This window comes from Bifidobacterium tissieri, assembly GCF_002259645.1.
Lineage (GTDB): Bacteria > Actinomycetota > Actinomycetes > Actinomycetales > Bifidobacteriaceae > Galliscardovia > Galliscardovia tissieri.
In genome coordinates this window covers 57,672-115,342 of the sequence record NZ_MWWV01000003.1, presented here as the reverse complement: position 1 = coordinate 115,342, position 57,671 = coordinate 57,672, and the positions used below count along the sequence as shown (strand labels likewise).

The following is a 57,671-nucleotide window of genomic DNA, read 5'->3' as shown; positions in this document are numbered from 1 at the left end:
TGCCGCCGACCGTCATGTGCCGGCGCTATTCGACGCCCACATCCCCCGTGGTCACGGTGACGATCTCGTCGTCCGCGGTGCGGATGGTCAGCGACGCGTCGGCGTTGATGGACTCCGCCACGCCCTCCACCACCTGTCCGCTGGTCACGCCGTTCTGTGCGAGTCGTGCGGTCACATGACGGCCGAGCGTCCAGCTCACTGCCACGGTCTCCTTGCGCAGTGTTTCGGCCGCGGCGACCGGATCGGCCGCCAGCAGGGTGAGTCGATGCCGCAACGACGATGCGATGCCGTCGGCGATCCGATTGCGCAGTTCCGCGTATTCGGGCAGATCGTTCACCTGCAGTTGCAGTGACGTGGACTGATCGGTCGGCAGACGATCGGCGGGCACGAACAGATTCAGACCGATGCCGAACACGACGATCGCGATGTCCCCGCGCACGGCGGCCAGTTCGGCGAGGATACCGCCGAGTTTGCGACCGGTCAGATACACGTCGTTCGGCCATTTCAGAGCGAGTCGGGGACCGGTCTGATCGTGCTGCGAGCGACCGTCGTGATCATCACCTTGTGCAACTTGATTATCGTTATCGTGAACAGTCTTGACGCCTTCAGAACATCCGCCGTATCCGGCCTCGTTCTGCCGATCCACGGCGATTAGTCCGGTCGTCGCCTCCAACGCGTAGATGGCCGCGAGTCCCGCGGCCATGGTCATCCACCCTGAGCTTCCCCCATCAAGCAGCGCCTTGGGCACTGCCGTCACAAACGTGCCGACGAACGACTCGCCCGGCTCGTTGTACCATGTGCGATCCAGTCGTCCACGTCCGGCCGTCTGCGTATCCGACAGCACCACGCTCATCGGCACACGCTGCTCGGAGTCCGATGCAACGGCAGACGATTCGGTGGCCGACGATTCGGCATGTCCATCGTCGAACAGGCCACGCACCACATCCACGCAATCAATGTCGTCTTCAGCGAGCGCCCGACGAACCGAACTGGTCGCATAGGTGTTGGTCGAATCCACACTCGTCAGCACACGCACGGAATCGGCGGACTGCACGGAATCATTGGAATCAGCGACGTCGCCGGCGCAATTGGAAACGGCGATCAGCGGCGTCCCGTCGGAGGCATGATCATCCTTGGCTCCCATGCCGGTGCACTGATCCGACCGTTCCATACAGGCTCCTTGCCGCGCGACGATGATTCCCCGACCGATGCCCACACCCATGGCACCGGTTGTATCCCACAACCTACTCGCGTACGCATTGCACCCGAAAGACGGCAGACGACAAAATTCCCGATCGGATTTTGTATGCTCCTACAAACCGTTCCGTAGCCTGGATCCCTAGGATGAATGCCATACAGTAAACAATTGGCTTGATTGCAACGTTTTCACGTCATGGATCAAGTCGCATATGACGAGTGGGGACGTCAATCGATGTTGATCGCCGCCATGACGGAAAGGGAATTTGTATGAACGCACAACACAGCAACCAGCCTCTTAGCGAAGTCTCCAGGACCGCCGACTCCACGCGCGCACGTCGTCTGCTGGTCTCCGGGGCCAAGGTGCTGCTGTTTGCCGGACTGATGTGGGCGTCGGCCGCGGCCGGTGAGATTCCGGTGCCGGGCACGCCGGTGCCGATCACCCTGCAGACGTTCGTGGTGATGCTTGCCGCACTGACGCTCAGCTGGCGTGAGGCCGGCTCCTCGATGGCCGTCTACCTTGCCGCCGGTGCCGCGGGTCTGCCGGTGTTCGCGGGTGGCGCGTCCACGGCCGCACTGTTCGGTCCGAGCGCCGGATTCCTGATCGGCTTCCTGCCCGGCGTGATCGTGGCCGCCCTGCTGCGAGGCAAGGCACGCACCGGTTCGGTCGCCCAGCGTGCGCTCACTGCACTGCGCTACTTCGGTGCCAGCCTGATCGGCTGCGTGGTTGTGGTGTATGCGTTCGGCTTCGTGATCCAGTCCGCGCTCACCGGTGCGCCGATCGCCACCGTCGCGCTCGCCTCGATGGGCTTCGTGGCCGGTGATCTGATCAAGGCCGCCGTCGCATCGCTCGCTTGCGCCGGCTTCTCCGGCTTCGCCCGTCACTGATTTCACCGCTGGTCGTCACTGGTCCCACTGATCCCGCTTGGTTCTCTGCAGCGTGGGATACTGCAGAGAACCAAGCGGGATTGATTAGTCGACTGAAAACACCCTGACGTGGCAGAGAGTGTGGAATATGACGTATTTTGCGTTCTCTGCCAAAGGCCGTGGCAGAGAGTATGAATACAGCGCGATCTTGCATTCTCTGCCACGGGCTGTGGCAACGAGTTCAAATACTGCGTGGTTCTACGTTCTCTGCCACATAATCATGGTAGAGAACGCGAATACACCACAATCCTGCATTCCCTGCCACGGGCTGTGGCAGCGAGCATAAAACATAGGAAAATCCATATTCTCTGCCACGTAATTCATAGACCTATCGTCATCATGCGCCACACTGGCGTGGCAGGCAATGACAAATCACGCGATATACAGATTCTCTGCCACACAGACGCGTCCAATATGCAGTTCCTCCGTGGCAGAGAACGAAGAAATAGCGCATTGTTGCGTTCCCTGCCAGAGGTCGTGGCAGAGAATACAAAAATACGAACAATCAACGTTCCCTGCCACAAAACCAGAGAACTCGCATACAACACCCAATGCAGAATCATCACCACAGTGCGCATCCGACGCAAGTGTGTGCCAAACCCACAGTCAAGAACACGCTTCAGTGCACATCCAACACACGCGTGCGACAAACCCGCAGTAAGGAACACGCCTCAGTACACATTCAACACACACGCAAAGCAAAGACCGCGCCGAGCGACCGGCACAACCTCGTTTTTACGCATCCAACACACGAGCGAAGCAAACCCACACTAAGCAACACCCTTCAGTGCACATCCAACACACGCGTGCGACAAACCCGCACTAAGGGGCACGCCACAGTGCACATCCGACGCACGTGTGCGACAAACCCGCACCCAAGGGCACGCCTCAATGCACATCCAACACACGTGTGACGAACCCGCAGGCGCGTGAGACATAGTGGCGATAAGTCATAGTGGAGCGGCCTAGCTCGAGTCGTCAAACCCAAGCCAGGCCGGAACTCCATCACAGGATCATGGCATCACTCGCCGCGGCGCTTCATGCGTTCGTAGGCGATTGCGGATCCCAGCGCGAGCACTGCGATGCCGCCGCCGGCGATCGCCCACATGCGCGCATCACCGCCGGTGAACGGCAGACTGCTCACCACGCCCACGTTCACGAATGTCGCGGAATCGGCACCCGTATCGGCAGAACCCGTCACGCCCGCCTTCTCATAGGCGATGCTCACCACCGGATTCGCCGCTGGATTCACGGTGATCGTGACGTTCCACACATCCTTCGAGTAGACGAGTCCGCCCTTGGTGCCACCGGTGCGAGGCTCGCCATCGGTACCGATCTCCGTGATCGTGTACGTGTAGGTCGTCTTCCCGGTCACGTTCGCGAACGCGATGTTCCCGTAGTTCGCTGACTGAGTCTGATCAGTACCGTTGCCGGTGATGCTGATGTCACAGTACTTGTCCTGCGCAACGGTGCCCTGATTGATGCAACCGGCAGTCGGCAGCGGAGCCGACGCCGCATCGTCACCCGAGCCGGCCAGTCGGAACGTGAACGCCGCGCCGTTGGCCCAAGTTCCGTTCTGCACGGTCTTGGTGACCTTCGGCGCACCAACCGGACTCTTATCGTCGCCGATCATGCCGCTGATCTCACCGTCACGCACCGGGTGAAGGACCGTATTATCCGTATTCACCTTGTCCGACGTGGGAATGGTGAACGTGTACTCGTTGGGATTGAGATCGTACCCGTCGGGCGCGGTCTCCTCCTTGAGCGTATACGTGCCGGGGGCCAGTCCGCGGATGAGGAACTTGCCATCGACCTTGTCCTGATCGGCGTAGGTGTATCCGTTGCCGTCGCTGTTGGTCGGGCAATGGCCGTTCTTGTCGGGCTCATTCTCATCGTTGACAGGCACGCAATCCGTGATCGTCTTGGAGAAATCACTGTCCTTACGGGTGAGCGTCCACTTGGATCCGGCGAGCGGTGTCGGATTGGTCTTGTCGGCGTCCGCCGCGTCGATCTTTGTCCATTCGACCGCGAATATGCTGTTGCCGATCTCGTTGTCAGGCAGCACGTCTCCGCCCTGCACGCTGATCGGCGGGGAGAAGCTCTGCGCGTCGGCCGTGAACGTGTAGGTTTTACCGGACAGCTGATATCCGTCCGGCGCCTTGATCTCGGTCAGTGTGAACTGTTCCCCGTCTTTGAGGTTGTCGATGGAGAAGACGCCCGGTTCGGGGTTCATGTCCTTGCCCACGTATTTGGTCTGATCACTGCCGGTGTTGTCGGTGACGATCAGTGACGGCGTGGTGCTCAGGTCGAATTTGCCGGTCGTCGCGTTGTAGTCGTAGTGCCAGCAGTAGTTGATCGTGTACGTGACCTTATCGGTGTATCCACCATTCCAGCTCTTCTGCTCGTCGAGCGTCAGGCAGTTGGACGGTTCCAGATCCCATTGGTTCGCGCCCGGACCGGTCACCTTCCACTCGGATCCGGCGATCGCAGCCTTGGTGTCGGCGTCGATCTTGGTCCATGTGGCGGCGTCCGGCGTGGCGAAGATCACGCGCCCGTTGGATCCGAACGCGCCGCCGGACAGTCGTGCCGCATTGTGCTTGAACAGCACACGCGCGTTCGTCCACGCGGCGTTGAGACCTGCGTCGTTCGTGGGGATGGCCTTCAATGCGATACCGCCCTCGGTGTCAGCAATGCCGTGCTTCTTGTTGTCCCCGTGGGCCTGCTGCAACAAAGCAGGCTCTTGTTCCACACGAGTGGCTTCGGCGTATCGCAGATATTTGCCACTGCTCTTATCAGGCGCATCGCTGCCGTCATGCTTGTACGCTCTGACGGCGTTTGCCCCCTGACCGCCATCCTTCTGCTGATATTTGTCGGCGAAACCGCTGGTCATGGTTTCCGGCTGACCGTCCCAGTACCAGGTGACGGCAGCTTTGTCACGATTCGTGAACCATGTGTTGAGCAGCTCGAATGCGTTATAGGTGATCTTCCCCCACTGGCTCTTCCACCCCGGGTTCATCAAAGCCAGATCGTCGCCGGCCTCAGTGGGGAATCCCGTTTTCTCTTCGTGATTTTCCGGGTTCTCGTCGATCGATTCGTCCACAGTGTTGTTGAGCAGTGCGATATTGCCGCCCTGCGAAGCACTGGCGTTGCCGGACGGACAGAGCCACAGACCGCCGCCGAAATGGCCGGCCTTGTTGAGGGTGGCCACGGCCGGTGCCACGTACGTGGTGGAGTCCTCCTCGGTGTAGATGGCACCGCCTAGATAGCCGGACGTGTTGTTGATGTATTCACCACCGAGGATGAATCCCTTGGAGTTGCCGTTCTGCAGGAAGATCGCACCACCCGCGCCGCCGTGTCCGATAGTTCCCTTGGTATCAGTGGTACCGGAGGTCGTCTCAAGACCGGTGTTATCAGTGAATTTTACGGTGTTGCTATCCTCGATTCCCGCCCAGTTGCCGTCGAACAGCGGTTTGTCACCGTTCTTGTTCGACACGGTGAGCGATCCCTTGGCGTAGACCGCACCGCCACCGCTCATGTATGCGGTGCTGACGGTGTGGTTGCCGGTGAATTTTCCACCGGAGATTGTCATCTCGCCGCGATCCTGGGAGATGGCACCGCCACCCTGGCCATCGCCGTTCCCCTTGGCCGTGTTCTTTTCGAACTTCGGTATCGTCTTTCCGCCGTCCCCCGATGTGACCACCAACGTTCCGTTGTTGTGGATCGCTCCGCCCTTGGTGCCGGCCGTGTTGCCGGAGAACGTACCGCCGTCCACGAGCATGGTGCCCTTGGTCGAGTCCTGCATGATCACACCGGCGGCCATATTGGACGTATTGTTCGTGAACGTGCCGCCGTGGACTTCGATTCGTCCACCGTCGCCCTCGTTATACACTACGGATCCGCGTTCGCTCGTGTTGGTAGAGAACGTGCCGCCGCTGATCACGATGGTGCCGTTCGTCTGATGAACGAGGCCGCCATTGCCATTCGTCGTGTTGTTTGTAAACGACCCGCCGTTGATGGTCACCGTGCCGCCGTTGCTCTCGGCCACCGCGCTGGCACCAGCCCGCAGCTTGGTGAACGTGCCGCCGTTGATGGTCAGACTTCCGCCGTTGTTCAGATGAACCAGCGATCCGTGTGCCTGATCGTCGGTGTTGGTGAAGGTAAGTTGGTTGTTTTCATCATCACCGATGACAATGCTGCCGCCGTTCTGCACATCGAACAGCTTGCCGGATCCCGACCACGTGAACTGATGTTCACCGTTGGATACGATAGTCAACTGGCATGCGACAGTAGTGTCATTGCCCTTGTTGTCCGCATTGAGAGCGATGTCGCCGTTGACGATCACTCGCTTGGTCTGTCCCGCAGTGCAGGGGAATGCCGCCTGCAGAAAGCTCGCGGCGTCATTGACCGTGGCGTCCGGCTCCGCAGCATTGGCCGTCACTCCTACTGCCAACGGACCTATGGCCAGAGCCGCCACTATGCCGGCAAAACCAGCCAATACACGCTTTGCACCCATCAAATTCAATTCCTCGTTGCTCTTCTCTCGCGTTGCGTCACGCACGCAAATGTCGTCATTACGACTGTCGTAGTCGTTCGACGTTGCTGATTGTCATTCCTGACTATGAATGGCCGACAATCGCCATCGACCATTCACAGCCGGTTATTAGTACACGTTCATATAAACCGAGTTTGCGTCCGGACCATGCAACGTATAGCCCGGACGCAAACTCAGTTACTACCCGATCAGATCAGGCGCGCAGAGCACGCTTGGTGGAACGGGACTTGAGGAACACCGTACCGGCAGCAGCGGCCAGCAGCACGCCGACAGCCGAGAACAGGATCGTTCCAGCAGCACCGGTAAGCGGCAGCTGCGTAATGGACTTCACGTTCTTGACGGTCACACCGTTAGTCGTATCCCCGTCGACAAGGCCCCAAGTGTCATTCGTATCCACGTCGTATGCGGAAACCGTGCCGTCCTTGCCAATGGTCACGGTGAAGGACGGCAACGCGGTCTGCAGATAATCGTCGGCAGCCTTGATCTCCTCAACGGTGTACGTACCTTCAGTCAGAGCCTGCACAATCACAGAACCCTGAGAACTTCCACTCACAAAGAAACCAGCTGCCTTCCGATCAACATCATCCGTCGGCAACTTCGTAACATCAGGCTTGGTATTCGTCCAGGTCCAGTTGCTGTTGGAGTACAGACCGTACTCGCCCTTATCGTTCTTCACCACGAACACGGCATTAGCAACCGGCAGATTATTGGCATCCTTCTTGTGGAAGGTAAAACCACCCTTGTGGGTTTCGACCGAGTTGCTCTTAGCATCAATGACACCGGCACCGATCACACCATTGGAGTTCTGAATTGTAGGGGCGGCATTGTCGATCTTGGTACCAGCGAGGAAGGGGCCATTCTCCACCCACACCAACTTCGAATTTTCGTCATCGGTGACAGTCACTTCGCCGCTCTGATCGACAATCAGGTACAGACCTGCGCTTTCAAACGAGAAAGTCAAGGTCTTACCGTCATTGGAAGCGTCAGGCGTAATGTCAGTCTCTGCAGAATTCTTCAGTGCGTCCACAAAGCCCTTAGTCTGATCAGTCGTCCACGTGCCGGAAGTCGTGCCAAGCCACTGCCATGGGTCATTCCCATTCTTAGCAGCATCATAGCCAGCCGCCGCGAATGCGGCATTGGCCGCGTCACCGGTGATACCATCAACCAGCTTGATACCAGTTCCACTGGCATTGGGAACCGCCTCATAACCTGCAAGCTTGACGTACTTGAATTCACGCAAATTCTTCTGCAAATTCTGCGTATCAACGGGCTTAGTGTAAAACTGCTGAGCATCCGATGCCGTTACAGTAATCGTTTTGTTGTCCGCAAAGCTCACCGGCTCAGCCGCGCTGGCGGTGCTGATGCCGAGGGCCATGCCGCTGAGGAGTGTGGCCGCGGCGGCGAGGCCTGCAAACAGTTTCTTCATAGTCATAGCGAAATATCTCTCTTTCTGCTCCGCTATTGCCATTGATTCCTGCACTCGCGGCATAGGGCACAACATCGCACCCCCATACCCGACCACACGAATCGAGGATTACCCCCACACATACAGTTATACCCCCGTATGCGAAACAAATCGAATTCGAGAAAAAGTTCACATTGACTTTGTTCACAAATCATAACGCCACTTGAGCGTTCGTATTTTTGCAAGAAATAATACATCTGACATCATGCAAATGATACCTTTTATACCCCTTTACCCCCTATTCTATTGCGCACCACACTCGGCGCACCGCACATGATCCTCCGCAATACAACAGCACCCGCCGCATCAATATGGCTTCAAGCATTCACACGGCCCGACACCATCGCAGACAATCCACACTCCCAGCACACCAAGCCTCATATTTCAATTGATAACCACCACATCCAACCAACATCCGATCTCTGTTAGTGCACCCCACACACACAACCCACAATCCCGACAATTACGGTATGACCAACCTACAATTCGGGAGTGTCTCTTTAAGTGTGTAACTGGTCTTGGTCGCATGCGTGCGTCGGATACGCACTGGATCGGGTTTCCTACTGCGGGTTCGTCCCGGATGTTCGTCGGATACGCAGCGAAGCACGTCCTTCAGTGCGGGTTCGTCGTATACGGATGTCGAATACGCAGTAAAACGTGCCCCCTAGTGCGGGTTCGTCACAAACGTGCGTCGGATACGCACCGAAGCGTGCCCCTCAGTGCGGGTTCGTCACACGCGTGCGTCGAACAAGCACTGGAGCGTGTCCCCCGGTGCTTGTTCGACGTCTCTGTGCGTCATATGCGCATCAGGGCGTGCGTCCGGTGCGGGTTCGTCACAAGCGCGCGTCGGATACGCACCGGGGCGTGTCTCCGGTGCTTGTTCGGTGCATACGTGCGTCAGATACGCACCGAGGCGGAGAACCGTCTTTCTGCAGGTCGTCACTGCTTCGATCGGCGCTGCTCTCAAGCGAGAGCCCCTTCCCGCCGGCCTCGCGACTGGCAGACAAGACCAGTCACACACCCACCAAGACACTCCCTATAATTCTCATGATTTTGGCCCCAGTAGATAACCGATGCGCCCCTGTACACAAGTTCGGTTATTCCGCGTGAATCCTTACAATCGGTGACGATGACGAGCACAGTACATACCACGGAACATACCACGGACACAGCCGGCGCGGCAGACGCGGCACGCAGCCAGCACGAATCGACGGCGCCGCGCGCACCCCACACACCTCATACGACCAGCGCGCCCAGCAGCACATCATCCAGCACACCCGAACCACCGCGCATGGTACGCATACTGTGCTGGACGGTGGCGGTACTCGCCTGCCTATGGCTGGCGTTCTGCTCCGCGGTCGGACCGATCTATCGCGCCGACGGGTCGATCGCGGAGTTCTCGATCTGGAACGCGCTGCTCGGCGCGGTCATGTTCTGCGTCTATCTCACGATCGTGCATGTACTCGCTTCGATCGGCGGTCGGAGGCACAGTCACACCGCCCGCAATCACACCGCCCGCAATCACACAATCCCCAGTGTTGTGCACACCATCCACACCGTCAGTGGACAAGTCTGCGGATTCCTGCGCAGAATCGCACGCCCGGCGATCACCATCATCACCAGGCACGAGCGCACCATCATACGCCATACCAACAGCACACGCCGCATCTTCACGGTGCTGGTCGTGGGATGGGCGTGGTGCTATATCACGCTGCTCAGCGCGTTCGGCGCGGACGTGTTCTCACAGATCCGCGAATTCACGTCGTTCTGGCAGCAGTCGCACGGCAATCCGCAGCCATACCTCGACGGCACGCAGATCGTCAGCACGATCATGGACGTCTACCCGACCGCGCATTATCTATGGCCGGCCGACCCCACATTCCTCACGAACCAACACAACATACTGCTCACATTGCTGTACGGCGGCATGGGCTACGCGAGTCAGACGCTTATCGGCGCGCCCGACGCAGGACTGATCATCCTGTCCGGTATGCAGTTCCTGTTCGCCGCGTTCTGCTGCGCGGCGACGGCGAATCGATTCCTCAACCGTCCGTTTGCGGCGGGCGTCAGCGGCGGCACTGCGCCGGCCGTCAATGATTCGTCCGCCAGCTCTACCGGAGTGCCGACCGTCGGGACAACGACTGCGCCGGCCACCACCCGCGTGATCGTGTTCGCACTGCTGCTACTCAACCCGATCGTGATCTTCAGCACGATCTCACTGACCAAATCGCCGCTGTTCGCATTCGCATTCGTCTGGTGGTTCGGCGCACTGTATGAGCTGTATGCCACGTCCGCATACGGCGGCACGACTGTCTGCGACGGCACGATTGCGTACGACGGCACCGACTCCCCCGCCACTGCGGCACCCCCCACCAAACCACGCCGCATCACGGTGATCGCGCTCGCACTCAGCACACTTGTCATGCTGGCGAGCGCCAAATACGGCCTGTACATCGTGGCGCTGCAACTTGTACTCGCCCTGCTCGCCGACCGCAAACGCTGGCGTACATACGTGATCGCCCTGCTCATTCCGCTCATCGCATTCCAGGGCATGATCACCACGCTCACCGCCACGAACACGATCATCGGCGGCGATCCGATCGAAAGCAAGGGCGTGCAATTGCAGCAGATCGGACGCATCGCCCAGCGCGATCCGGACAGCATTCCGGCGAGCGCTCGCGAGAAGATCGCCCCGATCATCGATCTCGATGGCGCGGCCAAGGCGTACTTCCCCAACGACGCCGACCGTATGAAATCGTCGGGCAGTTCCGAGAGCAAGACCATCGCCTACCAGTGGCGTACGGTCACCGCCGACGATATGAAGGATTTCAACAGCGCCTGGCTTGACATCGTCAAGGCGAGTCCGGTGGTCGCGATCGACGCGCTACTCGCCAAATGCTACGGCTATTTCGACGTGTTCGACGTGCCGTATGTGTCGGCGATCTATTACGTGAACAACGGCAAGGTGCAGAACGATACCGCGGTGATCAGCCGTTGGAATCATGACTGGCGGAACGCGGTGGCGGGATTCGCAAACGGATGGTCGCATATTCCCGTGCTCGGCTGGCCGATTCACGGTAATTTCTGGACGATCCTCACGCTTGTGGTCGGTGCCGCCGAGGTGGTGCGACGTCGTTGGCGTGCGCTCGCCTATCATCTGCCGATGCTGCTGCTTATGGGCGTGATGATCACCGCTCCGGCGAACAATTTCGACCGTCATATGCTCCCGCTGGTCTTTTGTTTCGCCTTCCTGGCCCTCTGGTTCCGCCGTGATAGCGGGGATGCGCCTGAGGTGGTCGATCGATCGCAAGCGAGTCGTTGAGCCGAATCTTGCATCGGAACACGTTCTCGCGCGACTGAACGATACCGTCCGCCGAAGAGGTGCCGACTATGCTGGGGCGTATGGCATTTTCAGTTCGTTCCGCGTTTTCGAGAGGTAGTCGCAGCAAGCAGTCGGCACCGGTGCCTGATCCGAAGCCTGTCGGCGACGCGGCGGACAGCGTGCCGGACGACGTCGGCAATGCCGACAGCACCGACGGTGCCGACAAAGCTACGGATAGGACGACAAGGGGCACGACCAGACCGACGGCGACGACGGGAGCGGAAGCGGCGAACCATGTTGGTCATGCCGAACGGACTGGTGCTGGCGATTCAACCAGTGCACACGGGACGATGGCCGGTTCGGCGATAAGCGATTCGTCCAACGCCGTCTCCGAACGATCCACTTCCGCGGCAAGAACGCGGACGACCAAACGCACCCGGCATATCGTCGTCACCGAGGTTGTGCCTCCGGCTTCGGAAAGCGAAAAGGCGCGGTCCAAGACCAAGTCCACACAACCGCGACGCCGCACCACCGTCCGAACCAAGCCGATCATACTCAACGATGATCATGGGTCCGATGCTGCCGATGTATCCGCGACGACCAGTGCACACGGTGTTGCATCGGCATCGGCTGTGGGTTCGGCATCGGCTGTGGGTTCAGCGACGGCGGTGCAGAAGACATCGCCCGCGCAGGAAACACCGTCTGTGACGAGTTCACCGTCCGCGACGGCGTACAGGGCCTCCGCATCCGGGGACTCATCGGGTTCCGCGAATTCCGCAGACGCCTCCCCCGCATCCGTTTCCGCGTCCTCCGTGGCCGACGAAGCGGAACAGCTGGCCGCACGATTCCGTCGTCGGCAGCCGCATGTCGAGCCGGTCGATCTGCCGCCCGCACTGCGGGAACTCGTGCGCGAGGCGGAGCTGCAACTCAACACCGATCTCGCGTGGTATCGCGCGCTCAGCGTCGCCGACAAAAACCAGCTGCGTATGATCATCGAAACGGCCGTGACGGATTTCGTCGACTGGTTCTCGCAGATCGACGCATCGGCGTTCGCTGATTCGCTGGATGTCGATGCCCACGACGGCGATACTGGCAACGGCAGGCACGGCACCGACTCCGGCAGCGCGGACTCCACCAATCCCAGCGCCGCTTCCGACACCGATCACAGCGTCGACACAGACCACAGCGCCGACACCGACCACGCGTCGCCCACGTCCCGCAAACCACTATCCTCGGCCGATATCGCCGACGAATTCCTGCACCCGTCCACCGATCACATCTTCTTTGTGGCACCGCTCGAATTCACCAAGTCGATCACACTCAATCAGACGGTGGACCTCACGCGGTTCATCGTGGACGTGCTCGAACGCAACGTCACGCGCATCGCCAAACCGGGGCGCGAACAGGACATGCGCAACGCCATGCTCTATTATTCGCGCGAAGTGGCGTTCTCGGCCGCCACCGTCTACGCATCATCGGCGCAGGCGCGCGGCGATTGGGATGCACGACTCGAAGCGCTCACCATCGCCGATCTGCTCGACGGCGTGACCAGCCATCAGGTGTCGTCGCGCATGAGTCTGCTCGGATGGTCGAACGAATTCCACTGCTTCGCCATGGCCGGGCATATGCGTAGTCATACCGGCGATATCAGTCTGAGTATGGCACATCGTCAGATCCGGGAAGCCGTGCGATCATTGGGTGGCGAATGTCTGATCGGCGAACATGAGACGCTGATGGTCGCGCTGATCGATCCTCGCAACAGTGGCGAGCCGGAGGACTATTTCCAAGCGGTGGCGGAGTATTTCGCCGATGATTCGCCAGTGAGCATCGGGCCGGTACGTGAGGGACTCGACGGTGCCGCGTACACGTTGCGTGCGGCGGTGAACAGTCACCGTGCGTCGCGTTGCCTGACCGATCTTCCCCGGCCGTTGCGCAGTGACGACGTGCTGCCCGAACGTGCGCTGCTCGGCGATGCCGACGCCCGACGTGAACTGTACGACAACGTATACAGTGTGCTACGCGGCGACGATACCGAGAATCCGCTGCTGCTTACGCTGTCCACGTTCCTGCGGTCCGGCAATTCGCTCGACGCTACCGCGCGCGAGCTCAACGTGCATCCGAATACCGTGCGATACCGACTCAAGCGGTCGGTGGAGGTGACGGGCTGGGATCCGATGAATCCGCGCGAGGCGTACGTGCTGCTCACCGCCATCAAGATCGGTCTGATGCTCGACGATTGATCGGTAGCGACGATCATTTGTTCATTCGGCCCGGACGGCACGGATCGTCAACGCGGATGGCACGGATACGCTGCGGGTTTGTCATCATTCATCAGTGGATCCGCAGCGAACCAGCACCCACACTGCGGGTCCGTGCTGGTCTATCAATGAACCCGCAGCGAACGAACCGCCACGCTGCGGGTTTACGCCAAACCAACTGCACACCCGCAGCGAACGGATTCCTGCGCTGCGGGTCCGTATCTCAGCCACACCCAATCCGCAGTTAATGGCCAATGATGATCGTGATGATCAAGCTTTCCGGGGACATTTCGGCATGGTACCGTTCCGGAAAAGAAAAAGAAGGGCCCCGGAACGTGACTGTGCACTGTTCCGGGGTCCTTCCCGTTGCAATCTTTGCTTATCAAAAGCTGGAGCGGAGCCACCGCCGGACAACCGCCCTACCGGGACCAGTACGAACCGGATGGGAGGAAATCGGCGGCGGCTCCACCGAAATCACTGAACCGACTGAAATCAGACGGTGGCCACGTCCACCGGAACGCCGGGGTTCATGGTGGAGGTGATGGTGACCTTGGTGACGTAGCGGCCCTTCACCGTGGTCGGCTTGAGACGCTTGATCTCGTCGGCAACGGCCTTGAAGTTCTCGTCGAGGGCCTTCTCGTCGAAGGAGAGCTTGCCCACGAGGAAGCTCAGGTTGCCGTGCTTGTCCACGCGGAAGTCAACCTTACCGCCCTTGATGTCCTTGACAGCCTTGGTCACGTCCATGGTCACGGTGCCGGTCTTGGGGTTCGGCATCAGGCCACGGGGACCGAGGATACGGCCCAGACGGCCGACCTTGCCCATCATGTCCGGAGTGGCGACCACGGCGTCGAAGTCGAGGAAGCCGCCCTGAACCTTGGCGATCAGATCGTCATCGCCGACGATGTCGGCGCCGGCCTCGGTGGCCTCGGTGGCCTTCGGGCCACGGGCGAACACGAGCACGCGGGCGGTCTTACCGGTGCCGTGAGGCAGGTTCACGGAACCGCGAACCAGCTGGTCGGCCTTGCGGGGATCCACGTTCAGGCGGTACACGGCCTCGACGGTCTGGTCGAAGTTGTACTCGGGCATGCTCTTGAGCAGGGCGATGGCCTCGTTGGGGGTGTACAGGTTGCTGCTATCGATCTTCTCGGCAGCGGCGAGGTACTTCTTGGAACGCTTTACCATGTGTCCTTCTCCTCTCAGTCCGTAACCGTGATGCCCATGGAACGGGCGGTGCCTTCGATGATCTTCATGCCGGCTTCGATGTCACGAGCGGACAGGTCTTCCATCTTGATCTCGGCGATCTCGCGGACCTGAGCCTTGGTGACGGAGCCGACCTTGTGGGTCAGCGGGTTTTCGGTGCCCTTGTCGACGCCAGCGGCCTTCTTCAGCAGAGCCGCGGCCGGCGGGGTCTTCAGGATGAAGGTGAAGGAGCGGTCTTCGTAGACGGTGATCTCAACAGGGATGACCTGACCCATCTTGTCCTGCGTCTGGGCATTGTATGCCTTGCAGAAGTCCATGATGTTCACGCCGTGGGAACCCAGGGCCGGGCCCAGCGGCGGGGCCGGGTTGGCCTTGCCAGCCTGAATCTGGAGCTTGATCAGCGCCGAGACTTTCTTCTTAGGAGCCATTGTATGGTTCTTCTTTCTGTGAAGCGGTCAGACGGAACCCGTTCACGGCGCATGGCACGACCGTTCGAGATCGAAAGGACGACAACGAGCGAATCCATGCAAAACCGCGGAGGTTTTCCTCCCGCAACCGATTATTGCTATGTGCTGTGCTAGCGGGATAAACCCTCCAGACACAAGCTTTCCTATTATGCACGATGTCGTGGACAATCGTGGGCGGTGTCGTCACGCATGCCATCCGCATACAAACGGGCCGCGCCCCGCACGATCCAGTGGATCGATGACGAGACGCGGCCCGACAGTGACTATCGACGCAATTCAGCACGTTCCGTACAACTCAGTACAACTCAGTACCGCATCACTCAGTACGTTCAGTACAACTCAGTACCGCAGACCGAATCCGTACTCGTAGTAGTTGCCCTCGGCGTCGCGGTACGCGTACGCCTTGCCGTTCTCGTCCTTCATCGACTCGGGCATGTACTTGTCCTTGTCATATCCAGGCACGTCGTTGGGGCTTACGCACACGCCGTCCGCGTTCACGGCGATCACCGAATCGTCCTTGGGCAGGGTGATCGGCAGACAGCCGACCGCCGGATAACGGCCGACGATCACATCCACGCACGCCTTGGTGTACGTGTCGTAGCCCACCACGAGCGCGTCGACATGACGTTCGATGTTGCCCGGCATCCATGCGAGCGACACGTTGAGAGAGGCGATCGCCTTGCCGCCATGCGCGTGCACGGCGTCGGCGATCTCAGCGATGCGGCCCACGCCGTACAGCGTGGTCTCCTCATGCGTGCCCTCGGAGGACGGACGCCCCTCCGGATCGGTGTCGCACACAGTCTTGTTCTCGCATACGTCGATCTCAAGATAACCCTTGGTGGCGCTGAAGTAGTTGCCAGATCGCGGATCGGCATACAGCAGCGCGTAATCGGCGGCCGCGGGATCGTCGGTGAGCGTCAGGCCGAAATCGGACTCCAGCATGGCGCGCAGCGAGGCGGTGCTCTTCTCGCCGGTCTCCTTGTCCTTGCCGAACGCCTCGGCGTACACAAGCCTCCCGTCGGTCTTCTCCGCGTTGATCGGCAGCGTGCGACCGGCGTTCTTCAGCAGGGTCACCGAATCGCAGTGCACCTCGTAGGCCTCATCCCAGTCGTCCGGCGTGGCGACCACGGATTCGGCAACGGACGGATCGCGATACGGGTTGTCGAACAGGCCGAGCGTGAACTTCTCGGTCAGCGTACGCGTGACGGCGCGGTCGAGCGCCTCGTCGCCGAGCGTCACCTGTTCGCGCGTGTATCCTTCCGGCACGTCGTGCGTGTCGTAGTAGTCGTTGTGCGCACGCTCGTACGCTTCCTTCGCCTCGGTGACACTGAACGCGCCGGAGATCACGTCGACGCCGTTGTTGATGGCGAGCGCCACGCGTTCGGGCACGGACAGGTCCTCCACGCCCCACGCCATCATGTGCGTGATGCCGGAGTCGGAGTTGACGTAGCCCTTGAAGCCCATCTGGCCGCGTAGCAGTCGCTGGATGAAGAACTCGTTGAATGCGAATCCGACGGGCTGCCAGTCGATCGGCTTGCCGTTGAGATCGTACTGTTCGGCGCTTTTCGCCTTGCTCGGCTTGGCGTAGTACGGCATGATCGACGCCGCGTTGCGAGCGACGGCCACCTTGAACGCGGGAAGATGATATGTTTCGAGGCTGTTCTCGGTCTGGTACACGTTCCACTGGCCTTCGGCGTAGTGCGGGTCGAAGCCGTTTTCGCGCGCACCGCCGCCCGGGAAATGCTTGACGGTCATGGCCACGCCGTCGCGGGTGAGCTCGTCGCCACCTTGGACGGCGGGGATGAGGTGGTCGAAGATGTCACTGTTGAGCTTCGGGTTTTCGCTGAACGTGCCGTAGGTGCGCTGCCAGCGCGGGTCGGTCATGGTGTCGGCCATGTACATGTAGCCCTTTTTCATGCCGACGGCGTCCCATTCGCGACGGATGACGTTGCCGAAACGGTCGATCACGCCCATGTCGCCGGTGCCGATCACCGCCGCCGCGATGCCAAGTGTTCCCGGCCAGGTGGCGAACACGCCCTGTGCCTCGTTCATGCCGAACACGGCCTCGCCGTTCTCGTTGCGGGAGTTGCTGAGCACCTGTACCGGCACGCCGTGTTCGGTCTCCTCGGCCACGGCGTTGAGCTGGTTGATCCAGTCGACGAGTTCGCGTGTGGTGGGGTTGGCGCGCAGGATCAGGTTGCGCAGTTTGAGCGTCTGCAGCGAGTACTTGGTGCCCCATGTTTTTTCGGCGCTGAAGATGGAGTCGGCCTCTTCCACGATCTGTTCGCTGAGCAGACCGGTTTCGTCGCGCTGTTCGCCATCCTTGAGTTCCTGACCCATGCGCCACGAGTTGGTGAAGATCATGCCGATCTTCTCATCGACGGTGAGTTCCTTGACAAGCGATGCGGCGCGTTCGGCCGGCGACTTGCGCCAGTCCTTGTAGTCGTCGAGTTTGCCGGAGCCGTCGAGATCCTTGAAATACAGGCCGTCCTGTTCGATGACGGGCTTGCTGACGACGCCGATGGTGGGGCCGTCCTGGTTGTCGTAGTACTTGACGATGTCGCTTGCTTTCGTGGTCGCGGTGGTGGTCATTGGTCGTCCATCCTTTCGAGGAGCCGGCACCCCCATTGGTACCGCACTCTTGCCTTCATTCTGCCCGACTTGGTTGGACGACGGTTTTTGTTCCCACAGTTTTCCATGTGCGAATTTGGACCAGCAGCGTGGCATCCCAGCGCTTTGCATGTCGGAATGGGAGGTGCTCGACAACGGGATTGAGCCGATCATGGCTGTGGACTTCACTGATGACGAGTGGGATATCGGATGGTTCAGACTGGCTTGCGTCCTCGGACTGCATCCTCGGACAAAGGCAGATGGAGAGGATCGCGCGCAGTTTCCCGTGATAATCGCGAAATGCATGTCCTATCTGCAAGTTCTGTGCGGATTCCCGGATCCTGCGGACAACTATCTGCGAGTTCTGTGCGCCCTAGAACGGAAACGCGAAGTATGATGCGCGGAATTCCAACGTTCATACTTGGGATTTCCGGTTTGGAACGCACAGAACTCGAAGATAGATGTCTGCACAAGGCTCGAATCCGCACAGAACTCGAAGATTGCCGAATAATTGCAGTGCATGCACGGCAATAAGCTCCACAGCCCATCTAAGGAGCGGGCATGATCATCCCCTGACCTCCGGCGTCCGGGGACAAGCTTTATGGTTTAGCTGCCATCCTGCGTTCTTTAGCAAACGAAAAAGCCGCTCCGAAGAGCGGCTTGACGTTAATGCGCGATGATGCGCTTGGCGGCGACTATTCGACCACCTTTTCCACCTGGTTGAAGTCGAGTTCCATCGGCGTATCGCGACCGAAGATGGACACCAGCACGGTGAGCTTCTGCGTGGCGGGCGACACCTCGGAGATCACACCGGACATACTGGCGAACGGGCCGCTGTTCACGGTGACGGTCTCGCCGACCTTGTAGATCACCTCGACGGTGCGCTTGCGGGCGGCGGCGGGCTTGTCGCCGGCGGCCTTGAGCGCCTCGGAAGCGATCATCGGGGCCATCATGGAGACGACCTCCTTGCGGGTGAGCGGCGCCGGATCCTTGGTCGGGCCCACGAAGCCGGTGACGGCCTCGGTCTCACGGACGATGCGGCGGGCTTCCTCGTCGGCGGTCATACGAATGAGCACGTAACCGGGGATCAGCACCTCGGTGGCGACCTTCTTGCCCTTGGCGGTGTGCTTCTCCACCTCGTGCATCGGGATCTCGCACTGGAAGATCTGATCCTCCAGCCCGAACGACGCCACACGGGACTCGATGTTGGCCTTCACGCGCTTCTCGTAGCCGGAGTAGGTGTGCAGCACGTACCACTTGCCAGGCAGAGTACGCAGTTCACGCTCGTACGCCTTGACGGCACGCTCGCCGGGGTCGTCGTCCGTCTCGGAGTCGGACTCGGCTTCGGCGGCCGCAGCGGCAGTGTCATCAGCGTCTTCAACAGTGTCGTCAGCCGATTCGGCCTCGGCGTCAACGGATTCGGCGTCATCGTCTGCGACGTCTTCAGCGGAATCCACAGCGTCGTCGGCAGCAGCCTCGTCGGCGTTCTCGACAACGTTCTCCGCCTCGTCGGTGTTCTCGACGGGTTCGGTCGCGGGGGCCTCGACGGCCTCGTCGTTCACATCAAGTTCATCAGTCATAACAGGCATCCTTTAGAAATTCAAGAATTCAGTATGATATCCAGCGTCGATTCTACAGAAGCCGCGAACGATACGCGATACGACGATGAATCAGCCGAAGATGAGCATTACGAGCTTGCCCAGTCCGAAATCAAGGCCGGTGACAAAAAGCATCAGGAAGATGACGAAAATGAACACGGCAATGGACCAGAGCACCAGTTCCTTGCGGGTGGGGGTAACGACCTTGCGGAGCTCGTCAATGATCTGCTTGATGAACAGGCCGATACGCATGAAGACGTTTGGCTTCACCACGTTCTCTTCAGCGTTAGATTTCTTAGCCATGACCACCCTCACTGGTTTATGCAACCGTTGTTCATCTCTAGCAGGGAAGGCGGGACTCGAACCCACAACCTACGGTTTTGGAGACCGTTGCGCTACCAATTGCGCCACTTCCCTAGGTAACCTCGCCTATCATACACACACCCGCGAACGAGAGGTGTTAGGCAGGCGGCGAACCGCCAAGAGGTCATAGTAGCGGCTTTTGCCAATGAAGTCCAGCCACCACGGGTTTTTTATGAGAAACCGAAGAAAATAACGGCGAGTCGCGCGCTTGCCCGCACGATTCATCCCCTGCAAACGGTCATGATTATCGCGCCAAACGGTCATGATTATCGCGCGGCCATCATCATGGGACCGTCACCGTGTGGCCATCATGCGATCACCGCGTGTCGCATGCCATCGCGACGTCACACGGACCGCCAGCACCACGTGACACTAGCTCAAGATCGTTGAAATTGCAACGTTTCCACACGCCCATCACGTGGGCCGGCCGGACCACGTGACGCGACCCGACCCACGTGACGGGGATTTGAACCATCCAAGCGCGCCACGTGATGCGACCCGCCCCTTGTGACGCACTGCAGATCGCCCGAACCAGACAACCGCCGAACGACCATCCAAGACAAGCAGCCCAAGCCAAGCGTTACGTGGGCCGTGTTACGTTACGTGGGCCGTCCGCGCCACGTAACGCCAGTTCAGGATCGTTGAAATTACAACGTTTTTGCAGGCCCGTTACGTGGGCCGCGCGGCCCACGTAACGCCGCACGGCCCACGTGACGGGGAACTGACGATCAGCGACCCGCAAGGCAGGATAAGATTCAGGCGGCGACCCAATCCTGGAAGCGCTTCATGCCCTCGGCGAGCTGATCGTCGGCCAGAGCGTAGGAGAAGCGCAGATAACCGGGGGCCCCGAACGCCTCGCCCGGAACCGCGGCGATGTGAGCTTCGTCAAGCAGCAGCGCGGCCAGTTCGGACGACGTGGCGGGCACGGATCCGTTGGGGCCGAGCGGCTTGCCCAGCAGCGCCTCCACGTTCGGGAACGCGTAGAACGCACCGGTGGGCGTCGGGCAGTCCACGCCGGGGATCTCGTTGAGCGCGGCCACGATGGCACGGCGACGCTTGTCGAACGCCTCGCGCATCACATGCACCTCGTCGAGCGGACCTGCCACGGCGGCGAGCGCGGCACGCTGCGACACGTTCGCCACGTTGGACGTCATGTGTCCGGAGAGCTTGGCGGCGGCCTTGGCCACGGGTTCGGGGGCGATGAGCCAGCCGACGCGCCAACCGGTCATGGCATAGGTCTTGGCCACGCCGTTGAGCACGATGAGCTGGTCGCGCACCTCGGGAACCACGGCACCCACGTAGGTGGTCTTCGCATCGTCGTAGTTGAGGTGCTCGTAGATCTCGTCGGAGATGACCCACAGGTGGTTGGCCACGGCCCATTCGCCGATGGCGCGCACGGTCTCCTCCGGCCACACCGCTCCGGTGGGGTTGGACGGGGAGTTCAGCACGATGGCCTTGGTGCGCTCGGTGCGGGCGGCCTCGAGCTGGGCCACGGTGGGCGTGAAGTTCTGGTCGGAGCCGGAGAATACCTCGACGGGCTTGCCGCCGGCCAGCTTGACGACCTCGGGGTACGACGTCCAGAACGGAGCGGGAATGATCACCTCGTCGCCGTCGTTGAGCAACACCTGGAACGTCTCATAGACGGCCTGCTTGCCACCGTTGGTCACCACCACCTGCGAGGGCTCCACGGCGTAACCGGAGTCACGCAGCGTCTTGTCGGCGATGGCCTGACGCAACTCGGGCAGGCCGGCCGTGGGCGTGTAGCGGTGGTTCTTCGGATCGCGGCACGCGTCGGCGGCCACGTTCACGATGTAGTCAGGAGTAGGGAAATTCGGCTCGCCGGCACCGAATCCGATCACGTCCACACCCGCGGCCTTAAGGGCCTTGGCCTTGCCATCCACCGCAAGGGTGGCGGAGGGGGAAACGGAGTTGATTCGGTCGCTAAGGGTCTGCCATGCATCGAGTTCAGCCATGGTTTCCAGCCTATAACCAGACGGCGAAAAACAACAGACCGAATCCAAATCAGCCGAACCCGAATCAGCCGAACCCGAATCAGCCCTGCGACCGATTCGTTCAATATCGGCATCGTTCTAAGCTGTAATCATCAACGATGCAGAGAGATCGAGAAACCAAGAGAAGTCAGGGAGACGCTGATGACCAGCCGTCGGAATCGAAATGAAAATCGATATGAAAATCGAAATAATAATCGTAGTGAAAGCCCACATCATGCGAATGCGATCGGCCGTCATGCCGGCGCGCGAAGCCGTACCGCATCGTTGATGATTCTCATCGTGGCGGCGCTTGTTGTCGTGCTGGGCGTGGCGATGGGCGTGAACACGTTGCACTCGCAGTCGATGGATTCAATGGGATCGATGAGGACGACCGAGCCGGGCACTGCGACCGCACCGAACTCCTCCATCACCGCACCGGCGAGCAAATCCGCCGTGCCGACCGCCGATCCCGGTGACATCGTGATGGGCGTGAACGGCGACGAGAACACGGTCGTGCTCAAGGGCGAACAGTATCTGGAGGCGGGCGCCCATGCGAGCGAGCCGACGGATGGCATACTCAACGATCGCATTCGCACGTCGGGTTCGGTGGATACGTCGAAGCCCGGCGACTACACGGTCACGTACAGCGTTGCGGATTCGTCCGGTCATGTGGCGCACACCGATCGCACGGTGCACGTGGTCGATTCGATGGACAAGCAGTCCGGCGGCGTGCCGGTGCTCATGTATCACTATGTGTATTCGGCGAGCGCCGCACCCGATCATCTTGACGCGAACTATCTGCTGGATTCGAAGCTTGAGGAGCAGCTGAACTATCTGTCGGCGAATGACTTCTACTATCCGTCGTGGCAGGAGGTGGCCGAGTATGTGGCAGGCACGCATTCGCTGCCGAAGCGCAGTGTGGTGCTCACGTTCGACGACGGCGAGGAGGGGTTCCTGCATTACGGCATACCGCTGCTGGCGAAGTATCGGGTGCCGGCAACGTCGTTCATCATCGCCAGTGATGCGGATGCGTCGCAGAAGGTGGTGGCGAATGCGAATGAGTTCGTGCAGTTCCAGTCGCATTCGTTTGACATGCATCGTGCGGGTGGCACGGTGGGTCATGGTGGCAGGATCAGCGCAATGACACATGCGGAGATCGTGGATGATCTGACGAAATCCACGACGATCGTTGGCACGAATCAGGCGTTCGCGTACCCGTTCGGCGATACGACCGACGATGCCCGTGCCGCGGCTCGCGAGGTCGGTTTTCTGTGCGCGTTCACCACGAAGTATGGCCGCGCGAATACCGGCGACGATCCGATGGCACTCCCCCGCGTCCGGGTCAGCGGCGATCAGTCCCTCGCCAGTTTCGAAGCCTCCGTGCAGTAGTCGCTGTAGCAGCAGTAGCAGAGTCGTGGACGAATGCACGCGCATCCGGCGAACTCATCCGCGGCCAACGCAGAGCCGCAGTAATCGTGGAACCGCAGTAGTCGTGGGAGAATGAACCGGTAGTTATGGACGAACCGGATCTACGGTCGTCGCTCACGTTCCTATGACGTTTATAGCGTCCACGATCGCGATCGCGACTTCCACGGTTTTGGATTTCAAAACCCCGACGCAGCAGATTGAGCACGACAAGCAGATGAATCCAGCCACGCCTTGATGTCTTCACGCCTTCATTCACATCCATGGCTGCGGCAACTTCCATGCGGTACGTGACTGCGGATGTTCACGGCAGACCACTTCCACCAGGGATGAGCCCGATGTTTTGGGGAAGAAGAACTCCGATATGCTCGCGTTGCTTCATGAGTCAACGAGTAGACGGACCGAAGTACGGAGCGGCATGACCCTGTACGACACCAAAACCTTATGCCCGTACGACACCAAACCTTATGATTCCGCATATGACTCCGCATCGCGCGACCCCACACAGACGGGTCGACAGATGTTGGCGCGACGCGTCCCGGCAACGAGCATTGGCGGGATGGCAACAGGACTCCAAGCTGCTCGCGGCACAGGCTGCTCGTGCGACACAGGTCATTCGCGGCAAAGGCTATTCACGGCAAAGGCTATTCACTGTACAGGCTGCTCGTGCGACACAGGTCATTCGCGGCAGAGAATGCGCAAAAGGGATATTTCTCCGTTCTCTGCCACGACCTCTGGCAGAGAATGATGATACAGCCCAATTCATCATTCCCTGCCATAAATCGTGGCAGAGAAGTCGATATTTCAGCAAAATGACATTCTCTGCCACACAGTCATGGCAGAGAACGCAGATTCGTCATTATTATTCGTTCCCTGCCACGGATCCATCAGGGACTAGTCCCACTGCTATCCAAATCCAATGCAGCAGTACCGAATATTGGACTTCCTTGTATCCATGACCAGTCGTAGCGGGAAATTTCCGTGGCAGAGAATGACCAAAAAGCATAATTCCGTATTCTCTGCCACAGTCGCTGGCAGAGAACGACGATACAGCCCAATTCATCATTCTCTGCCACGACGAGGCCGCCCCATTGCGCTAATGCCACGCGCCCCGTCCGGCTTCCCCGGGTTCGTCCAGCTCGGCGAAAAGATCGACCGACGCCGCTACGACATCATCACGACCATCCGCAGCGGACTGCACAACGCCAGACTCGATGCCGTGAACAACACCATCAAAATTGGCTAGGAACCGTTAGACCACAGTGTGCATTTGTTCTGAGTAATCGCGGTGTTCCAAGTGTTTCAAGTGTTCCGAGTGCGATATCCGAGGAAAACCCGGTACGGGCCGGTTCCCTATCAGGACAGACATCATTATTTCGACTATTCCGAGGTAATTCACTGTCGTTAGTTGGAGTGCGCTCCGGTTGAGCACAATTTGGCCTAACACAACCAACACCCGCACAAACACCAGAGCCATTGCCCAACAAATCGCGGACGCAATGCCCTCGGGAAGATCACAGAACTCCAGCCCGCTCAGGACCACCGCCTGACTTCTCAAATCCCTAACCCCGGTATACCCAAAATCCCTCATACACCTCCCCAAGGAATCCGAAGAGCCTCATCCCGACAAGGCCGACCCCCACTCCCCGCGGAAACCGAAGGACCAAACCCAACAAGCTCAGACTCCCCACTCATCCTCCCAAAGAGACCGAGAGACCCAACACAGCTCATGCGCCCTTCAAAGAAACCAAAGGCCCACATCCAACAAGCCCGAAATCCCCTAATCATCTTCACACGGAAACCGAAGGGCACAACCCCAACGAGCCCAAACTCACCCACTAGTCCTCCCAAGGAAACCGAAGGACCTAGTGATCCGGCGCAGGACGCGCGCGGATTCCGTTCGGCGGCAGACTCGACGTATTGATATACGCCTTCGTCTACCGCCGGACGGAAGACGCGCCGCCTCCGCCGGATCACTCCCGGATCACTCGATGGAGTCGTTCTTGGAGGTGTTATACCCCAGCTCCGCGCTGATGCGGCTGGCAGCGTCGACCACGAGCGGCCCGAGGGCTTTCATGCGCTTGGGCGGCATGAAGGGAAGGGCGGCGGAGACGGAGATGGCGGCGACGATTTCACCACGGCCGTCACGGACGGGGGCGGAGACGCAGCGCACGCCGGGCTCGTTTTCCTCGAGGTCGTAGGCGAAGCCCTGTTCGGCGAATTTGGCCATGGCGGAGGCGAAGGCGGATTCGTCGGCGTAGTCGTGCTCGGGGTCACGACCGGTGAGGTTGCGGTCCTGGACGTACTGGCTGCGCCAGCGTTTGGGCGAGTCGAGGAGGAGGGCCTTGCCGATGCCGGTGTAGGTCAATGGCATGCGGGCACCGATCCAGGAGCGGATTTCGATGCCGCGGGTGCCGTGGATCTTGTCGAGGTAAAGGGCCATGCCGGAGTCCTCGACGGCGAGGTGCACGGTGTCCTTGGCCTGCTGGGCGAGGTCGACGAGGATGGGGTGGGCGATGGACTGGAGGGAGACGCTGTCGAGGGCCTGGAATCCCAGTTCGATGAGGGCGGGTCCGAGTTGCAGACCGCCGTCGGTGTTTTCGCGGAGGAATCGTTCGACGCGCAACGCTTGAATGAGACGATGAGCGGTGCTGCGACTGAGTCCGGTGGCGTCGACCACCGCGCGCAGTGAGGTGGCACCGGCCGCCACGGCCCGAATGACCATGATGCCGTGGATCAGTGTGCGGGTGCCGGATGGGGCTGCGGCTTGCGCGTCGGTGCGCACTGCATTGTTCTCTACCATATCGTTCAACCTTAGTCGATGGGCGTTGGACGCCGTTGTTGAATATCACGCGAAAGCGCTGAAATACGTCAGGCCGCCCACCCAGAGGAGCAGGCGGCCTGACGGTCAGCAACAGCGGAAGGAAAGCCTTTCAACCCGTGGTCGGCGTTCACCCTTGCCCGGCGTTCAGCCCTTGTATTGGGCGATGTCGTTGGTAAGCGCGCGCACGTAGAGGTCGGTGTCGCCGGCGACGGCCACGAAGGTGGCACCCCACTCGTAGAACTTCTCCACGGTCGGGCGGTCGAAGGCGAGGGAGCCGATGGCCTTGCCGTGCGCCTTGATCACGTCGAACGCGTGGTGGATCTGATCCATGATGGCGGCGGCGTCATCCGGGTGGCCGAGCGATGCGGACAGGTCGGCTGGGCCGATGAAGATGCCGTCGATGCCGTCGACGGATGCGATGCCGTCGATGTTGTCGAGCGCTTCCTGGGATTCGACCTGGACGAGCAGGCAGATCTCGTTCTTGGCGTCACGCATGTAGTGGGGGATGCGTCCCCAGCGGCCGGAACGCGCGATCGGGGAGCCGACGCCGCGGATGCCTTCGGGCGCGTAGTTCACGGCCTTGACCATGAGCTCCGCCTCATCCTTGGTGTTGACCATGGGCAGCAGCAGCGTCTGTGCACCGAGGTCGAGCACCTGCTTGATGAGCACGGGGTCGGCGGCGGCGGGACGCACGATGGGCGTGGTGTCATAGGGGGCGACGGCGCGCAGCACGTCGAGGATGGTGTTGAGATCGTACGGACCGTGCTCGCCGTCGACGAGCATCCAATCGTAGCCGGCGTCGGCGGAGATCTCGGCGATGGTCGGCGATGCTGAGGCCATCCACAGACCGTACTGCGGCTTGCCTTCCTTGATCGCCTGCTTGAACGCATTGTGAGGTAGTGATGTCATTGAAAGTCCTTGTACGTGTGTGCCGTAGCCCATCGGTCTCCTTTGGCGTCGGTCGTGCGGCAGAACAACGGATGCACACGGCACCGTTGCGAAGTGGTGGACGGTTGGAATGTGCGAGGGTGACCGGTCGCGTATTTCACACAACCGGTCACCCTCCATGATTGGATCAGTGCTCGAACGGACGCTCGAGCGGGCATTCGCGGTTGAGTTCGACGCCGAATCCGGGCTTGTCGAGTTCCTCCGCGGTGATGATGCCGTCGTGCGGTACCGGCTCGTCGATCAGGACGGGGTCGAACTGCGGACGGACGTAGTCGGCATGCGGCGAGGTCATGAGCATCTCGCTGAACGGCGTGTTGGTGAAGGTGATGACCGCGTGGTGCGAGTACACGGAGGAGCCGTGGGGCACCACGAGCTGGCCGCGGGACTTGGCCACGGCCGCGATCTCGCACAGCGAGGTCACGCCACCGCACCAGCCGACGTCGGGCTGCAGGATGTCCACGCCGGCCTCGGAGAGCTCCTTGAAGCCTTCGAGCGTACCGGTGTGCTCACCGGTGGTCATGAGCATGCCCTTCGGCATGTTCTTCTTGAGTTCACGGTAGGACTCGATCTGCTGGGGCGGGAAGCATTCCTCCAACCACTTCAGCTTGTAGGGGGCTGCGGCGTGCGCCAGCTTGGTGGCGTAGTTGACGTCCTGACTCATCCAGCAGTCGAACATCAGCCAGAAGTTGTCGCCGACACGCTCGCGCATCTCCTTGAGCGTGGCGATGTCCTTGGCGATGCCCTCGTCACCGTCGGCCGGGCCCCAGTGGGTCGGCATCTTGCCGCCGATGAAGCCCATCTTCTGGGCGAGGTCCGGACGGGCGCCGGTGGCGTAGAAGTGGATTTCGTCGCGCACGGCTCCGCCGAGTAGCTTATAGACGGGGAGCTTGACGACCTTGCCGTACAGATCCCACAGGGCGAGGTCCACGCAGGAGATGGTGTTGATCACCACGCCGCCGCCACCGGAGTAGTACTGGGTGGCGTTGAGCATCTGATCGTGGATCAGCTTGATCTGGTCGACGCGCTTGCCTTCGACGAAGCGGGACAGATGGTGTTCGACGATGAAGCAGCCGACGGTGCCGGCGGTGGAGATGGCGAAGCCGGTGGTGCCATCGGACGCCTCGACCTCGACGATGAGTGTGCCGAGCACGTTGATGCCGAAGGACTGACGGGACTGCTTGTACTCGTCGTACTTGCTCATCGGCGTTGCGATGTGATCGTCGATCCAGTGATCCTTGCCCTGATCGTGATAGTCACCGCCGCCCTGGCCGTGCACCTTGGCCGCGGCGCCGCCCATGCTGTACGCGCGGATGTGCGTGATCGTGGGCAGCTTCAATGATGGAGCTAATGCCATAATGTCTGTCCTTGCTTCGAATTGGAGTCGTTCGTAACGCTTCGTTGCATCGATACCGCGATGTCGCGGCGTCGTGAACTGACGACACTCGTCACTGTACCATCTGTGAAATAGTGTCCCTATATTTGGGATTATCGACGATCGTTGATCATATCGTCGGAAAAATCACCATGCGATAGTCACATATCGTCATGAAGGCAAATTTCGGCATTTTTGCCACCGTCAAACCCATCCCAACAGGTGAGATGGCCATCCCAACCCCATACACTGACTACCAGTGCAGTGTTCAACCCCAACGACGGGGTCTCGCACGGTATGGGTCAGCGAAGTCGCCGACCCGAACGCCGCGACCGAACCACGGCACAGGGGAATATCCATCATCGAATTACAGAGGTCGTCATGGCAGACAACACCGTCACCAAGAAGTCAGGCGAGACCCACGAGCTCGCCGCGATCGTGGCACGCACCAGCGCCCGACTCGTTCCGTTCCTGCTGCTGATGTACGTGCTGGCGTTCTTCGACCGCACCAACATCAGCTACGCCCAGCAGTCGTATATGGCCGATACCGGCCTGACCGCGCAGGGATACGCACTCGGCTCCGGCCTGTTCTTCGTCATCTACTCGTTCCTTGGCACACCCTGCAACCTGGCGATGCGCAAGGTCGGCGCCCGCAAATGGCTGACCGTCCTCGCCATCCTCTGGGGTATCGTCGGCGCCGGCATGGCGTTCACCCACAACGAGACGCAGTTCCTCATCGTCCGCGTGCTCCTCGGTATCGCCGAAGCCGGCTTCTTCCCTGGCGCCATCTACCTGACTACCCTCTGGTTCCCGAAGGACAAGCAGGACGAGATCCGCGGCCTGTTCTACATGGGCGCGCCGATCGCCATGGTCATCGGATCCCCCGTCTCCGGACTGCTCCTGCAGATGCACGGCATCGCCGGTCTCCCCGGCTGGTGGTGGATGTTCTTCCTCGAAGGCATCGCCGCCGTGGCCGTCGGCATCGCCGCATGGTTCTACCTTGACGACAACCCGCGCACCGCCCGCTTCCTCACCCGCGAGGAAGGCAACATACTCGCCACCGCCATCGAAGAGGAGGAGCGCAACGCCCCGGTCAAAACCGAATCCTCCGTCAAGGGCGCCTTCAAGTCCTGGCGCGTCTGGGTGCTGTCCATCGTCTACTTCCTCATCCAGGTTGGCGTCTACGGCATCACCTTCTTCCTGCCCACCCAGGTCTCCGGACTTGTCGGGCAGAAGGTCGGTCTGACCGTCTCCCTCATCTCCACCATCCCGTGGGTCTGCGCCCTCATCGGCACCTGGCTGCTGCCCAAGTGGTCCGCCAAGGCCGGTCACCATCACATCTTCGTGGCCGTCATCCTCCTCATCACCGGCGTTTCCATCGCGGCCTCCGCATTCGCATCCCCGCTCGTCGCGATCATCTGCCTCTGCTTCGCCGCCACCGGCGTCATCGCCAGCCAACCCATCTTCTGGCGCATGCCCACCGAGCTGCTCACCGGAGCCGCGCTCGCCGGCGGCATCGGCATCGTCACCATGCTCGGCGGATTCGGCGGATTCTTCGCACCGAACATCCGCGTCTGGTTCGACATGCTCTTCGGCACCCAGGATACCGGCGAAGGCGGTCTCGTCGCCCTCGGCGTCTTCGTCCTCGTCGGCGCACTGCTCAGCTGGATCGTCGGCATCTCCGAAGGCAAGGGCAAGGACGTCTGATCCGCTCACCCCGCCACCTCACTGTGGTGCTTATATGACGTACCCATGTGTCATATAAGCACCACAACGCGTTCTGAGTGCTTATTGGACACAGCCATGTGCCGCACAGCACCGAGGCACGCCCAGAATGCTTATTTGACGCATCCGCGCATCGAACAAGCAGCGCATCATCGCTCTGGTGCTTATGCGTCGCGCCCATGCGCCGTATAAGCACCGAAGAGCATCTTCGATGCTTGTCGGGCACACCCACACGTCCGACAAGCACATATCCCGCGACAATTGTCCCATATATAGGGATTGTTGCCCATTTTATCTATACTGGACTATGCAAACGCGTTGACACCGCAGTCGAACACTCAACGGGCATCAGCGACCACAACGGAAATCACAGGAGATTCACCAACATGACCGCGAACACTTACGACTTCACAGGCAAGGTTGTCATCGTCACCGGCGGCGGCACCGGCATCGGACGCGCCATCACCCGCGGATTCCTCGACAACGGCGCCACCGTCGTAGCAGTCGGACTCCGCCCCGGCCCCCTCGAGGAAACCGTCGCCGGCTACGACAACGGCCACACCCACATCACCGATGTTTCCGACCACGCCCAGGTCCACGACCTCGTCCAGGACGTCGTCAACGAATTCGGCCACCTCGACGTCGTCGTCTCCAACGCCGGCATCTTCGAAGGCGGCGAAATCGAAAACGTCTCCGACGAAGTCTGGCACAAGCTCTTCTCCGTCAACATGGACGGCCTCTTCTACCTCACCAAGGAAGCCCTCCCCTACCTCAAGGAGACCAAGGGCAACATCGTCGTCGACACCTCCGTCTCCGGCCTCTACGGCGACTGGGGCCAGACCGCCTACAACTCCACCAAGCACGCCATGAACGGCTTCGTCCGCTGCGTCGCCCTCGACTACGGCCAGTACGGCGTCCGCATCAACGCCTTCGCCCCCGCCTTCATCGAAACCGACATCAACAAGGAAGTCTGGACCGATCCCGAACGCCTCAAGCCCTACATCGACCGCGTCGCCCTCGGCCGCACCGGCAAGCCCGAAGACTGCGCCGACCTCGCCCTCTTCCTCGCCTCCCCCGGCGCCTCCTACCTCACCGGTCTCGTCGTCCCCGTCGACGGCGGAACCACCGCAGCGACGGGACAGGGACGGAATAATTACGAAAACGACACCCGCACCGTACTGTGATTTGTGGTGATGGAGTGTCCTCATCGTTGTAGAGGACTTGACGTACTTTTGTACGCCTTCGTCCTCTACGCCTTGAGGACACACGCATCACCACAAATCACCAACCTAGGGTAAGAGGAAACGTCCGCGAGGATGCGGATGGTACAACCCGAACCTGAAACGGCTCCCTCGGCGAGGGGGCTTTTTCATACGCCAAACAAAACAAAACAAAACAACTACGTCCGAACGATTCCGAATTCCTGACAATAAGGAGCACAACCAATGACGCTTGGCGAGGACTACCAGCAGCCGGTACCCGGCCGCATGTACACCATCATCCCGGAAACGCCGGAGCACGAAGCCGCGCCCCGACCCTTCATCGACACCCACGTGCACCTCATGCACACCAGCCTCTACTCGTGGTTCAACCCATCCAAGCCGCTCACCTTCGAAGGCCCATGGGATCCGCTCTTCCAAGCCGGCGACTACGTGGCCACCGACCTCATCGACGAAGTGCACGGCAGCAACATCAACCTGGTCGGCACCGTGCACGTCCAGGCCAACGCCGACGACCCCGTCGCGGAAATCGCCGACGTCGAACAGCAGAGCAAGGAAACCGGACTGCCCGTCATGATCGTCGGCGGCGGCGACCTCTCCTCCCCCGACTTCGCCGCAACACTCGAACGCGAACTCGACTACCCCCATCTGCGCGGCATCCGGCAGAACCTCAACATGCACCCCCACCCGCTCTACCAGTACGTCAACATGTCGTACATGGACGATCCGGAATGGCTCGGCGGACTCGACCGACTTGCCGCCCACGATCTCAGCTTCGACATGCAGCTGTACCCCACGCAGTTCGCCCGCGCCTGCGAGGTGATCGACGCCCATCCGAACACACTGTTCATCATCAACCACATGGGCATGTGGGCCGACCGCGACCTCGCCGGATGGCAGCTGTGGAAGAACGGCCTCTATGAGCTCGGCAAACGCGACAACTGCGTGATCAAGATCTCCGGACAGCCGTCGATGGACCACTACTGGACCATCGAAAGCATCAAGCCCGGCATCTACACGGCACTCGACGCCTTCGGCATCGGCAAGACCATGTTCGCGTCGAACTTCCCCGTCGACAAGCTGCACTGCTCCTACCTCGACCTGGTGCACGCCTACGCGCGCTGCGTGGAAACGCTGTCCCCCGACGAGCAGGACGCGCTGTTCGTCACCAACGCGAAGACCTACTACCGCTTCTGATCCAGGGCACGGTCGACGCCGCTACCGCCATCACCGGCTATCACCGATCGTCACGCCTTCCCCGTGGCCGCAGCCACCGACGCCACATGCCGCACGCGAGCGCGCCCAAGCACCACGACCATCCCGCCGAACACGCCGGACAGCAGGGCCACCACCACGAACGCCCACAGCGCCACGGTGATCAGGCCGGGCACCAGCAGCGACGGCAGTGCAAGCGACGCGAAGGCGCACGGAATACGGGCGATGCCGAGAATCAGGCTCTGCGCCTGCGCCGACACGGCCACGGGGAAGGTCTCCTGAGTCCACACCTTCGCGTTCATCTCGCCCGCGAAGTTGCAGAAGAACTGGAACAGCATCACGGCGACGGCGGTGAACAGCATCGATCCGCCGACGGCCATGATCGCCATGGCCAGCACCTGCGCCAGCGCGCCCACCCAGAACATGCGATCACGCCACACGCCCTTCGGCACGCGACCGTAGGCCACGCCGCCCAGCACGCACAGCACCGCGGCCACGATGCCGATGATCATCGCCTGCGTCTGCGAGGCGTGCTGCGATACGAGCAGGTACGTCTGGAATTGGTTGATCGTGTTGGCCATGAGATTCCACATGACGTAGAACAGTGCGATCACCGCGAACATCACCGCGTACGGGCGGCCGGTCCGCTTGTTGACGGAACGCAGCACGTCGATCATGCCCCTGTTCGTTGCGGCAGCGGGCACGGCACCAGCGTTCGACGTCGATAGTACTGACGACCGCGCCATCGCCCGTTCGCGCTCCGCCGCCTCACGATGCAGTCGGGCGATACGCGGATCGAGCACACGCCACAGCGCGGTCAGCAGGGCGATCGCGGTCAGCACACCGAATACGATACGGGCACCAAGGAATCCCAGCGGGCTGACGATCAGCGCCAGCACGTACGGACAGAGGATGCCCGCCGACCACAGCACCTGCGTGCGACTGACCAGATGCGTTTTGCGGGTCTCGTCCGGCACGTCATGCGTGATCACGCTGATCGATACGGGCAGGTCGACGCCGACGGCGACGCCGGCCAGACCGATGCCGGCCGCGAGCAGGGCAAAGTTGGGTGCGATGGTGCAGATGGCGAGCGCCACGACGCAGACGACGACGTCGATGGCGAATGTCCGGACCAGACCGAGACGTTGGGCGATGAATCCGCCACAGAATGATCCGATGGCGAAGGCGAAGGTGAGGATGGCGGATACGGCACCCACCTGCGAGGCGTCCAGTTGCAGGCCTTCGCGCCACAATGCCAGTGTGGAGCTGAGGGCGAGGATCGTGCCCGAGCCGAGGAATGAGCCGAGGCCGGCGGCGACGCCCAGAACGCCGTATGCCGTGTCGTTGCTGACGACGTTGTTGCTAACGCTGTTGTTTACGCCGTCGTTGCTGACGACGTTGTTCACGTCATTGCCGCTGACGCTGTTCATGATCTGCCTTCCACCAATTGCACCGTTCGGCCCGATTCCGTGTTCGGCTCGTGCCATGGTTAAAAATCGGCATCAGCGTACCACCATCGGGAACTGCATTCCTCTATATGGGACGCAATATTCGATGGATCACATCACGCGGTCGGCGTGCGGAATCGTTGCCATTATTGGCCTCGGATGCGTTAGGCGATCGTCGGCGATCATGATCGACCGGCGAACAAGTGGGATGACGATCCGGCAAAACATGCAAAAAACGGCAGTCGATCATACGCGCCGACCGCACACACGGCATCACGCCGCGCACGCCAACCGGCCGCAGTCGATCACAACCGATTACAGCAGTACCAGATCGTCGCGATGGACCAGCGGATGTGCGTATTCGGCACCGAGCAGCTTACGCAGCTGCGAGGTGGTGCGTCCGAGTGTGGCCGGCACCTCCTCCGAATCGAATCCGGAAATGCCCTTGGCCAGTTTGTTGCCGTGTTCGTCGACGATGAGCACCGGATCACCGGCGGAGAATTCGCCGCGCACGCCCACCACGCCGGCGGACAGCAGCGATGCACGACCGCCTAGAATCGCCTTGGCGGCACCCTCGTCGGCCACAAGCGTGCCACGCGGGTCCGCGGCGAAGCCGATCCACAGTCGCCGTGACGTGCCACGCTGCTTGATCGGCGCGAACACCGTGCCCACGCGGTCACCCATCAATGCCGGACCGGCGTTCGACGCGCAGGTGAGCACGGTGGGGATGCCGGAGACCGCGGCCACGCGCGCCGCCTCGAGCTTGGTGACCATGCCGCCCGTGCCCACGGATGAGCCGGTGCCGCCGATGCGCACGTTCTCCAACGTGTCGAGCACGTTCGGCACGTAGTGGATCTGACGGGCGCCCGGCTCTTTGGGCGGGGCCGTGTACAGGCCGTCCACGTCGGTGAGCAGTACCAGCGCGTCGGCGCGGACGATGTTCGCCACGAGCGCGGACAGGCGGTCGTTGTCGCCGAAGCGGATCTCGTTGCTGGCGAGCGCGTCGTTTTCGTTGACGATCGGCACCACGCCGAGTTCGAGCAGCCGGTTCAGCGTGCGCTGCACGTTGCGGTACTGGGTGGCCTGTACGGTGTCGCGAGCGGTGATGAGGATCTGTCCGACGCGCAGCCCGTAACGGCCGAACGCGGCCTCGTAGTGGCTCATGAGCAGTCCCTGACCCACGGATGCTGCGGCCTGCTGGGTGGCCACGTCGGTCGGGCGCGCGTCGAAGCCGAGCGGTCCGAATCCGGAGGCGATGGCGCCGGAGGAGACGAGCACCACGCGGGCGTCCATGCGCACGGTCTGCGCGATGGCGGTGACGAGTCCGCGCAGTCGCTCCGGGTCGAGATGGCCGGAACTGCCGCTGAGCGAGCTTGATCCCACCTTCACCACGATGGTGTGGGCTTCTGCGATGGCTCGTCTGACTTCGGCTTGTGACTGCGTGGACATATGCGCCTTCTGTTCTGTGTGGTGTGTCTGTGTGGTGTGGGTGACTACTGTTCCGAATCGGTTCGGCTGTCGTCGTTGCCGTCCGCGTTGCCGCCGCTGATGTTCAGCCGGTCGATCAGGCTGGTCTTGTCTTCCGGATCGTCGAGCACGTTCGGATCGGCCCAGTGGCCGGCGTCGCGTTCGGCCTGCATGGCGGCACGCACGGCGGCCTTCGCGTCCATCCACTCGTGGTATTCACGACGACGTTCGGCGTTGGTACGACGACGGGTACGACCGTCGGTCTCCTGCAATCGCAGATCCTGACCACGGCTGGCCTGCGGGGTGCCGTCGAGCATCTCCGCACCGGCCGCGATGGTCGGATCCCAATCGAACGACACGGCATAGTCGCCACGGCCGATGCGCACCTCGTCGCCGGCGTGGGCACCCATCTTGCGCAGCGAATCCTCCACGCCGAGCCTGGCGAGACGATCGGCGAGGTAGCCGACGGCCTCCTCGTTGTCGAAGTTGGTCTGGCGCACCCAACGTTCGGGCTTGTCTCCGGTCACGGTGAACCAGAATTCGCCGTTGGCGTTCTGTTCGCGCTCGATGTTGAAGTCGAAGCCGATGCCGCGTTCGTTGGCGCGACGGCGACGACGGGCGGGGTCCTCGAGCGGGCGGATGACCACGCGGGCCTCCTCCTCGGCCTTCTCCTGGGCGATCACGCGCTCGCGCATCTCGTCGACGATGTCCATAAGGGCGAAGGACAGCTCCTTGAGACCCTCGTGCGACGCGGTGGAGACGATAAACGTCTTGAGTCCGAGCTTTTCGAATTCGGGACGCACGAATTCGGCGAGTTCCTTGGCTTCCGGCACATCCACCTTGTTGAGCACGATGATGCGCGGACGTTCGGCGATCGGGATGGCACCGAGCGGCAGTTCCAGCTGGTCGGCGTAGATGGAGAGCTCCTTCTCGAGCGCCTCGTAGTCGGCCATCGGGTCGCGGTTTGGTTCAAGCGTGGCGCAGTCGATGACGTGCGCGATCACCTCGGTGCGTTCGATGTGACGCAGGAACTCGAGGCCGAGTCCCTTGCCCTGGGATGCGCCGGGGATCAGTCCGGGCACGTCGGCCACGGTGAATCGACGGGATCCGGCCATCACCACGCCGAGGTTCGGCACGAGCGTGGTGAACGGATAGTCGGCGATCTTGGGCTTGGCGGCGCTCATCGCCGCGATGAGGCTGGACTTGCCAGCGCTCGGGAAGCCCACAAGCGCCACGTCGGCGATGGACTTGAGCTCGAGCACCAGATCGCGTTCCTCACCGGGTTCGCCAAGCAGGGCGAATCCGGGAGCGCGGCGGGCACGGTTGGCCAGAGAACGGTTGCCCAGACCGCCGGCACCACCTTCGGCGGCCACGAAACGGTCACCGGGACGACGAAGATCGGCGAGCGGCTCGCCGGGCTGCTTCTGTTCGCCGGCACCGCCCTTGGCGGTGAACACCACGGTGCCCACGGGCACGGGCAGGATCATATCCTCGCCGTTGCTGCCGTCCTTGTCGCCACCCAATCCCTGGGTGCCGGAGGGAGCCGCACGATGCGGCAGGAATCGAAAGTCCAACAGACTGGTGGCGTTGGAGTCCGCCACGAAAATCACGGAGCCGCCACGGCCTCCGTCACCGCCGTCGGGACCGGCAAGCGGCTTGTACTTTTCCCTACGGATCGACGCAGCGCCGTTTCCGCCGTCACCGCCCTTGACATGTACCGTAACTCGATCGACAAAATCACTCATATTGTTCTACCTTACCGATTGGGCTTGAACGCTTTCGCATAGCGAAACCGTCTGCCGTGTGCTGTTCATGGCGTCATGTGACCATTCTGACCATTCGAACTGCCTCACTCATGTTCCTCCTCCGCACTGTTCTCCCGATTGACGCCGTTCGGTGTGCAAGGATGCAGGCTAGCTAAGATGCAAAAAGGCCGCGTCCGTGCAAGAAGCACAGAGACGCGGCCTTTGACGTTGCTGATTCAGCGCCGTAATCAGGCGGCGATGACGTCGACGACCTTGCGGTCACGACGGACGCCGAACTTCACGGTGCCGTCGGCCAGGGCGAACAGCGTGTGGTCCTTGCCGAGACCAACGTTGTGGCCCGGGTGGAAGCTCGTGCCGCGCTGGCGAACGATGATGTTGCCGGCGAGGACGGCTTCGCCGCCGAACTTCTTCACACCGAGGTACTGAGGATTCGAATCGCGACCGTTGCGTGAGCTGGACGCACCCTTCTTATGTGCCATTTGACTTATCCTTTCGAGTTAATAAACGCTTGGAAGCCTAAAAAGAAGCTCAGGCGATCGAGGTGATCTTCACCACGCTCAGCGGCTGACGGTGGCCCTTGCGGCGAGCAACACCGGTCTTGTTCTTGAACTTCTGGATGTTGATCTTCGGACCCTTGGCCTCATCGTCGATGACTTCACCCTTGACGGTGATCTGAGCCAGATCCTTGGAAGCGACGGTCACGTTGGCACCGTCGACGAACAGGGCGACGGGGAACTCCACCGTCTCACCCTTCTTAGCAGCGAGACGGTTGACGATGATCTCGTCGCCGACCTCGACCTTTTCCTGATGGCCGCCGGCCTTAACAATAGCGTACATAGCCCTACCTTGCCTGTATTTGCCTGTCAATAAAGCTGTTTGTCGTCTAGCAAACACGCCCCACAAACAGGCATAGCTAGACACCGACTGTCTAATTTACACAACACGCCCGACTTTCGCAACTTCGTCGTGCGTTTCCTGAGTTTTTTCCAATTCTTCAGCGGCTGTACAACCAACCCGGACCGGACCGGACAGTCCAGTGGACTGTCCGTAGGTGAGGGGCACATCCCGCCAAGGGATGTGCCGGCGACTGCACCAACCTTAGAAACCAAGAACGTTACTCTTTAGCATCCTCCGCAGCAGCTTGTGCAGCCGCCGCAATCTGCGCCAGCTTCGCCTTCACGTCGGGAGTGGAGCCCTTGGGCAGGGCCGGGTCCTCCTTGGGTTTGGCGATCGTGGTGCCCTGGTTGTGCTTGTTCGTCTTGATGAACGGGTCACCGCCCTTGAGCGCATACGGATCGTCGTACGACGCCGACACGATCGGCTCGTCGTGCAGGATGAATCCGCGGCCCTTGCAGGTGGGACACTCCTCGGAGAACGCCTCGACCAGACCCTGGCCAACGCGCTTGCGGGTCATCTGCACCAGACCGAGCGAGGTGACCTCGGCCACCTGGTGCTTGGTGCGGTCGCGTGCCAGGCATTCGACGAGTCGACGCAGCACGAGGTCGCGGTTGGCGGGCATTACCATGTCCACGTAGTCGATCATGATCATGCCGCCGATGTCGCGCAGACGCAGCTGACGGGCGATCTCCTCGCTGGCCTCCAGATTGCATCGGGTGACGGTCTCCTCGAGCGACTTGCCCTTGCCGATGAATCGGCCGGTGTTCACGTCGATCGTGGTCATGGCCTCGGTGCGATCGATGACGAGCGAGCCACCGGACGGCAGGTACACCTTGCGTTCCATGCCCTTGCGCAGCTGGCTGTCGATGCGCCACTGGTCGAACACGTCACGGCCGTTGTGCTCCTCCGGATCCCACTTCTCGAGCTTGTCCTGCAGGTCGGGGGCCATGGTCTCGAGGTATTCGCGAATACGCTCGTACACCTTGTCGCCTTCCACGACGAGCTTGTTGAAGTCGTCGTTGAAGATGTCGCGCACCACACGGATCGCCACGTCGGGCTCGCCCTGCAGCAGCTTGGGACGCTTGGAGTTGCGGGCCTTCTTCTCGGCCTCCTGCACGTGCTCCCACTGATGGGTGAGCGTCTCCAGATCCTTTTCGATGGCCTCCTTGGACGCGCCCTCGGCGGCCGTGCGGATGATCACGCCCATCTCGCTCGGCGCGATCTTGGACACGATGGACTTCAGGCGCGCACGCTCACGTTCGGGCAGCTTGCGGCTCACGCCGGTCATGCCGCCGGACGGCACGAGCACCAGGAAGCGGCCGGCGAGCGTGACCTGCGAGGTCAGTCGCGCGCCCTTGTGGCCGATCGGGTCCTTGGTGACCTGCACGAGCACCGGATCGCCGGACTTGAACGCCAGTTCGATGCGGCGCGGCTGACCGTCGAGGCGGGTGGTGTCCCAGTTGACCTCACCGGCGTACAGCACGCCGTTGCGCGGCTGGCCGATGTCGACGAACGCGGCCTCCATGCTCGGCAGCACGTTCTGCACGCGGCCGAGATAGATGTTGCCGACGGTCGACACCTCCTGGATGTCGGACACGTAGTGTTCCACCAGAATGGAGTCCTCGATCACGGAGATCTGGGTGTGCTTCTCTTTCTCGCGAACCACCATGAGACGGTTCACGTTCTCACGACGGGCGAGGAAGTCCTGCTCGAGCAGCGTGGACTGGCGGGAGCGGTCACGGCGGTTGTCGCGGCGACGCTGCTTCTTGGCCTCGAGTCGCGTGGACCCCTCGATGTCGGTGATCTCGTCGATGTACTGCTGCTTGCGGCTGCGACGGATGCGCGGCTCCTCATGCACTTCGGCATCGCCCTTGGCGCGGCGACGGCGACGGCGACGGGTGACGGTGCCGTCCTCCTCGTCCTCCTCACGATCGCGGTCACGTTCACGCTCATGTTCGCCCACGCGTTCCGCCACGGCGCTTGCGGCGCGTTCGCGACGTGCGTGCTGCGATTCGCCGTCCGTGTTTTCGGATCCGCGGCGACGACGGCGACGGGAGCGGGTTTCGCCGGCGCTCTCCTCATTGTCGTCGGACGATCCGGATTCCACGTCGATCGGCGAATACGAGATCTCGTCGTATTCGAGATCCTGTTCGATCTGTTCCACTTCGGCGGCCGCGCGGCGTTCCTGCGCGTTGAGACGACGGGAACGACGGGTGCGGCGGGATTCGCCGGATTCGTCATCGACGTCACGACGGTCACGAGTGTCACGATCACGGACGTCATGATCATCGGCACGATCCTCACGGACGTCACGATCACGATCGACGTCGGCATGACGGGACTGTCCGTCACGGCTCTCCTCATGATCACGATCGGCACGACGGCGACGACGGCGACGGGTGAGGGTCGGCTCCTCGGCGCTGCGATCGTTCTCAACGTCACGATTATCACGATCACGATCACGATCGTCATGATCGGCGTCGTCAGTGACCAGCTCGACGGGGCGCACGGTCGGCAGCACGGGCTCGCGAAACAGCAGCGAGGTCATCGGGCGCGCAGCGTGGCCGGAGACCTTCGGCTCGGACGACTCATGCGACGAGAACTCGGGCAGATCGGCGCTGCGCTTGGCGGAGCCCCGCCGGATCTCATGCAGATCGGCTTCGATGCCCTTGTCGGTGAACAGTTCGTCGGCGAGCGCCTTGATGCGCGCCTTGCGTTCGTGATCGGCGCCGGCGGCAGCGGACTCGGACTTGGTCGCACGACGACGGGTGCGCGTACGGGTAACAGGCGCGTTCTCGGCGGTGGACGATTCCGTGGTCGTCGCGGTCGGGGCGGCGGGAGCGACACCAGTGTTCTCGGTCTCTGCGGCGGCGGCCTGATCGGCGATCTGATCGTCGTTCTTGGCCGTGGATTCGATCTTCACCTGCAGCTTGGCACCGGCGGCACCGGCGGCACGGACCACGCGACGGCCGCCGCGACGGCGACGGGGTGCGGGCGTAGGCGCCGCAACGGGCACAGGGCCAGAGGTCGCCGAAGCGGATTCCTCATGTGCCATATTCTCGTTAGGCTCACCGACGGTCGTCTGCGAGGCGACATCGGCGATATTGGCAGTATTGTCTGCGGCGGCGTCAACGCCGTCGTGATGTTCAGTTGTCACGATTCTCCTTGAAGGCATGCTGCATCACGCCTTGTTCCACCCTGTGTCAGTCTGTCAACACCGCACTCTCACTACGGCCGCGTACGAACACGCCACTGCACAGGCACTTCAAAAGTCTTCATTTACGAGGAACGGACACCGTCGCTTCCGGCGCGTCAAGTGGGTGTCCATGCGCCGCGGAAGGGGATCGACGTTCATCGTACATCGGTGGTATGCAGAACCACCATCGTTAAGTATGGCACAAACTGCCGGACAGCGTGTCCGAATAGCTGCCCGGCAGTACGTCTTCAGCGACGCAGCCAATCCTCGAGAATGTCCGCCAGAGTGATGAGCTGGGATTCGGGGACCTGCTCGTCGTGCTTGTGCGCGAGCAGCGGATCGCCGGCACCCAGATTCACGGCGGGGATGCCGAGTTGGGAGAAGCGTGCCACGTCGGTCCATCCGAGCTTGGCGAGCGGTTCGCGGCCGGTGCGTTCACGGACGAGTGAGGCCAACGACTGCGCAAGCGGTGTGTCCATGCCAGGGCGGGCGGATGGCGATTCGTCCTTCATCTCGATGCCGAATCCTTCGAACACGCCGGCAGTGGCCATGTGTTCGCCGTTGCCGAGTTCCGCGCCGGCGTCCGCGCCGATCATCAGCGCCTTGGCCTCGGCGAGCGTCTTGTCGGGGGCGAACCGGTAGTTCACGTGGATGCGGCACTCGTCAGGGATGACGTTGGTGCCCTTGCCGCCGCTGATCAGCGTGGCGTTGAGTCCCTCGCGGTAGTCGAGGCCGTCCACGGTCACGGTGGCGGGTTCATAGGCGTTGAGCCGGTTGAGCACTTCGGCCGCCTTGTGGATGGCGTTGCTGCCCATCCACGCGCGGGCGGAATGCGCAGCCACGCCGTGGCAGATCACGTCGAAGCGAATCGTGCCGTTGCAGCCGCCCTCGATGCCGCAGCTGGTGGGTTCGCCGATGATCGCGAAGTCGCCGCGCACCCATTCGGGATGGGTTTCCACGACCTTGCGCAGACCGTTCTTCGACGCCTCCACTTCCTCGTGGTCGTAGAAGATGTACGTCAGGTCGTAGTTGGTGGCGTCTTCGGTGAGCGTGGCGGCAAGATAGAGCATCACCGCGTCGGACGGCTTCATGTCCGTGGCGCCGCGACCCCACAGCACGCGCTCGCCGGGGTTGTGTTCGTTGATTTCGGCGCGGATGAGCGGGTCTCCGGGTTGCAGCCATCGCGGCGGGAAGTTGTCGATCACCGGCACGGTGTCGATGTGTCCGGCCAGCAGCACGCGCTGGGGTTTGCCGTATTCCGTGGAGGCGATCACCGTGTCGCCGTGGCGGTGCACGGTGAGGTGTGGCAGGGCGGTCAGGTAGTGTTCCACGGCGTCGGCGAGCGGACCTTCGTCGTCACTCACCGAATACTCGTTCATGATCTGTTCCAACAACGTGTTGAGCGCCTCATCACGGGAGGCGTTCGCATCGAATCCAAGCGCAATCGTCATAGGTCCCATGGTAACGGCACTGACACACGACTTCCGTATTCGTCCCGAGTGCGAGCAGGTGCGGCAACTGCCGAGTCACCCCACGCCAGCCATCCAGATCTTAGTGTGATCACACTAACCAAACCACACCGGACCTCAGCAACCCCACACGTAGTGTGATCACACTACCGGAACCACGCCGGACTGATGCCACCCCATACTTAGTGTGATCACACTACCGTGTGCGGGTATGTGCGAATCAGATTAGTGTTCAGCCCAGCACAGACGTCCATCAACACAGGTGCCCATCACCACAGCCGTCCATCAACACAGACGATCAACACAGCCTATCAACACAGGTGCCAGGTGGTGCGATGATACTCGGTCGGACCGTGCTTGGCGATGGCGGCGCGATGCGGCACCGAACCGTATCCTTTGTTGCTGGACCAGCCGTACGCCTCATACTCCGGATGCGCCGCGGCCAGATCCTCGATCAGATGGTCGCGCGTTACCTTGGCGATCACCGCCGCGGCAGCCACACTGGCGCACTGACGATCGCCCTTGACCACGGTGGTCATGGCGATCGGCTTGAGCAGTTCCGGCGCATCAAACGAATTGACCACCGGCGTGATGTAGTCGCTCGGACCGTCAAGAATTCCCGCCACACGCAGCTCGTCGGCCTTGAGTCGCACACCGGGCTCCTCACCGCCGATATCGCCGATCGTGCCATGCCATGCGGGCGATATGCCCTGACGACTCACGGCCTTGGCCACGGCGGCGCCCACGCCCAGATCGGTGTGATCGCCGGTGGTCAGCAGCGTCTCGATTTCGTTGAGCGCGCGCACGGCGGCCACGCCCAGCGCGTATACGATGCCCCACTCGTCGATCTCGCGAGCGCTCACCGATCCCACAGCCCATGCGGCGGACCAGGTTTTGAGCGGTTCGAGCAGCGATTGCCGACGGACTTCGGTGAGCATTTTGGAATCGGCCACGCCCGTGGGCACGGTCCATTCGTCGATGTCGCGCGAGAGCAATGCCGCAGCGCCGACCATGGCGGGCCCGGCGAGGGATCCGCGGCCCACTTCATCGAATCCGACGATCAGTGAATAGCGTTTGCCCGCCAGCGTTTTTTCACGATCAAGCGTGGGTGCCGGACGCGGAACGACGGTGGCCATTATTTCGCTCCTTCCACTCCCCCGACGTTGGCGAAGGCGTCATCGGGTCTGTTCAATGTGCTCCAGTGCGAGATCGGCCAATAGATGGCGAACGCCACGCCCTGCACGTCGTTCACCGGTACCAGACCGTGATCACCATCGCCTTGGTGGACGCGCGAATCGGCGGAATTGGAACGATTATCGCCCATCACGAACAGATGATCGGCGGTGACGGTCACGGAGAATGCGTAGTCGCTGGGGTTCACGCCGTCGCGGATGAATGCGGAATCGTCGATCGCGTGTCCGTTGACGGTGACGGGCTGACCGGCTCCGGCACAGGCCACGGTGTCACCGGGCAGACCGATCACTCGTTTGATCAGCAGATTGCTTTTGGTGGTTTCGCCCAGCCAGTTGTTCGGATCCTTGAAGATCACGATGTCGCCACGTTTGATCTCGAAGAACCGTGGTGTGAGTTTGCTGGCGACGACGCGGTCGCCGACCTGCAGTGTGGTGGCCATCGACGCGGAGGGAATCTCGTATACGCCGATGACGAACAGACGAAGAAACAGTACGATGACGAGTGGAATGCCGGCCCAGACGATCAGATCACGCAACGTCATGCGCTCGGGATCCGCGGAGGAATCCGAAGGTGTCTGAGGTGCCTGGTTGACGGTCATAGGTGATTTCCCCTCGTCGAAGTACGAACAGCTGTTCAGATTCTACCGCGCCCGTTCCTGTTCCGTATGGGTTCCGTACGGGGATGACGATTTGGATATGCAAAGGCCCGGGGCCTCTTTCGAGACTCCGGGCCTGATGCTGCTACGCGCTACGCAAGAAGAGCCTGAAATCAGTCGGCCTTCTGGGTGTTGTCGCGACGCTCGACGATACGAGCGGCCTTGCCACGCAGGGAGCGCAGGTAGTACAGCTTGGCGCGACGCACCTTGCCCTTGCGGACCAGCTCGATGGAGTCGATGATCGGGGAGTGCAGCGGGAAGCGACGCTCCACACCGACGCCGAAGCTGATCTTGCGGACCACGAAGGTCTCACGCACACCGGCACCCTGACGAGCGATGACCACGCCCTGGAACGCCTGAATACGGGAGTTGTTGCCTTCCTTGATATTCACGTTCACCTTGACGGTGTCGCCGGGACGGAAAGCCGGGATGGAATCGGCCGGCTTCAGGTGCTTGGCGTCGAACGCTTCGATGGCATTAACCATGATGTTTCCTCCATTGCCGCCGCATATCAGCGCAAGTCGGGGGAAGACGGGCCGCGGTTCGTGCCGCTGGCTTGTCCTCCAAAATTCGGTATCCCGTCGGGTCTGCCCTCGGGGAGCGCGCCGATCCGATCGCTAGGGTCTGGACCTGTTGAGACGTGAATCTATGCGGCAATCCGCGTCTCGGCACAACTCTTCAAGTATACGCGCCCCCAGGACGACATGGTCATTCCATCCGGTTCGCGGTCATTCCATTCGATTCGCGATCCCTACACCCGCCTCACACCCGGTTTTCGTAATCATTCCACTCGGAAATCCGGCCACACCGCCTTTCCTCTTCTCCAAGCCAGCCCCAGCAATCCGATCTTCCTCTGTTTGGGTCAAACCGGGTCATGAACACCGGCTCTGGGTATAACCGTGTCACGAACACCCTCTGTTTCGCCGCTAACCTACCCGGTTATACCCAGATATCCGGTAATACCCAGAACGGGAGTCCGGTAATACCCAGAACGGTCATATCAATTCACCGTCTCCGAATGCGGAAATGCCCGGACATCGACTCATATCGACGACCGGGCATCTGTCGGACCATATTCCCCTACGGTTCCATACCGTCCTACTTCACCGCCCTACTTCTCTTCGTGGTAGGACTTTTCGGTGTTCACGTTCCACACGTTGCGCTTGGAGGTGCGGCCGGACTTGATGTTGCCGACGGCCTCGATGGCGGTGCCCATGGAGTGATCCATGTTGTTGTAGTGGTGCTGACCGTTACGGCCGACGCAGTAGAGGTTGCCAAAGGAGTCGAGGTATTCGACGAGCTCGTCCATCTGCGCGTAGGTGTCGAAGTAGGCGGGGTAGGCCTTCTTGACCTTCTCGCGATGGGTGTCGAGCACGTCGTTGGAGCTGGCGATGATCTTCATGCGGACCATCTCGTTGATGGCGAACTTGATGCATTCGTCTTCGGACATGTTCCAGAAACGGTCGCCCTCATCGCAGAAGTATTCGAGACCGATCCAGACGGTGTCGTCGACGTCCTGCACCAGGTAGGGGCTCCAGTTGTTGAAGACCTGGATACGACCGACGGTGAAGCCGGGGTCCTGAACGTAGATCCAGCAGTCGGGCACGATGGGCGGGTTGCCGAGGGTGGGGATGCTGGTGGTGTTGCGCAGACGGAGTCGCTTGACGAGCAGACCGACGGTGACAAAGTCGCGGTACGGCAGTCCGTTGGCGATGTGCTTCATGTCGGCGGGCACGACGGCGGTCGTGGCGGCCGGCTCGGCGGATTCGTCCTTGGTGGCGGCGTCGAGGGCGTTGACCAGATCCTTGACGGGCATGGAGGAGATGAACTGGTCGGCGGTCAGCTCGGTGCGATTGCCTTCGGAGTCGGCGTAGACAACGGAGGCGATGCGACCGCCATCCTGACGAATCTCCACGACGGTGGCGTCGGTGAGGACACGCACACCGTTCTGCTCGCAGTTGCGCTCAACGGTCTCCCACAGCTGGCCGGGACCGTACTTGGGATACCAGAACTCCTCGATCAGGGAGGTTTCGACCTCCTTGTTGCTGCGCTTCTTGGGAAGCAGCTTGGAGAAGGCGTTCTTGAGCACGCCGAGGATGGAAAGGCCCTTGACGCGCTGGGCACCCCAGTCGGCGGAGATCTGGGAGGGGTGACGTCCCCACAGCTTCTCCGTGTAGCCCTCGAAGAACATGGAGTAGAGCTTGCGGCCGAAGCGGTTGATGTAGAAGTTTTCAAGGTTGTCTTCCGGCAGCTTGTGGAAGATCGACTTGAGATAGCTGAAACCGGCCTGCATGGTGACGACGAAGCCCATGGCCTTGAAGGTGGCTGGCTTCAGGGAGATCGGGTAGTCGAAGAATCGGCCGCCGTAGAAGATGCGGGAGACGCGGTGACGCTTGAGCATCACGGCGTCGGTGACCTCGGGATCGGGGCCGCCGGGCTCGAGGTCGTGGTGACGACCGAGCTTCTTGTCGTCGTAGCTGGGGGCACCCTGCAGGGGCAGGACGTTCTTCCACCAGTCCATGATGCGATCGTCCTTGGAGAAGAAACGGTGGCCGCCGATGTCCATGCGGTTGCCATTGTGCTTCACGGTGCGGGAGATGCCGCCGAATTCGCGGCTGGCCTCCAGCACAGTCACGTCGTAGTTTGCGGAGCCTCCGTCCTTGACGAGTTCCCAGGCCGCGGTCAGTCCGGCCGGGCCACCGCCGATGATCACAACCGACTTCTTTTCTGCCACGTCATACTCCCTTACAGATGCGTTTTCGTGGTGCCTGCTCATGCAGGTGATGCAATCTCGTGCGTTCGCGCACAAACAAAAGCGGCACCACTCTACTGCAATCCCCGGAGACGAACCGCACATCGGGGATGTGCACACACATTCTTTGCGCGTTCTTTCCCCTCCGGATACGCAACACGCCAGAACCCGGGAATGGGTCCTGGCGTGCGGTAGTCAGACGGCCAGACGGTCAGCCGGTCAATCAGCTGATGTCGTCGGGAATGTCGATGTCGGTTTTCTGAACCTCCTCGACGTTCACGTCCTTGAACGTGACGATGCGGACGTTGGTCACGAATCGGCTGGGACGATACACGTCCCACACCCATGCGTCGGTGAGCTGCACGTCGAAGTACACGTCCTGCCCGGCCGAGCGCACGTTGAAGTCCACCTTGTTGGCCAGATAGAAGCGTCGTTCGGTCTCCACCACGTAGGTGAACAGCTTGATCACATCGCGGTATTCGCGATACAACGCCAGTTCCGCATCGGTCTCGTAGTTGTCGAGATCTTCAGCGCTCATTTATCACTCCCTCGCGAACGGCTGCCCAGATTACGCCACCAGGCGCGCTTCGACCGTTCGGCTCCTTCTTCGTCGCGGTTGGAGTACGGCCACATGGTCTGTTCGTCACTCTTGGCCTTGCTGCTCCCGCCGCGCTTGGTCTTGTCATCGTCGTCCTCGCCACCCAGAATCAGATTGGCGAGCCCGCTCATCATACCGTTCTCTTCACGACGTTCGGCATCGGCCCCGCTCTTGCCGTCACGACTGATCTCGATGGCGAGCGAGTGTTCGCGTGCGGCCAGCGCCTCGCGCACGCCCGGGTTGTCTTCGATCAGGTGCATGCCGAATGCATCAAGCGAACGGATCGGATCGTATTCGTCGACGAGCGTGCCGAGAACGATCTGGTCCTGATATCGCTGATTGGCGTCATCCCACAGCGCGTGGCGGGACGTGCCCTCCACCATGAATCCGAGCGACTGGTAGACGCTCAGCGAGCGCGTGTTCTTTTCCGGAACGGCCACCCAGATGCGGTGCAGTCCGAGTCCGGCGGGTTCGGGTGCGAAGCCGTAGGTCATGACGCGCGGCATGGCGTCACGGGAGTATCCGCGACCGCGGTAGTCCTTGCCGAGCATCACTTGGATGCGGGCGGATTTGGCCCAGCTGTCGATGTCGATCAGGAAGATCATGCCGATGACCTTGCTGCGGTCTTCGAGATCGTCGTCGTCGATGTTGGAGTCGGCGAGTACCGACCATGCGATGGTGCGACGGGATTCCGGATCGCCGACGCCGGATTCGGCCGGCGACTGTCCCAGACCCCATGCCACGGAACGACCGACCCATGTGTGGACCAGTGCGCGTTCCGCCTGTTCGTCCTTGCCGGTAATGCCCGAGGCATTGTAGAACGCCTGCAGTTCGTCCATCTGGACCAGATCATCGATGGTCGCGGGACGCAGCTGCACCATCTCGCCCTTGATCTCCGGGATGTCGAGACGGTCCGGAAGGGTGCGTCCAACCTTCACTTCGGCGATGGCCTCGGCGTCGGCGTACTGATCGGTGTTCACTGTATCTGACATTGGTCGCTTTCTCATCGGTTATCGTCGTCGTCTGCCTGCGTTCAGTCGTCTGCCTACGTTCCTGCATCGAGGCACGTCGAGGCGCTGTTCCGTCCACAATGACAGATTCCCCGCGTATAGGATACACGGGGAATCTATGCCATGGTAGCGAGTCGTGACTTTTTCACAGTCACTTCTCAGGTTGGGATAACCGAACCTTCAGCTCGACGGTTCTTTTGTCGAGAACGGCACTCGGCCTTGTTCGCGACTGCTCAGCCCTTGACCTTGGCCATGACGATCTTGGTGACCGCCTTGGCGTCGGCCTGACCGCGGGTGGCCTTCATCACGGCACCGATGATCACGCCCATCGGCTTCATGTTGCCGCTCTTGAGCTTCTCGGCCACGTCCGGGTTGGCGGCAAGTGCCTCGTCGACGGCGGACTCGATCGCGCCCGTGTCCTCGACGATCTTGTAGCCGTGCTTCTTGACGACCTCGTCGGGCGTGCCCTCACCGGCGAGCACGCCGGCGACGGTCTGCTTGGCGAGCTTGTCGTTGAGCTTGCCGGAGGCGATGAGCTTCTCCACTTCGGCCACGTCGGCCGGGGTGATCGGCAGCTCTTCGAGGCTGACTTCCTTCTTGTTGGCTTCGCGGCTCAGCTCGCCCAGCCACCACTTGCGGGCACCGGCGGCCTTGGCTCCGGCCTTCACGGTCTCCTCGATCAGGTCGAGGGCGTCGGCGTTGATGATGTCACGCATCTGCAGGTCGGAAAGTTCCCATTCCTTCTGCAGGCGGTTGTGGCGCTCGCGCGGCATCTCCGGCATCTCGGCGGCGATCTCGGCGATGTGCTCCTTGGTGATGTGCAGCATCACGAGGTCGGGGTCCGGGAAGTAGCGGTAGTCGTCGGCGTCGGTCTTCAGTCGTCCGCCGGCGGTGGTCTGCGTGGACTCGTCCCAGTGACGGGTCTCCTGCAGGATCTCCTTGCCCTCGTCGAGGCGGGCGGCCTGACGACGGATCTCGTACGTGATGGTCTTCTCGATGCCGCGGAACGAGTTGACGTTCTTGGTTTCGGAACGAGTGCCGTACGGGTCGGACGGGCTCGGACGCAGCGACACGTTCACGTCGGCGCGCATGTTGCCCTGCTCCATGCGGGCGTGGCTGATGTTGAGGGCGCGCACGATGTCGCGCAGCGTACGCATGTAGGCACCGGCGATCTCGGCGGCGCGGTCGCCCACGCCTTCGATCGGCTTGGTGACGATCTCGATCAGCGGCACGCCGGCGCGGTTGTAGTCGACCAGCGAGTGGTCGGCGCCTTCGATACGGCCGTCGGCACCACCGATGTGGGTGTTCTTGCCGGCGTCGTCCTCGATGTGCGCACGCTCGATCGGCACGCGGAAGACGCTGCCGTCGTCGAGCTCCACGTCGAGGTAGCCGTTGCCGTTGGTCGGCTTGTCGTACTGGGAGATCTGGTAGTCGCGCGGCATGTCCGGGTAGAAGTAGTTCTTGCGGGCGAACTGGCTCCACTCGGCGATCTCGCAGTGCAGGGCGAGACCGAGCTTGATGGCGTAGTCCACGGCGGTCTTGTTGATCACCGGGAGGCTGCCAGGCAGGCCCAGGGAGACCGGGGTCAGCTGGGTGTTGGGCTCGCCGCCGAATTCGATGTGGGCGGGGCAGAACAGCTTGGTGTTCGTGCTCAGCTCAACGTGGGTTTCCAGACCGATGACCGGATCGTACTTCTTGACGGCCTCGGAGAATTTCATGAGTTTTTCTGCCATTATCTGCTCCTATGCGCGCTTTCAGTCGGCCAGCCAGGGGGTGTTGAGCTTGTTCCAGATCGGGCCGCCCCACTGGTTCTCCAGCGCGGCTTCGAGGGCTGCGGCCGGCTTGTACATCTTCTCGTCCTGCATCTGCGGTGCGAAGAACTGGAAGCCGACGGGCATGCCGTCGTCGCCGAGGCCGGCGGGGATGCTCATGGCCGGGACGCCGCCCATGTTGGCGGGGATGGTGGTGACGTCGCCCAGGTACATGGTGATCGGGTCGGCGGTCTTCTCACCGAACTTGAACGCGGTGGTCGGGGCGGTCGGGGACACGAGCACGTCGACCTTCTCGAACGCGTTGTGGAAGTCCTCGATCACGAGGGTGCGCACCTTCTGGGCGCTGCCGTACCAGGCGTCGTAGTAGCCGGCGGACAGGGCGTAGGTGCCGAGGATGATACGGCGCTTGACCTCGTCGCCGAAGCCGGCCTCACGAGTGTAGGCCATCATGTTGGCGGCGGTCTGCGGCACGTCGGCCGGCGGCATGACGCGCAGGCCGTAGCGCATGCCATCGTAGCGGGCCAGGTTGGAGCTCACCTCGGACGGCATGATGATGTAGTAGGCACCCAGAGCGGCCGGGAAGTGCGGGCAGGAGACCTCGACGACCTCGGCGCCCATGCCTTCGAGCAGTTTGACGGCCTCGTTGAAGCGGGCCTCGACGTCGGCCTGGAAGCCGTCGCCGGACAGTTCCTTGACCAGACCGATCTTCATTCCGGTCAGGTCCATCTTCTGACCTTCGCGGGCGGCGGCGACCACCGGCGGCACCTCGCGCGGGATGGAGGTGGAGTCACGCTTGTCGTGTCCGCCGATCACCTCGTGCAGCAGGGCGGAGTCGAGCACGGTACGGGAGACCGGACCGATCTGGTCGAGCGAGGAGGCCATGGCGATGGCGCCGAAACGGCTCACTCCACCGTAGGTGGGCTTCACGCCGACGGTGCCGGTGAAGGCGCCGGGCTGACGGATGGAGCCACCGGTGTCGGTGCCGAGTGCGATCGGGGCCTCGAACGCGCCGACGGCGGAGGCGGAACCACCACCGGAGCCGCCGGGCACGTGCTCGGCGTTCCACGGGTTCTTGGTGGTCTTGAACGCGGAGTGCTCGGTGGAGGAGCCCTGCGCGAACTCATCGAGGTTGGTCTTGCCGAGGATCGGCATGCCGGCGGCCTTGATCTTGGAGATCACGGTGGCGTCGTACGGGGGAATCCAGCCTTCGAGGATCTTGGAGGCGGCGGTGGTCTCGATGCCCTTGGTCACGATCATGTCCTTGATCGCGATCGGCACGCCGGCCAGTTCGGGCAGACCCTCGGTCTCGCCCTTGGCGTTCTTGGCATCGAAGGCGTCGGCCTCGGCGAGCGCGGATTCGGAGGCCACCTTGAGGAAGGCGTCGACGGTGGGCTCGGCCTTGTCGATCACGGCCAGATGGGCTTCGGTCAGTTCGCGGCTGGAGACTTCCTTGGCCTTGAGCTTGGCCGCCATCTCGGCGGCGGACAGCTTCACCAGTTCGGTTGCGTTAGTCATGAGGTTTCGTTTCTCCCCTTGTTATTCCTGGATGCGCGGGGCCACGAACATGCCGGCCTCGGTCTTGGGACCGCCGGCAAGGGCTTCGGCCTGGGTCAGCGGGGTTTCGGCCACGTCGGGACGCAGGTAGGCCTCGAGCGGGACCGGGTTGGCGGTGGGCTGCACGTCGGGGCCGGCCACCTTCTGCACTTCGTTGATGGAGTCGGCGATGACGTTCAGTTCGCCCTGAAGTCGGGTGATTTCCTCGTCGGTGAGCGCAATTCGGGCGAGATCGCCCAAATGCACGATTTCTTCACGTGAAAAAGTAGGCATGCCCTTCACTATAAGTGCCGTATGTGACACGCGGAAGGCATGTTCCGAACGTTGTCAAGCCGGTTCGGAACCATATCGGAACACCGAGCCTTCCGTACCTTCCGCGCCTTCCGCGCCTACTTGATGTCGGCGCGCCTGACGACGAGGGCGCCGATGACGACGGACACCATGGTCCAGCCCACGAGCACGAGGAGACTCTGCCACCAGTTGGGCACGAAGTAGTCGTAGCTGACGGCGCTCAGGGTTGGCGATGTGGCGTTCATCTGCAGGAACCGGTCGATGCTGCTGCCGGGCATGAACGCGGCGACGGTGCCCACCCACTTGAATTCCTTGGCCATGACCGACACGATCGTCAGGATGTTCGGCAGAATCGTCAGGATGGCGATGTAGCCGAACAGCGCGCCGGGCGTGCTGCGACAGATCGCGCCCACGCCGAACGCCATCAGCGCCATGAGCACCAGAACCGCGGCACCGCCGAACAGCGAGACCCACGGCAAACGCCATTCGCGGCCGGACAGCTGCGTAATCGACCAGTCGTTCGACATGATCGACACGACCGCCCATGAGATCATCAGTCCGGCGAGCGCCACGATGAATACGGTCACCGATACGGCGATGATCTTGGCCGTGATCATGGTCAGGCGTTTCGGATTGGCGGTGAGCGTGGCCTGAATGGATTTGGTCGAGTATTCCGAGGTGATGGCGAGAACGCCGAAGATGCCGGTCACGATGGCCACGGTGGATACGAAGCCGGAGACGGAGATCCACAGGTCCACCACGTCGACCGGATTGGGGGTGTCGAGCGGTTTGGCGGTCTGGGGATCCACGCCCATCGACCAGTGTATGGTCCACGCGTTCATGGCCGCGCCCGCGGGCAGCAGTACGAGGGTGATGCCCAGCAGCCAGTAGGTGGAGGCGAGCGCGAAGAGTCGGACGAATTCGCCGCGGATGCAGCCCCACAGGCTCAGACGACCGTTGGGCACGCGGCTGGGTTGGGTGCGACGTGCGCGCGGACGTCTGCGGGACTCGGTTCGGGACGGCTGGGCTCCGGATCGCCGAGCTCCGGATCGCCGCTGGGGCGGTGTCGGCGGCTGCGCTGAAGCAACAGGTCCGTTCGTACCGACCGTTCTAATCGGATTCGTCATCCCGGTCGGATTCGGCATCCCAACGGATGCGATCGGCTCAACCGATTCCGGCTCAACCGGCCGTGAGTGCCGTCCTCGTCGTGGTGCAGCCATCAGATTCCCCTCCCCCGTTCACGATGATCATCGTTCGCGCCGTCATTCGTCGTTGTCGATTGCGCGGCCTGTCCCGGCAGCGTCGACCGGTATTCGGCACTCGCGTGCGTGAGTTCCATATACGCGTCCTCAAGCGATCCTCGTTCCTGCACGAACTGATAGACCACGGTCTGCGTATGGGCAAGCGTCTGCGCGACCGTCTCCAATGGCACTCCGGTCACACGGACCGCGTACCCGCTCGGCGGATCGCTTTCCTTGCGTTCGACGAGTTCCACACGCGTTCCAGGCACCGTCGCCGTCAGGACGTTGCGCACGCGTTCGGGATCAGGCGTGACGATGCGGATGCCGTGGCCGGAATGCTGTCGGACGAAGTCGGCGACGCTGACCTGCTGCAGGATGCGTCCCTGTCCGATGATCACCAGATCGTCGGCGGTCAGCGCCACCTCACTCATCAGATGCGAGCTGAGCAGCACGGCACGTCCTTGGGCGGCGTAGTAGCGGCAGAGTTCGCGCACCCATTTGACACCTTCCGGGTCGAGGCCGTTGATCGGTTCGTCAAGGATGAGATTGTATGGGTCGCCGAGCAGTGCGGCGGCGATGGACAGCCGTTGGCTCATGCCCAGTGAGTAGCTGCCGGCCTTGCGCTTCTTTACGCTGTCGATGCCGGTGATGCTGATCACTTCGTCCACGCGGGCCTTGGGAATGCCGTTGGTCAGGGCGAGGGATCGTAGATGCGCGTAGGCGCTGATGCTCTTGTGCGCGGACCGGGCGTCGAATACCGCACCGACCGCACGCATGGGTGATGACAATTTGCTGTATGACCGGCCGTCGATGAGCGCCCGGCCGGAGTCGGGATGGATCAGGCCGAGCATGGCCTTCATGGTGGTGGATTTGCCGGCACCGTTGGGTCCGAGGAATCCGGTGACACGGCCGTTCTTCGCGGTGAAGGAGATCTGATCCACGGCCTTCTTCCCCCTGAACGCCTTGGAAAGCTTCTCTATCTCTAACATGATTCCAACCTACCCGTTCACCCCCTTCGATGCAATCCGCCACAGGAATGATTCCGGCCCGTCGTGGCAATGCGACGGACCGGGATCGGCGTTCGGCCGCTTATGCGGCGTTCGTGGCGATACGCGCGTGCTGGGCGATCCACGCATGCATGGATACCGCCGCCGCCGCACCGGCGTTGATGGATCGTACGGATCCGAACTGGGAGATGTACACCACATCGTCGGCCAGTTCGAGCGCCTTCTCGCTCAGCCCAGGACCTTCCGCGCCGAACAGCAGCAGGCAGTGCTTCGGGAACCGGTAGGTTTCCATTGGCACCGCACCGGGGATGATATCCATGGCGATGATGCGGGCGGCGTTGAGATCGTCGACTTCGGACTGCCAGTACGCGGTGCCCTGATAGTCGGATCGACGGGCGGCCTCGGCGGCGTTGTGTTCGGCCGCGGCGACGGCTGCGGCGATGCGACGATGCCAGTCGGCCACCAGATCGGCGATGGTGGGGTGATGTTCGATGTGCTGGTAGAGCTCGGTCATCAGCGCGCCCTTGCGGTTCCACTTATGCGGTCCCACGATGTGCACGCGGGCGGCGGCGAACGCGTTGGCGGTACGGACCATCGATCCGATGTTGAAGTCGTGTGTCCAGTTTTCGATGGCCACTTCGAACGGATGGCGTCCGCGCGCGTCCAGATCGGCCTTGATGGCGGGCACGCTCCAGTAACGATAGCGGTCGAGCACGTTACGACGGTCGCCGTTGTTCAGCAGTTCGGTGTCGTAGCGCGGATCATAGTTGGCCGGATCGCCGAGATCGTCGGGACGGGGACGGTCGGGATGCGTTTCCGCCCATGGCCCCACGCCCACTTCGCGGAAGGTCGGTTCGCCGGATTCCATGGCCGCCTTGGTGATCGGGTTGGGCTCCCTCATGCCTCGGCGGTCTCCTCGGGGTCGGCGTTGTCAGTGCCATCGGACTGATCGGTGGGAGCGGCCGGTACGTGATCGCGCAGTTCGCTCTCCTTGAACACCTCGATGAACGGCAGTTCGCTCTCCTCGCCGGTCACCGGATTGATCACGTCGATCTTCGGTTCGGTCATGTCCACACCGCCGATCAGCGAAGCGACGGCGAGGATCATGGCACCTTCATGCTCCACGATGCCGAAATCAAGACTCAGTTCGTTGCCGTTGCGCAGGGTCACCAGCGACGACGTCTGCACGTAGGACTTCTCGCTCAGCCATGAATCGAGCAGGATCACGCGCTTGCCCTTGATGCTCGGTCCCTTGACGCCCGGGTAGACGAAGTCCATTACGAATGCGTCGAGATCCTGACCGCGGGACGCGGCGGCGGCGACCATCGCGCAGGCCAGCGGTACCGCAGCGGCGGTGAGCGCGCCCACGGCGTCGAAGTCGTCGAGGCCGTAGCCCTGCTCCTCGAGCGTATCGAGCAGCGTGTGGCCGATGAGCCCGTTGCCCTGATGATCAAGCGCCACGGAGGTCAGCTCACTGAACGGTTTGTCGGACACTTCCTTTTCCAGCATGCGACGCAGCAGATCCTTGGCGTCGAAGAAATCGTCGGCCAATCCGAATGCGTCTGCGGCGGGCTTGTCGTCGCGCACGTCGGGAGTGCCGGTCTTGCGGAATCCCGCGGAATTCTGTTCACTCATGCTCCCACCTTATCCCCAGCCTTATCCCGGGACTGTGGAGAACACTGCGGAAAACCGCGCGGGAAACGCCGCAGGAAAACATGACGAACAGCCATGACGAAAAAGTCCCGCGCCTCGTCGAAACGAGACGCGGGACCGTGACGGGTCACGCGAGGAGGAGCAGTGGCCCGTCGTCACTTGCAAGTGGGCGGTCGAAACCGCCGCGGACCACTATACCCGCCGCATACCCCCGATGACGGAGGCGGTCAGGGAGGTGAACCGCACGCCACCGTCATCGACGGGGTTGACGCTCGCAGCGCACTCAGGCGCGCTTGCGCAGAGCAAGGCCAGCGGCAGCGAGGAGCACCACCACAACGGCCACGCCACCGACGGCGGCACCGGTCGTAGCCAGCTTCTTCTTGGCCTCGGCCTTCTTGGTGGTCTCGACCTTCTTTTTGGTGGAGTCCGTCTTGTTCTCGGCCTTCTGGGCCGGGGTCAGGGTGGAGGCCGGAACGACCTTGGTCCACTGGGCGACGAGCTTGTACACGTTGCCGTCCACGACGTCGGTCTTGGTCAGGGCCTTGCCGTCCTTGTCGGTGCCGGTCTCGGCGTAGACCCAGCCCTTGAGCTTGTAGCCGTCACGGACCAGGGTGTTGGCGTCGGGCAGCTTGTCGAGGATGGTCTCACCCTTGCCGAGCTGCACGGAGAAGTCACCGACCTCACCGTTGATGTTGCCACCATTGGTGTTGTACACCACATTGAACTGCTCCACCTGCATGCCCGGATCCACATCGGTCGGCTCCCAACGGGCGAGCAGCTTGTAGACGTCGGTGCTTGCGGTGTCGGATGCCTGCACGGAGTCGCCGTCCAGCTTGGTGCCGGTCTCGGCGTAGACCCAGCCCTTGAGCACGTAGCCGTCGCGCTTGAGCGTGTCGGCGGTCGGCAGCTTGTCGAGGATGGTGTCGCCCTTGGCGACCTGGACGGAGAAGTCACCGGCCTCACCGTTGATGTTGCCGCCATTGGTGTTGTACACCACATTGAACTGCTCCACCTGCATGCCC

General features: G+C 61.6%; 41 protein-coding genes and 1 tRNA gene (1 of these 42 only partly in view). 8 read left to right on the top strand and 34 right to left on the bottom strand.

Annotated features, from left to right (window positions below):
- Positions 1 to 25: 25 nt before the first annotated feature.
- Positions 26 to 1,171: a biotin--[acetyl-CoA-carboxylase] ligase gene (locus BTIS_RS02120; RefSeq protein WP_158216813.1), complete on the bottom strand. Its 1,146-nt coding sequence runs from the start codon at positions 1,169 to 1,171 to the stop codon at positions 26 to 28.
- 296 nt (positions 1,172 to 1,467) lie between these two features.
- Here BTIS_RS02120 and BTIS_RS02115 point away from each other — a divergent pair, with 296 nt between their 5' ends.
- Positions 1,468 to 2,085 carry a biotin transporter BioY gene (locus BTIS_RS02115; protein WP_094662212.1) on the top strand — a complete coding sequence of 206 codons (618 nt, stop codon included), beginning with the start codon at positions 1,468 to 1,470 and terminating at the stop codon, positions 2,083 to 2,085.
- 1,060 nt (positions 2,086 to 3,145) lie between these two features.
- Here BTIS_RS02115 and BTIS_RS02110 read toward each other — a convergent pair.
- Together BTIS_RS02110 and BTIS_RS02105 are read right to left on the bottom strand one after the other, a co-directional pair.
- Positions 3,146 to 6,637 (bottom strand): prealbumin-like fold domain-containing protein, encoded by a 3,492-nt coding sequence (locus tag BTIS_RS02110; protein ID WP_094662210.1) that lies wholly within the window; start codon positions 6,635 to 6,637, stop codon positions 3,146 to 3,148.
- A gap of 232 nt (positions 6,638 to 6,869) precedes the next feature.
- Positions 6,870 to 8,144: a SpaA isopeptide-forming pilin-related protein gene (locus BTIS_RS02105; protein WP_223848134.1), complete on the bottom strand. Its 1,275-nt coding sequence runs from the start codon at positions 8,142 to 8,144 to the stop codon at positions 6,870 to 6,872.
- Positions 8,145 to 9,432: 1,288 nt separating this feature from the next.
- On the opposite strand from BTIS_RS02105, the gene BTIS_RS02100 reads away from it, so the two are divergent.
- Entirely contained in the window at positions 9,433 to 11,463 is a 2,031-nt protein-coding gene (locus BTIS_RS02100) for a DUF6020 family protein (protein ID WP_143248839.1), read from the top strand.
- Between the two features lie 80 nt (positions 11,464 to 11,543).
- Positions 11,544 to 13,703 (top strand): PucR family transcriptional regulator, encoded by a 2,160-nt coding sequence (locus tag BTIS_RS12020; RefSeq protein WP_158216812.1) that lies wholly within the window; start codon positions 11,544 to 11,546, stop codon positions 13,701 to 13,703.
- 510 nt (positions 13,704 to 14,213) lie between these two features.
- Here the strand turns inward: BTIS_RS12020 and rplA are convergent.
- The 7 genes from rplA to BTIS_RS02055 all read right to left on the bottom strand — a co-directional run bounded on the left by rplA (position 14,214) and on the right by BTIS_RS02055 (position 21,932).
- Positions 14,214 to 14,903 carry a 50S ribosomal protein L1 gene (gene rplA, locus BTIS_RS02090; protein ID WP_094662204.1) on the bottom strand — a complete coding sequence of 230 codons (690 nt, stop codon included), beginning with the start codon at positions 14,901 to 14,903 and terminating at the stop codon, positions 14,214 to 14,216.
- A 14-nt stretch (positions 14,904 to 14,917) separates the two neighbouring features.
- Positions 14,918 to 15,349, bottom strand: coding sequence for a 50S ribosomal protein L11 (gene rplK, locus BTIS_RS02085; RefSeq protein ID WP_094662202.1), 432 nt, complete (start codon positions 15,347 to 15,349; stop codon positions 14,918 to 14,920).
- Positions 15,350 to 15,727: 378 nt separating this feature from the next.
- A complete protein-coding gene (locus tag BTIS_RS02080) occupies positions 15,728 to 17,980 on the bottom strand; it encodes a glycoside hydrolase family 3 protein (RefSeq protein ID WP_094662200.1) in 2,253 nt (750 codons plus the stop codon).
- Between the two features lie 713 nt (positions 17,981 to 18,693).
- Positions 18,694 to 19,578 carry a transcription termination/antitermination protein NusG gene (gene nusG, locus BTIS_RS02070; RefSeq protein ID WP_094662196.1) on the bottom strand — a complete coding sequence of 295 codons (885 nt, stop codon included), beginning with the start codon at positions 19,576 to 19,578 and terminating at the stop codon, positions 18,694 to 18,696.
- A gap of 90 nt (positions 19,579 to 19,668) precedes the next feature.
- The gene (gene secE, locus BTIS_RS02065) at positions 19,669 to 19,899 is read right to left on the bottom strand and encodes a preprotein translocase subunit SecE (RefSeq protein WP_094662194.1); all 231 of its coding nucleotides are present in this window, start codon (positions 19,897 to 19,899) and stop codon (positions 19,669 to 19,671) included.
- A gap of 41 nt (positions 19,900 to 19,940) precedes the next feature.
- Positions 19,941 to 20,013 (bottom strand) — tRNA-Trp (locus tag BTIS_RS02060).
- 701 nt (positions 20,014 to 20,714) lie between these two features.
- Positions 20,715 to 21,932: a pyridoxal phosphate-dependent aminotransferase gene (locus BTIS_RS02055; protein WP_094662192.1), complete on the bottom strand. Its 1,218-nt coding sequence runs from the start codon at positions 21,930 to 21,932 to the stop codon at positions 20,715 to 20,717.
- Positions 21,933 to 22,250: 318 nt separating this feature from the next.
- Here BTIS_RS02055 and BTIS_RS02050 point away from each other — a divergent pair, with 318 nt between their 5' ends.
- Positions 22,251 to 23,339 carry a polysaccharide deacetylase family protein gene (locus BTIS_RS02050; RefSeq protein WP_245819219.1) on the top strand — a complete coding sequence of 363 codons (1,089 nt, stop codon included), beginning with the start codon at positions 22,251 to 22,253 and terminating at the stop codon, positions 23,337 to 23,339.
- A 1,135-nt stretch (positions 23,340 to 24,474) separates the two neighbouring features.
- The gene (locus tag BTIS_RS11635) at positions 24,475 to 24,621 is read left to right on the top strand and encodes a transposase (RefSeq protein ID WP_143248838.1); all 147 of its coding nucleotides are present in this window, start codon (positions 24,475 to 24,477) and stop codon (positions 24,619 to 24,621) included.
- 738 nt (positions 24,622 to 25,359) lie between these two features.
- On the opposite strand, the gene BTIS_RS02040 is transcribed toward BTIS_RS11635, so the two are convergent.
- From BTIS_RS02040 to rhmD, 3 genes are all read right to left on the bottom strand, one after another.
- On the bottom strand, positions 25,360 to 26,178 hold the full coding sequence (locus tag BTIS_RS02040; RefSeq protein ID WP_094662189.1) for an IclR family transcriptional regulator: 819 nt from the start codon (positions 26,176 to 26,178) through the stop codon (positions 25,360 to 25,362).
- Between the two features lie 165 nt (positions 26,179 to 26,343).
- A complete protein-coding gene (locus BTIS_RS02035; protein WP_094662187.1) occupies positions 26,344 to 27,108 on the bottom strand; it encodes an HpcH/HpaI aldolase family protein in 765 nt (254 codons plus the stop codon).
- Positions 27,109 to 27,274: 166 nt separating this feature from the next.
- Positions 27,275 to 28,501, bottom strand: coding sequence for an L-rhamnonate dehydratase (gene rhmD / locus BTIS_RS02030; RefSeq protein ID WP_211279413.1), 1,227 nt, complete (start codon positions 28,499 to 28,501; stop codon positions 27,275 to 27,277).
- 399 nt (positions 28,502 to 28,900) lie between these two features.
- Here rhmD and BTIS_RS02025 point away from each other — a divergent pair, with 399 nt between their 5' ends.
- The 3 genes from BTIS_RS02025 (at position 28,901) to BTIS_RS02015 (ending at position 32,661) form a co-directional block, all read left to right on the top strand.
- A complete protein-coding gene (locus BTIS_RS02025) occupies positions 28,901 to 30,226 on the top strand; it encodes an MFS transporter (protein ID WP_094662183.1) in 1,326 nt (441 codons plus the stop codon).
- Between the two features lie 404 nt (positions 30,227 to 30,630).
- Positions 30,631 to 31,428, top strand: coding sequence for an SDR family NAD(P)-dependent oxidoreductase (locus BTIS_RS02020; RefSeq protein WP_094662181.1), 798 nt, complete (start codon positions 30,631 to 30,633; stop codon positions 31,426 to 31,428).
- Positions 31,429 to 31,689: 261 nt separating this feature from the next.
- Positions 31,690 to 32,661, top strand: a complete 972-nt coding sequence (locus BTIS_RS02015; protein WP_094662179.1) for an amidohydrolase family protein — start codon at positions 31,690 to 31,692, stop codon at positions 32,659 to 32,661.
- 50 nt (positions 32,662 to 32,711) lie between these two features.
- Here the strand turns inward: BTIS_RS02015 and BTIS_RS02010 are convergent, their stop codons facing one another.
- The 21 genes from BTIS_RS02010 to BTIS_RS01910 all read right to left on the bottom strand — a co-directional run.
- Positions 32,712 to 34,109 carry an MFS transporter gene (locus BTIS_RS02010; protein WP_158216811.1) on the bottom strand — a complete coding sequence of 466 codons (1,398 nt, stop codon included), beginning with the start codon at positions 34,107 to 34,109 and terminating at the stop codon, positions 32,712 to 32,714.
- Between the two features lie 333 nt (positions 34,110 to 34,442).
- A complete protein-coding gene (proB, locus tag BTIS_RS02005; protein WP_094662175.1) occupies positions 34,443 to 35,576 on the bottom strand; it encodes a glutamate 5-kinase in 1,134 nt (377 codons plus the stop codon).
- A gap of 44 nt (positions 35,577 to 35,620) precedes the next feature.
- A complete protein-coding gene (obgE, locus tag BTIS_RS02000; RefSeq protein ID WP_094662173.1) occupies positions 35,621 to 37,339 on the bottom strand; it encodes a GTPase ObgE in 1,719 nt (572 codons plus the stop codon).
- 248 nt (positions 37,340 to 37,587) lie between these two features.
- Positions 37,588 to 37,839 (bottom strand): 50S ribosomal protein L27, encoded by a 252-nt coding sequence (gene rpmA / locus BTIS_RS01995; protein WP_094662171.1) that lies wholly within the window; start codon positions 37,837 to 37,839, stop codon positions 37,588 to 37,590.
- 49 nt (positions 37,840 to 37,888) lie between these two features.
- Positions 37,889 to 38,197 carry a 50S ribosomal protein L21 gene (gene rplU, locus BTIS_RS01990; RefSeq protein WP_094662169.1) on the bottom strand — a complete coding sequence of 103 codons (309 nt, stop codon included), beginning with the start codon at positions 38,195 to 38,197 and terminating at the stop codon, positions 37,889 to 37,891.
- A 277-nt stretch (positions 38,198 to 38,474) separates the two neighbouring features.
- Positions 38,475 to 41,312 (bottom strand): Rne/Rng family ribonuclease, encoded by a 2,838-nt coding sequence (locus tag BTIS_RS01985; RefSeq protein ID WP_094662497.1) that lies wholly within the window; start codon positions 41,310 to 41,312, stop codon positions 38,475 to 38,477.
- Positions 41,313 to 41,701: 389 nt separating this feature from the next.
- Positions 41,702 to 42,913, bottom strand: a complete 1,212-nt coding sequence (dapE, locus tag BTIS_RS01980; RefSeq protein ID WP_094662167.1) for a succinyl-diaminopimelate desuccinylase — start codon at positions 42,911 to 42,913, stop codon at positions 41,702 to 41,704.
- A 320-nt stretch (positions 42,914 to 43,233) separates the two neighbouring features.
- A complete protein-coding gene (locus tag BTIS_RS01975; RefSeq protein ID WP_094662165.1) occupies positions 43,234 to 44,058 on the bottom strand; it encodes a ribonuclease HII in 825 nt (274 codons plus the stop codon).
- On the bottom strand, positions 44,058 to 44,714 hold the full coding sequence (gene lepB, locus BTIS_RS01970; protein ID WP_169713041.1) for a signal peptidase I: 657 nt from the start codon (positions 44,712 to 44,714) through the stop codon (positions 44,058 to 44,060). Before lepB ends, BTIS_RS01975 begins: the two co-directional genes overlap by 1 nt.
- 170 nt (positions 44,715 to 44,884) lie before the next feature.
- Entirely contained in the window at positions 44,885 to 45,256 is a 372-nt protein-coding gene (rplS, locus tag BTIS_RS01965) for a 50S ribosomal protein L19 (RefSeq protein WP_094662163.1), read from the bottom strand.
- Between the two features lie 626 nt (positions 45,257 to 45,882).
- Entirely contained in the window at positions 45,883 to 47,505 is a 1,623-nt protein-coding gene (locus BTIS_RS01960; protein ID WP_094662162.1) for an NAD(P)/FAD-dependent oxidoreductase, read from the bottom strand.
- Between the two features lie 241 nt (positions 47,506 to 47,746).
- Positions 47,747 to 48,061, bottom strand: a complete 315-nt coding sequence (locus BTIS_RS01955; protein ID WP_094662160.1) for a DUF2469 domain-containing protein — start codon at positions 48,059 to 48,061, stop codon at positions 47,747 to 47,749.
- A complete protein-coding gene (locus tag BTIS_RS01950) occupies positions 48,058 to 49,002 on the bottom strand; it encodes a GNAT family N-acetyltransferase (RefSeq protein ID WP_420807004.1) in 945 nt (314 codons plus the stop codon). The genes BTIS_RS01955 and BTIS_RS01950 overlap by 4 nt, the downstream gene beginning before the upstream one ends.
- Positions 49,003 to 49,364: 362 nt before the next feature.
- Positions 49,365 to 50,864 carry an Asp-tRNA(Asn)/Glu-tRNA(Gln) amidotransferase subunit GatB gene (gatB, locus tag BTIS_RS01945; RefSeq protein WP_094662156.1) on the bottom strand — a complete coding sequence of 500 codons (1,500 nt, stop codon included), beginning with the start codon at positions 50,862 to 50,864 and terminating at the stop codon, positions 49,365 to 49,367.
- 21 nt (positions 50,865 to 50,885) lie between these two features.
- Positions 50,886 to 52,418: an Asp-tRNA(Asn)/Glu-tRNA(Gln) amidotransferase subunit GatA gene (gatA, locus tag BTIS_RS01940; protein ID WP_094662154.1), complete on the bottom strand. Its 1,533-nt coding sequence runs from the start codon at positions 52,416 to 52,418 to the stop codon at positions 50,886 to 50,888.
- Positions 52,419 to 52,439: 21 nt separating this feature from the next.
- The gene (gatC, locus tag BTIS_RS01935) at positions 52,440 to 52,730 is read right to left on the bottom strand and encodes an Asp-tRNA(Asn)/Glu-tRNA(Gln) amidotransferase subunit GatC (protein ID WP_093960607.1); all 291 of its coding nucleotides are present in this window, start codon (positions 52,728 to 52,730) and stop codon (positions 52,440 to 52,442) included.
- 116 nt (positions 52,731 to 52,846) lie between these two features.
- Positions 52,847 to 53,713 (bottom strand): ABC transporter permease subunit, encoded by an 867-nt coding sequence (locus BTIS_RS01930; protein ID WP_094662152.1) that lies wholly within the window; start codon positions 53,711 to 53,713, stop codon positions 52,847 to 52,849.
- A gap of 254 nt (positions 53,714 to 53,967) precedes the next feature.
- A complete protein-coding gene (locus BTIS_RS01925) occupies positions 53,968 to 54,978 on the bottom strand; it encodes an ATP-binding cassette domain-containing protein (protein ID WP_094662150.1) in 1,011 nt (336 codons plus the stop codon).
- Positions 54,979 to 55,078: 100 nt separating this feature from the next.
- Complete coding sequence (locus tag BTIS_RS01920) at positions 55,079 to 55,897, bottom strand: TrmH family RNA methyltransferase (protein ID WP_094662148.1); 819 nt, start codon at positions 55,895 to 55,897, stop codon at positions 55,079 to 55,081.
- On the bottom strand, positions 55,894 to 56,631 hold the full coding sequence (locus tag BTIS_RS01915; protein ID WP_245819217.1) for an orotate phosphoribosyltransferase: 738 nt from the start codon (positions 56,629 to 56,631) through the stop codon (positions 55,894 to 55,896). Before BTIS_RS01915 ends, BTIS_RS01920 begins: the two co-directional genes overlap by 4 nt.
- 301 nt (positions 56,632 to 56,932) lie before the next feature.
- Positions 56,933 to 57,671, bottom strand: the final stretch of a protein-coding gene (locus tag BTIS_RS01910) for an InlB B-repeat-containing protein (protein WP_158216810.1). It continues 1,982 nt past the right edge of the window; the window shows 739 of its 2,721 coding nt (coding positions 1,983-2,721); the start codon falls outside the window, past its right edge; the stop codon is at positions 56,933 to 56,935.

Coding starts and splice junctions, on each gene's coding strand:
- rplU (WP_094662169.1), bottom strand. CDS start 38,197: ATGTACGCTATTGTTAAGGCCGGCGGCCATCAGGAAAAGGTCGAGGTC.
- BTIS_RS01920 (WP_094662148.1), bottom strand. CDS start 55,897: ATGAGGGAGCCCAACCCGATCACCAAGGCGGCCATGGAATCCGGCGAA.
- BTIS_RS02020 (WP_094662181.1), top strand. CDS start 30,631: ATGACCGCGAACACTTACGACTTCACAGGCAAGGTTGTCATCGTCACC.
- BTIS_RS01915 (WP_245819217.1), bottom strand. CDS start 56,631: ATGAGTGAACAGAATTCCGCGGGATTCCGCAAGACCGGCACTCCCGAC.
- proB (WP_094662175.1), bottom strand. CDS start 35,576: ATGTCCACGCAGTCACAAGCCGAAGTCAGACGAGCCATCGCAGAAGCC.
- BTIS_RS01975 (WP_094662165.1), bottom strand. CDS start 44,058: ATGGCCACCGTCGTTCCGCGTCCGGCACCCACGCTTGATCGTGAAAAA.
- BTIS_RS12020 (WP_158216812.1), top strand. CDS start 11,544: ATGGCATTTTCAGTTCGTTCCGCGTTTTCGAGAGGTAGTCGCAGCAAG.
- dapE (WP_094662167.1), bottom strand. CDS start 42,913: ATGGGACCTATGACGATTGCGCTTGGATTCGATGCGAACGCCTCCCGT.
- lepB (WP_169713041.1), bottom strand. CDS start 44,714: ATGACCGTCAACCAGGCACCTCAGACACCTTCGGATTCCTCCGCGGAT.
- BTIS_RS02025 (WP_094662183.1), top strand. CDS start 28,901: ATGGCAGACAACACCGTCACCAAGAAGTCAGGCGAGACCCACGAGCTC.
- secE (WP_094662194.1), bottom strand. CDS start 19,899: ATGGCTAAGAAATCTAACGCTGAAGAGAACGTGGTGAAGCCAAACGTC.
- BTIS_RS02080 (WP_094662200.1), bottom strand. CDS start 17,980: ATGACCACCACCGCGACCACGAAAGCAAGCGACATCGTCAAGTACTAC.
- BTIS_RS02035 (WP_094662187.1), bottom strand. CDS start 27,108: ATGACATCACTACCTCACAATGCGTTCAAGCAGGCGATCAAGGAAGGC.
- BTIS_RS01955 (WP_094662160.1), bottom strand. CDS start 48,061: ATGAGCGCTGAAGATCTCGACAACTACGAGACCGATGCGGAACTGGCG.
- obgE (WP_094662173.1), bottom strand. CDS start 37,339: ATGAGTGATTTTGTCGATCGAGTTACGGTACATGTCAAGGGCGGTGAC.
- BTIS_RS02115 (WP_094662212.1), top strand. CDS start 1,468: ATGAACGCACAACACAGCAACCAGCCTCTTAGCGAAGTCTCCAGGACC.
- BTIS_RS02100 (WP_143248839.1), top strand. CDS start 9,433: ATGGTACGCATACTGTGCTGGACGGTGGCGGTACTCGCCTGCCTATGG.
- nusG (WP_094662196.1), bottom strand. CDS start 19,578: ATGACTGATGAACTTGATGTGAACGACGAGGCCGTCGAGGCCCCCGCG.
- BTIS_RS11635 (WP_143248838.1), top strand. CDS start 24,475: ATGCCACGCGCCCCGTCCGGCTTCCCCGGGTTCGTCCAGCTCGGCGAA.
- BTIS_RS02015 (WP_094662179.1), top strand. CDS start 31,690: ATGACGCTTGGCGAGGACTACCAGCAGCCGGTACCCGGCCGCATGTAC.
- rplK (WP_094662202.1), bottom strand. CDS start 15,349: ATGGCTCCTAAGAAGAAAGTCTCGGCGCTGATCAAGCTCCAGATTCAG.
- rplS (WP_094662163.1), bottom strand. CDS start 45,256: ATGGTTAATGCCATCGAAGCGTTCGACGCCAAGCACCTGAAGCCGGCC.
- BTIS_RS02055 (WP_094662192.1), bottom strand. CDS start 21,932: ATGGCTGAACTCGATGCATGGCAGACCCTTAGCGACCGAATCAACTCC.
- BTIS_RS02010 (WP_158216811.1), bottom strand. CDS start 34,109: ATGAACAGCGTCAGCGGCAATGACGTGAACAACGTCGTCAGCAACGAC.
- BTIS_RS01950 (WP_420807004.1), bottom strand. CDS start 49,002: ATGGTGCAGCTGCGTCCCGCGACCATCGATGATCTGGTCCAGATGGAC.
- BTIS_RS02120 (WP_158216813.1), bottom strand. CDS start 1,171: ATGGAACGGTCGGATCAGTGCACCGGCATGGGAGCCAAGGATGATCAT.
- rpmA (WP_094662171.1), bottom strand. CDS start 37,839: ATGGCACATAAGAAGGGTGCGTCCAGCTCACGCAACGGTCGCGATTCG.
- BTIS_RS01925 (WP_094662150.1), bottom strand. CDS start 54,978: ATGTTAGAGATAGAGAAGCTTTCCAAGGCGTTCAGGGGGAAGAAGGCC.
- BTIS_RS02040 (WP_094662189.1), bottom strand. CDS start 26,178: ATGGTAGAGAACAATGCAGTGCGCACCGACGCGCAAGCCGCAGCCCCA.
- BTIS_RS02105 (WP_223848134.1), bottom strand. CDS start 8,144: ATGGCAATAGCGGAGCAGAAAGAGAGATATTTCGCTATGACTATGAAG.
- rplA (WP_094662204.1), bottom strand. CDS start 14,903: ATGGTAAAGCGTTCCAAGAAGTACCTCGCCGCTGCCGAGAAGATCGAT.
- BTIS_RS01985 (WP_094662497.1), bottom strand. CDS start 41,312: ATGGCACATGAGGAATCCGCTTCGGCGACCTCTGGCCCTGTGCCCGTT.
- gatA (WP_094662154.1), bottom strand. CDS start 52,418: ATGACTAACGCAACCGAACTGGTGAAGCTGTCCGCCGCCGAGATGGCG.
- BTIS_RS02110 (WP_094662210.1), bottom strand. CDS start 6,637: ATGGGTGCAAAGCGTGTATTGGCTGGTTTTGCCGGCATAGTGGCGGCT.
- gatB (WP_094662156.1), bottom strand. CDS start 50,864: ATGGCAGAAAAACTCATGAAATTCTCCGAGGCCGTCAAGAAGTACGAT.
- rhmD (WP_211279413.1), bottom strand. CDS start 28,501: ATGGCATTAGCTCCATCATTGAAGCTGCCCACGATCACGCACATCCGC.
- gatC (WP_093960607.1), bottom strand. CDS start 52,730: ATGCCTACTTTTTCACGTGAAGAAATCGTGCATTTGGGCGATCTCGCC.